This is a genomic window from Streptomyces sp. MGP-P1, from assembly GCF_057766565.1.
Genome location: NZ_JBYMEM010000006.1, coordinates 908,955 through 966,093, shown reverse-complemented (window position 1 = coordinate 966,093; position 57,139 = coordinate 908,955). Strand labels below are relative to the sequence as shown.

At 71.7% G+C, this 57,139-nt stretch carries 48 protein-coding genes, 2 pseudogenes and 1 riboswitch (1 of these 51 running past the window's edge); of the genes and pseudogenes, 14 read left to right on the top strand and 36 right to left on the bottom strand.

The genetic code is table 11. From position 1 onward, the window contains the following. From serA to AC3CH1_RS20010, 6 genes and pseudogenes are all read right to left on the bottom strand, one after another. Positions 1-1,067: the 5' portion of a phosphoglycerate dehydrogenase gene (serA, locus tag AC3CH1_RS20035; protein ID WP_488464174.1), read on the bottom strand. The gene continues 526 nt to the left of window position 1, outside the view; 1,067 of the gene's 1,593 nt are visible here — the first part of the coding sequence; the start codon lies at positions 1,065-1,067; its stop codon lies beyond the left edge, outside the window. A gap of 293 nt (positions 1,068-1,360) precedes the next feature. Beyond that, on the bottom strand, positions 1,361-2,362 hold the full coding sequence (gene ilvC, locus AC3CH1_RS20030; protein ID WP_018960076.1) for a ketol-acid reductoisomerase: 1,002 nt from the start codon (positions 2,360-2,362) through the stop codon (positions 1,361-1,363). 108 nt (positions 2,363-2,470) lie between these two features. Then, entirely contained in the window at positions 2,471-2,998 is a 528-nt protein-coding gene (gene ilvN / locus AC3CH1_RS20025) for an acetolactate synthase small subunit (protein ID WP_003966072.1), read from the bottom strand. 22 nt (positions 2,999-3,020) lie between these two features. Next, positions 3,021-4,877 carry an acetolactate synthase large subunit gene (locus tag AC3CH1_RS20020; protein WP_488464173.1) on the bottom strand — a complete coding sequence of 619 codons (1,857 nt, stop codon included), beginning with the start codon at positions 4,875-4,877 and terminating at the stop codon, positions 3,021-3,023. Between the two features lie 217 nt (positions 4,878-5,094). After that, a pseudogene (locus AC3CH1_RS20015) lies at positions 5,095-7,918 on the bottom strand (putative bifunctional diguanylate cyclase/phosphodiesterase). Between the two features lie 409 nt (positions 7,919-8,327). Further along, a complete protein-coding gene (locus AC3CH1_RS20010; RefSeq protein ID WP_488464172.1) occupies positions 8,328-9,275 on the bottom strand; it encodes a 2-hydroxyacid dehydrogenase in 948 nt (315 codons plus the stop codon). Between the two features lie 323 nt (positions 9,276-9,598). On the opposite strand from AC3CH1_RS20010, the gene AC3CH1_RS20005 reads away from it, so the two are divergent. From AC3CH1_RS20005 to AC3CH1_RS19995, 3 genes are all read left to right on the top strand, one after another. Further along, the gene (locus AC3CH1_RS20005; protein WP_488464449.1) at positions 9,599-10,555 is read left to right on the top strand and encodes an aldo/keto reductase; all 957 of its coding nucleotides are present in this window, start codon (positions 9,599-9,601) and stop codon (positions 10,553-10,555) included. Between the two features lie 147 nt (positions 10,556-10,702). Continuing rightward, entirely contained in the window at positions 10,703-11,914 is a 1,212-nt protein-coding gene (locus AC3CH1_RS20000) for a PQQ-dependent sugar dehydrogenase (protein WP_488464171.1), read from the top strand. Positions 11,915-11,952: 38 nt separating this feature from the next. Further along, positions 11,953-12,273 carry a DUF6191 domain-containing protein gene (locus AC3CH1_RS19995; RefSeq protein WP_488464170.1) on the top strand — a complete coding sequence of 107 codons (321 nt, stop codon included), beginning with the start codon at positions 11,953-11,955 and terminating at the stop codon, positions 12,271-12,273. A 15-nt stretch (positions 12,274-12,288) separates the two neighbouring features. Here the strand turns inward: AC3CH1_RS19995 and AC3CH1_RS19990 are convergent, their stop codons facing one another. The 15 genes from AC3CH1_RS19990 to AC3CH1_RS19920 all read right to left on the bottom strand — a co-directional run bounded on the left by AC3CH1_RS19990 (position 12,289) and on the right by AC3CH1_RS19920 (position 33,234). Continuing rightward, entirely contained in the window at positions 12,289-15,438 is a 3,150-nt protein-coding gene (locus AC3CH1_RS19990; protein ID WP_488464448.1) for a helix-turn-helix transcriptional regulator, read from the bottom strand. A 95-nt stretch (positions 15,439-15,533) separates the two neighbouring features. Further along, complete coding sequence (locus AC3CH1_RS19985) at positions 15,534-15,710, bottom strand: hypothetical protein (RefSeq protein ID WP_018960068.1); 177 nt, start codon at positions 15,708-15,710, stop codon at positions 15,534-15,536. Between the two features lie 268 nt (positions 15,711-15,978). After that, positions 15,979-16,686 (bottom strand): hypothetical protein, encoded by a 708-nt coding sequence (locus tag AC3CH1_RS19980; RefSeq protein ID WP_488464169.1) that lies wholly within the window; start codon positions 16,684-16,686, stop codon positions 15,979-15,981. Between the two features lie 70 nt (positions 16,687-16,756). Next, positions 16,757-17,314, bottom strand: coding sequence for a GNAT family N-acetyltransferase (locus AC3CH1_RS19975; RefSeq protein ID WP_488464168.1), 558 nt, complete (start codon positions 17,312-17,314; stop codon positions 16,757-16,759). Further along, the gene (locus AC3CH1_RS19970) at positions 17,292-19,553 is read right to left on the bottom strand and encodes an MMPL family transporter (RefSeq protein ID WP_488464167.1); all 2,262 of its coding nucleotides are present in this window, start codon (positions 19,551-19,553) and stop codon (positions 17,292-17,294) included. The genes AC3CH1_RS19975 and AC3CH1_RS19970 overlap by 23 nt, the downstream gene beginning before the upstream one ends. 193 nt (positions 19,554-19,746) lie before the next feature. Beyond that, positions 19,747-21,855 carry a phosphocholine-specific phospholipase C gene (locus AC3CH1_RS19965; RefSeq protein WP_488464166.1) on the bottom strand — a complete coding sequence of 703 codons (2,109 nt, stop codon included), beginning with the start codon at positions 21,853-21,855 and terminating at the stop codon, positions 19,747-19,749. 228 nt (positions 21,856-22,083) lie between these two features. Next, the gene (gene gatB / locus AC3CH1_RS19960) at positions 22,084-23,592 is read right to left on the bottom strand and encodes an Asp-tRNA(Asn)/Glu-tRNA(Gln) amidotransferase subunit GatB (protein ID WP_488464165.1); all 1,509 of its coding nucleotides are present in this window, start codon (positions 23,590-23,592) and stop codon (positions 22,084-22,086) included. 17 nt (positions 23,593-23,609) lie between these two features. After that, on the bottom strand, positions 23,610-23,843 hold the full coding sequence (locus AC3CH1_RS19955) for a hypothetical protein (protein WP_030589646.1): 234 nt from the start codon (positions 23,841-23,843) through the stop codon (positions 23,610-23,612). Between the two features lie 5 nt (positions 23,844-23,848). Continuing rightward, the gene (gene gatA / locus AC3CH1_RS19950; RefSeq protein WP_488464164.1) at positions 23,849-25,351 is read right to left on the bottom strand and encodes an Asp-tRNA(Asn)/Glu-tRNA(Gln) amidotransferase subunit GatA; all 1,503 of its coding nucleotides are present in this window, start codon (positions 25,349-25,351) and stop codon (positions 23,849-23,851) included. 5 nt (positions 25,352-25,356) lie between these two features. Beyond that, a complete protein-coding gene (gatC, locus tag AC3CH1_RS19945; protein ID WP_003966094.1) occupies positions 25,357-25,653 on the bottom strand; it encodes an Asp-tRNA(Asn)/Glu-tRNA(Gln) amidotransferase subunit GatC in 297 nt (98 codons plus the stop codon). Positions 25,654-25,999: 346 nt separating this feature from the next. Then, entirely contained in the window at positions 26,000-28,210 is a 2,211-nt protein-coding gene (locus tag AC3CH1_RS19940) for a putative bifunctional diguanylate cyclase/phosphodiesterase (RefSeq protein WP_488464163.1), read from the bottom strand. Positions 28,211-28,559: 349 nt separating this feature from the next. Next, positions 28,560-30,791 (bottom strand): NAD-dependent DNA ligase LigA, encoded by a 2,232-nt coding sequence (gene ligA, locus AC3CH1_RS19935; protein WP_488464162.1) that lies wholly within the window; start codon positions 30,789-30,791, stop codon positions 28,560-28,562. Positions 30,792-30,823: 32 nt separating this feature from the next. Further along, the gene (locus AC3CH1_RS19930; RefSeq protein WP_488464161.1) at positions 30,824-31,852 is read right to left on the bottom strand and encodes a methionine synthase; all 1,029 of its coding nucleotides are present in this window, start codon (positions 31,850-31,852) and stop codon (positions 30,824-30,826) included. An 83-nt stretch (positions 31,853-31,935) separates the two neighbouring features. Then, the gene (locus AC3CH1_RS19925) at positions 31,936-32,625 is read right to left on the bottom strand and encodes an SDR family oxidoreductase (protein WP_361870616.1); all 690 of its coding nucleotides are present in this window, start codon (positions 32,623-32,625) and stop codon (positions 31,936-31,938) included. Positions 32,626-32,694: 69 nt separating this feature from the next. After that, positions 32,695-33,234 carry an LOG family protein gene (locus AC3CH1_RS19920; protein WP_488464160.1) on the bottom strand — a complete coding sequence of 180 codons (540 nt, stop codon included), beginning with the start codon at positions 33,232-33,234 and terminating at the stop codon, positions 32,695-32,697. A gap of 103 nt (positions 33,235-33,337) precedes the next feature. Here AC3CH1_RS19920 and AC3CH1_RS19915 point away from each other — a divergent pair, with 103 nt between their 5' ends. Next, on the top strand, positions 33,338-33,673 hold the full coding sequence (locus AC3CH1_RS19915) for a DUF427 domain-containing protein (RefSeq protein ID WP_488464159.1): 336 nt from the start codon (positions 33,338-33,340) through the stop codon (positions 33,671-33,673). Between the two features lie 74 nt (positions 33,674-33,747). Then, positions 33,748-34,551, top strand: a complete 804-nt coding sequence (locus AC3CH1_RS19910) for an alpha/beta fold hydrolase (RefSeq protein WP_488464158.1) — start codon at positions 33,748-33,750, stop codon at positions 34,549-34,551. Between the two features lie 238 nt (positions 34,552-34,789). Here the strand turns inward: AC3CH1_RS19910 and mnmA are convergent, their stop codons facing one another. Further along, complete coding sequence (gene mnmA, locus AC3CH1_RS19905; protein WP_488464157.1) at positions 34,790-35,926, bottom strand: tRNA 2-thiouridine(34) synthase MnmA; 1,137 nt, start codon at positions 35,924-35,926, stop codon at positions 34,790-34,792. Positions 35,927-35,987: 61 nt separating this feature from the next. Here mnmA and AC3CH1_RS19900 point away from each other — a divergent pair, with 61 nt between their 5' ends. After that, complete coding sequence (locus AC3CH1_RS19900) at positions 35,988-36,737, top strand: N-acetylmuramoyl-L-alanine amidase (protein WP_488464156.1); 750 nt, start codon at positions 35,988-35,990, stop codon at positions 36,735-36,737. Between the two features lie 40 nt (positions 36,738-36,777). Here the strand turns inward: AC3CH1_RS19900 and AC3CH1_RS19895 are convergent, their stop codons facing one another. The 3 genes from AC3CH1_RS19895 to AC3CH1_RS19885 form a co-directional block, all read right to left on the bottom strand. Beyond that, positions 36,778-37,947 (bottom strand): cysteine desulfurase family protein, encoded by a 1,170-nt coding sequence (locus AC3CH1_RS19895; protein WP_488464155.1) that lies wholly within the window; start codon positions 37,945-37,947, stop codon positions 36,778-36,780. 187 nt (positions 37,948-38,134) lie between these two features. After that, positions 38,135-38,527 carry a hypothetical protein gene (locus tag AC3CH1_RS19890; protein WP_488464154.1) on the bottom strand — a complete coding sequence of 131 codons (393 nt, stop codon included), beginning with the start codon at positions 38,525-38,527 and terminating at the stop codon, positions 38,135-38,137. 91 nt (positions 38,528-38,618) lie between these two features. Beyond that, positions 38,619-38,774 carry a hypothetical protein gene (locus AC3CH1_RS19885; protein ID WP_488464153.1) on the bottom strand — a complete coding sequence of 52 codons (156 nt, stop codon included), beginning with the start codon at positions 38,772-38,774 and terminating at the stop codon, positions 38,619-38,621. Between the two features lie 138 nt (positions 38,775-38,912). Here AC3CH1_RS19885 and AC3CH1_RS19880 point away from each other — a divergent pair, with 138 nt between their 5' ends. The 3 genes from AC3CH1_RS19880 to AC3CH1_RS19870 are packed head-to-tail and all read left to right on the top strand — an operon-like array spanning position 38,913 to position 41,360. Then, the gene (locus AC3CH1_RS19880; protein WP_488464152.1) at positions 38,913-39,566 is read left to right on the top strand and encodes a TetR family transcriptional regulator; all 654 of its coding nucleotides are present in this window, start codon (positions 38,913-38,915) and stop codon (positions 39,564-39,566) included. Between the two features lie 35 nt (positions 39,567-39,601). Then, on the top strand, positions 39,602-40,486 hold the full coding sequence (locus AC3CH1_RS19875) for a DUF2268 domain-containing putative Zn-dependent protease (protein WP_488464151.1): 885 nt from the start codon (positions 39,602-39,604) through the stop codon (positions 40,484-40,486). A gap of 52 nt (positions 40,487-40,538) precedes the next feature. Beyond that, a complete protein-coding gene (locus AC3CH1_RS19870) occupies positions 40,539-41,360 on the top strand; it encodes a MerR family transcriptional regulator (protein ID WP_488464150.1) in 822 nt (273 codons plus the stop codon). Between the two features lie 7 nt (positions 41,361-41,367). Here AC3CH1_RS19870 and AC3CH1_RS19865 read toward each other — a convergent pair whose 3' ends face one another. From AC3CH1_RS19865 to AC3CH1_RS19820, 10 genes are all read right to left on the bottom strand, one after another. Continuing rightward, positions 41,368-42,237 carry a thioesterase family protein gene (locus AC3CH1_RS19865; RefSeq protein WP_488464149.1) on the bottom strand — a complete coding sequence of 290 codons (870 nt, stop codon included), beginning with the start codon at positions 42,235-42,237 and terminating at the stop codon, positions 41,368-41,370. A gap of 99 nt (positions 42,238-42,336) precedes the next feature. Next, positions 42,337-43,008, bottom strand: a complete 672-nt coding sequence (locus AC3CH1_RS19860; protein WP_488464148.1) for a trimeric intracellular cation channel family protein — start codon at positions 43,006-43,008, stop codon at positions 42,337-42,339. 29 nt (positions 43,009-43,037) lie between these two features. Continuing rightward, a complete protein-coding gene (locus AC3CH1_RS19855) occupies positions 43,038-44,255 on the bottom strand; it encodes an ABC transporter ATP-binding protein (RefSeq protein ID WP_488464147.1) in 1,218 nt (405 codons plus the stop codon). Further along, entirely contained in the window at positions 44,252-45,244 is a 993-nt protein-coding gene (locus AC3CH1_RS19850) for an ABC transporter ATP-binding protein (RefSeq protein ID WP_050362362.1), read from the bottom strand. The genes AC3CH1_RS19855 and AC3CH1_RS19850 overlap by 4 nt, the downstream gene beginning before the upstream one ends. Positions 45,245-45,250: 6 nt before the next feature. Beyond that, positions 45,251-46,213, bottom strand: a complete 963-nt coding sequence (locus AC3CH1_RS19845) for an ABC transporter permease (protein ID WP_488464146.1) — start codon at positions 46,211-46,213, stop codon at positions 45,251-45,253. Between the two features lies 1 nt (position 46,214). Next, a complete protein-coding gene (locus AC3CH1_RS19840) occupies positions 46,215-47,219 on the bottom strand; it encodes an ABC transporter permease (protein WP_488464145.1) in 1,005 nt (334 codons plus the stop codon). Positions 47,220-47,304: 85 nt separating this feature from the next. Then, complete coding sequence (locus AC3CH1_RS19835; RefSeq protein ID WP_488464144.1) at positions 47,305-48,975, bottom strand: ABC transporter substrate-binding protein; 1,671 nt, start codon at positions 48,973-48,975, stop codon at positions 47,305-47,307. A 253-nt stretch (positions 48,976-49,228) separates the two neighbouring features. Continuing rightward, entirely contained in the window at positions 49,229-49,975 is a 747-nt protein-coding gene (locus AC3CH1_RS19830; protein ID WP_018959981.1) for an enhanced serine sensitivity protein SseB C-terminal domain-containing protein, read from the bottom strand. Positions 49,976-50,210: 235 nt separating this feature from the next. Beyond that, the gene (locus AC3CH1_RS19825) at positions 50,211-50,981 is read right to left on the bottom strand and encodes an enhanced serine sensitivity protein SseB (RefSeq protein WP_488464143.1); all 771 of its coding nucleotides are present in this window, start codon (positions 50,979-50,981) and stop codon (positions 50,211-50,213) included. Positions 50,982-51,051: 70 nt separating this feature from the next. Continuing rightward, positions 51,052-51,744 (bottom strand): AAA family ATPase, encoded by a 693-nt coding sequence (locus AC3CH1_RS19820; RefSeq protein ID WP_488464142.1) that lies wholly within the window; start codon positions 51,742-51,744, stop codon positions 51,052-51,054. 175 nt (positions 51,745-51,919) lie between these two features. After that, a riboswitch (glycine riboswitch) is annotated at positions 51,920-52,017 on the top strand. A 173-nt stretch (positions 52,018-52,190) separates the two neighbouring features. On the opposite strand from AC3CH1_RS19820, the gene gcvT reads away from it, so the two are divergent. From gcvT to AC3CH1_RS19795, 5 genes and pseudogenes are all read left to right on the top strand, one after another. Beyond that, positions 52,191-53,306, top strand: coding sequence for a glycine cleavage system aminomethyltransferase GcvT (gene gcvT, locus AC3CH1_RS19815; RefSeq protein WP_488464141.1), 1,116 nt, complete (start codon positions 52,191-52,193; stop codon positions 53,304-53,306). A 170-nt stretch (positions 53,307-53,476) separates the two neighbouring features. Continuing rightward, entirely contained in the window at positions 53,477-53,854 is a 378-nt protein-coding gene (gene gcvH, locus AC3CH1_RS19810; protein WP_007457159.1) for a glycine cleavage system protein GcvH, read from the top strand. 19 nt (positions 53,855-53,873) lie between these two features. Further along, complete coding sequence (gene glyA, locus AC3CH1_RS19805; protein WP_018959977.1) at positions 53,874-55,133, top strand: serine hydroxymethyltransferase; 1,260 nt, start codon at positions 53,874-53,876, stop codon at positions 55,131-55,133. A 272-nt stretch (positions 55,134-55,405) separates the two neighbouring features. Beyond that, positions 55,406-56,790 (top strand): annotated as a pseudogene (locus tag AC3CH1_RS19800) (L-serine ammonia-lyase). An 11-nt stretch (positions 56,791-56,801) separates the two neighbouring features. Then, positions 56,802-56,924 carry a hypothetical protein gene (locus AC3CH1_RS19795; protein WP_488464140.1) on the top strand — a complete coding sequence of 41 codons (123 nt, stop codon included), beginning with the start codon at positions 56,802-56,804 and terminating at the stop codon, positions 56,922-56,924. Positions 56,925-56,946: 22 nt separating this feature from the next. Here the strand turns inward: AC3CH1_RS19795 and AC3CH1_RS19790 are convergent, their stop codons facing one another. Next, positions 56,947-57,123 carry a hypothetical protein gene (locus tag AC3CH1_RS19790; RefSeq protein WP_488464139.1) on the bottom strand — a complete coding sequence of 59 codons (177 nt, stop codon included), beginning with the start codon at positions 57,121-57,123 and terminating at the stop codon, positions 56,947-56,949. Positions 57,124-57,139: the final 16 nt, after the last annotated feature.

Sequence of the window (57,139 nt, the reverse complement as noted above, 5' to 3'; positions counted from 1 at the left end):
TCGCCGTACACCTCGACGTCGAGCCGGGCCGCGACCTCGCCCGCGAGCGCGGTGAAGATCCGGCCGAGCTTCTCGGCGAGCGGCAGGCCGGGGCGTACGTCCTCGGCGATGACGCCGCCCTGGACGTTGACCGCGTCCGGGACCAGCTCGCCGGCCAGGGCGAGACGGACGGACTTGGCGACCGCGATGCCCGCCTTCTCCTGCGCCTCGTCGGTCGAGGCGCCGAGGTGCGGGGTGCAGACGACCTGGTCGAACTGGAACAGCGGGGAGTCCGTGCAGGGCTCCTTCGCGTACACATCGAGGCCGGCGCCCGCGACGCGGCCCTCCTTGAGCGCGGAGGCCAGGGCCTCCTCGTCGACGATCCCGCCGCGCGCGGCGTTGACGATGCGGACCGAGGGCTTCACCTTGTGCAGCGCCTCGTCACCGATGAGACCGAGGGTCTCGGGGGTCTTGGGCAGGTGCACCGTGATGAAGTCGGCGACCTCCAGCAGCTCGTCCAGGCTGAGGAGCTTGACGCCCATCTGCGCGGCGCGGGCCGGCTGGACGTAGGGGTCGTAGGCGACGATCTTCATGCCGAAGGCCGACATGCGCTGGGCCACCAGGACGCCGATGCGGCCGAGGCCGACGACGCCGAGGACCTTCTCGCTGAGCTCGACCCCGGTGTACTTGGAGCGCTTCCACTCACCGTTCTTGAGCGCGGTGTTGGCCTGCGGGATGTTGCGCGCGGTGGCCACCAGCAGACCGCAGGCCAGCTCGGCCGCGGTGACGATGTTGGAGGTGGGGGCGTTGACGACCATCACGCCGGCCTTGGTGGCCGAGGAGACGTCGACGTTGTCCAGGCCGACGCCGGCGCGGGCCACGACCCGGAGCTTCTTGGCGGCGGCGATGGCCTCGGCGTCGACCTTGGTGGCGGAGCGCACCAGGATGGCGTCGGCGTCGACGATCGCGGGGAGAAGCTCGGCGCGGTCCGCGCCGTTGCAGTGCCGGATCTCGAAATCCGGACCCAGGGCGTCGACCGTGGCGGGCGACAGCTCTTCAGCGATGAGTACGACAGGTTTCGAGCTCACGTGAGTCCTCACAAGTCCAGTGCGGACGGCCGTCCCGACGGCCGCAGGCGGTGGAGGGGCTAGCCGCGTGGAAGACGCACGACACTGTGGGCCCTGACGCGTGTATCTGTGGAGAAGTGTAGTCATGCGACGCGCCTCGTACCGCGCCCCGGTGGAAGGATCACCCGCACGAGGGTGGACGTGGTGTACACCCGTACGGAACTGCCCCTCCGGTACCCCCGTACGGAGCGGCTTCTCCGGTTCACCGCGGAGCGGGGCGGGTCCTTCACGGACCCGCCCCGCTCACCCGAGGCCTAGGCCTCTTCGTCGTTCACCCAGCTCATGAGCTTGCGCAGCTCACGGCCCGTGGTCTCCAGCAGGTGGTCGCTGTCGGCCTTCTTGTACTCGTTGTACTTGGGCAGACCGTTGTGGTACTCGGCCATCCACGCGTTGGCGAAGGTGCCGTCCTGGATCTCGGTGAGGACCTTCTTCATCTCGGCCTTGGTGTCGGCCGTGATGATGCGCGGGCCGGTGACGTAGTCGCCCCACTCGGCGGTCTCCGAGATGGACCAGCGCATCTTGTCCAGGCCGCCCTCGTACATGAGGTCGACGATGAGCTTCAGCTCGTGCAGGCACTCGAAGTACGCGATCTCGGGCTGGTATCCGGCCTCGGTCAGCGTCTCGAAGCCGGCCTTGACCAGGGCGGCGGTGCCACCGCAGAGGACGGCCTGCTCACCGAACAGGTCGGTCTCGGTCTCCTCGGTGAAGGTCGTCTTGATGACGCCGGCGCGGGTGCCGCCGATGCCCTTGGCGTACGAGAGGGCGAGCTCCAGGCCCTTGCCCGAGGCGTCCTGCTCGACGGCCACGATGCAGGGAACGCCGCGGCCCTCCTCGTACTGACGGCGGACCAGGTGGCCGGGGCCCTTGGGGGCGACCATGCAGACGTCGACGCCGGCCGGCGGCTTGATGAAGCCGAAGCGGATGTTCAGGCCGTGGCCGAAGAACAGCGCGTCGCCGTCCTTGAGGTTGTCCTTGACGGACTCCTCGTAGACCTGGGCCTGGATCGGGTCCGGGACGAGGATCATGATGACGTCGGCCTCGGCGGCGGCCTCGGCCGGGGTCACCACGCGCAGGCCCTGCTCCTCGGCCTTGGCCTTGGACTTCGAGCCCTCGTGCAGACCGACGCGGACGTCGACGCCGGAGTCACGGAGCGACAGCGCGTGGGCGTGGCCCTGGCTGCCGTATCCGAGAACCGCGACCTTGCGGCCCTGGATGATGGACAGGTCGGCATCGTCGTCGTAGAACAGCTCGGCCACTGGGTCTTCTCCTTGGTGTGCAGGTGTTGCGTCCCACCGTACGGCGGGGGCGTCGTGTACGTGATCGGGTCTCGCCATGCGAGCGGCGCGGGCGCGTCCCGCCGCCGGTCAGGCGGAGCGGTCGAGGGCGCGCAGGGACCGGTCGGTGATCGAGCGCGCGCCGCGCCCTATGGCGATGGTGCCGGACTGGACGAGCTCCTTGATGCCGTACTGCTCCAGCATCTTGAGCATCGCCTCCAGCTTGTCGGCCCCTCCGGTCGCCTCGATCGTGACGGCCTCCGGGGAGACGTCGACGGTCTTGGCGCGGAACAGCTGGACGATTTCGACGATCTGGGAGCGGGTCTCGCTGTCGGCGCGGACCTTCACCAGGACGAGCTCGCGCTGGATCGCGGCGGCGGGCTCGAGTTCGACGATCTTCAGGACGTTGACCAGCTTGTTGAGCTGCTTGGTGACCTGCTCCAGGGGCAGGCCCTCGACATTCACGACGATGGTGATGCGGGAGATGTCGGGGTGTTCGGTGGTGCCGACCGCGAGCGAGTCGATGTTGAAGCCGCGTCGGGAGAACAGGGCGGTGATCCGGGCGAGGACACCGGGCTTGTTCTCGACCAGGACGGAGAGCGTGTGCTTTTCGGACATGGAGTCGTTCTCTCTCTGTCTCTCAGTCGTCTTCGTTGTCGCCGAAGTCGGGGCGGACGCCGCGGGCGGCCTGGACCTCGTCGTTGGAGGTGCCCGCCGCGACCATCGGCCAGACCATGGCGTCCTCGTGGACGATGAAGTCGATCACGACGGGGCGGTCGTTGATGGAGTTGGCCTCTTCGATGACCTTGTCCAGGTCGGCCGGGTCCTCGCAGCGGATGGCGTAGCAGCCCATGGCCTCGGACAGCTTGACGAAGTCCGGGACGCGGGTGCCCTTGGCCGGGACGCCGTCCGTGTCCGCGCCGGAGTGCAGCACGGTGTTGGAGTAGCGCTGGTTGTAGAAGAGGGTCTGCCACTGGCGGACCATCCCGAGCGCGCCGTTGTTGATGACGGCGACCTTGATCGGGATGTTGTTGAGCGCGCAGGTGGTCAGTTCCTGGTTGGTCATCTGGAAGCAGCCGTCGCCGTCGATGGCCCAGACCGTGCGGTCGGGCATGCCGGCCTTCGCGCCCATGGCGGCCGGGACCGCGTACCCCATCGTTCCGGCGCCGCCGCTGTTGAGCCAGGTGGCGGGCTGCTCGTAGTCGATGAAGTGGGAGGCCCACATCTGGTGCTGGCCGACGCCCGCCGCGAAGATCGTGCCCTCGGGGGCGAGCTTGCCGATGCGCTGGATGACCTGCTGCGGGGAGAGGCTGCCGTCCTCGGGCAGGTCGTAGCCGAGCGGGTAGGTCTCGCGCCAGCGGTTGAGGTCCTTCCACCAAGCGGTGTAGTCGCCGGTGTGGCCCTCGGTGTGCTCGGCCTGGACGGCCTGGACCAGGTCGGCCAGGACCTCGCGGGCGTCGCCGACGATGGGGACGTCCGCGGTGCGGTTCTTGCCGATCTCGGCCGGGTCGATGTCGGCGTGGACGATCTTGGCGTACGGGGCGAAGCTGTCCAGCTTGCCGGTGACGCGGTCGTCGAAGCGGGCTCCGAGGGCGACGATCAGGTCGGCCTTCTGCAGCGCGGTGACGGCGGTGACCGCGCCGTGCATGCCCGGCATTCCCACGTGCAGCGGGTGGCTGTCGGGGAAGGATCCGAGCGCCATCAGGGTGGTGGTGACGGGCGCTCCGGTCAGCTCCGCGAGGACCTTCAGCTCGGCGGTGGCGCCGGCCTTCATGACGCCGCCGCCGACGTACAGCACGGGGCGCTTGGCCTGGGTGATCAGCTTCGCGGCCTCGCGGATCTGCTTGGCGTGCGGCTTGGTCACCGGGCGGTAGCCGGGCAGGTCCTGGGTGGGCGGCCAGCTGAAGGTGGTCTTCGCCTGGAGGGCGTCCTTGGCGATGTCGACGAGGACCGGTCCGGGGCGGCCGGTGGAGGCGATGTGGAAGGCCTCGGCGATGGTGTGCGGGATGTCCTCGGCCTTGGTGACCAGGAAGTTGTGCTTGGTGATCGGCATCGTGATGCCGCAGATGTCGGCTTCCTGGAAGGCGTCGGTGCCGATGGCCTTGGCGGCGACCTGCCCGGTGATCGCGACGAGCGGCACGGAGTCCATGTGCGCGTCGGCGATCGGGGTGACCAGGTTGGTGGCGCCGGGGCCCGAGGTGGCCATGCAGACGCCGACCTTGCCGGTGGCCTGTGCGTACCCGGTGGCGGCGTGGCCGGCGCCCTGCTCGTGGCGGACCAGGACGTGACGGACCCGGGTGGAGTCCATCATCGGGTCGTAGGCGGGGAGGATCGCGCCGCCGGGAATGCCGAATACCGTGTCGGCGCCGACTTCCTCGAGAGAACGGATGAGGGACTGCGCGCCCGTGACGTGCTCAACGGTGACGGACGGCTGTCCGCCGTTTCGGGCGCGCGGCTGCGGGTGGTGGGCCCCGGTGGCCTGCTCGGTCATCGGCATTCTCTTCTCGAAGCTGAGGTTTTTCGCGGGTGTTTTGCAGCGGTTTGAGCGGTGTCAGTGCAACAAAAAACCCCTCGTGCCGTGAGGCAAGCGAGGGGAGCGCGCCGGGTGCGGTCGCAGAGTGTCGTGGAGTGACTCTGCTTCAGCCGACGCGCTTTCCAAGTACGAGAATTCGGGTGCGCATGGCATTGACCCTCTCTCCGGCACGCATGACGTGTCAAGTGGGTGGGACGGGCGTCTCAGCATGTGATCCGGTGAGCAGGGGAATCGAGCCGCCCGCCATCACCGGCCGGGGGCTCGGGACGCCCGGTACGGGGAACTCCCCGCGGACCAGGGCGCGTCGCAGCCGGTACTCGTCGAGCGGGCCCGAGAAGGCCATCCCCTGGCCGTGGGTGCACCCCATGGCGCGCAGGGCGAGGACCTGCTCGGGGACGTCGACCCCGTCGGCGACGGACTGGAGGCCGAGGTCGCAGGCGATCCGCAGGAGACCACTGGTGATCTTGTGCAGCCTGGCCGATTCGACCACCCCCTCGACCAGGTTCCGGTCGAGCTTCAGTACGTCGATGGGGAGCCGGCGCAGGGCGTTGATCGCCGCGAAGCCGCTGCCGAAGCCGTCGAGCGCGATCCGTACACCGAGGCGGCGCAGGGCCACGAGGCGCTGCTCCAGGGCGTCGAAGGAGACGCGCGGGTCGCTGTCGGCGACCTCGATCATCAGGGCGCCCGATGGCAGGCCGTGGCGGGTCAGCAACGCCTCGATGGAGCCGGGGGGCGAGGCCGCCTCCAGCAGCCGGGCGGCGGAGAGCCGGACGGAGACGGCGACGGGGTGCCCGGCCCTGGCCCGGTCGGCGGCCTGGGCCACCGCCTCCTCCAGGAGCCAGCGGCCGAGCTCGGCGGTGCGGTCGTCGTCGCCGGAGACCCGGAGGAACTCGGCGGGGGTGAACAGGATGCCCTGGGCGGACCGCCAGCGGGCCTGGGCGGCGACGGCCGCGACGGACCCGCTGGCGAGATGGACGACGGGCTGGTGGAGCAGGGCGAACTCGCCCTCGCGCAGGGCGGTGCGCAGCCGGGTGGCCAGCTCGGAGCGGCGTACGACGTCGGCCTGCATCTGCGGGGCGTACAGCTCGACCCGGTCCTTGCCGCCGGCCTTGGCGCGGTACATCGCGAGGTCCGCGTTGCGCATGAGGTCGGTGGGGCTGATGGCGGGCTCGGCGAAGGCCACGCCGATGGAGGCGGCCACCCGGACCTCGCTGGGGCCGATGCGGTAGGGCTGGGAGAGGGTGAGGCGCAGCCGGTCGGCGATCTCGTGGACCTGGTACTCCCGGGCGCCCTGGTCGCGGGTGCCGTCGCCCATGATGAGCGCGGCGAACTCGTCGCCGCCGAGCCGGGCCGCGGTGTCGCCGGCCCGGACGGAGTCCTGGAGGCGGCGGCCGGCCTGGACGAGCAGTTCGTCGCCCGCCTGGTGGCCGATGGTGTCGTTGACCGCCTTGAAGCCGTCGAGGTCGATGAAGAGGACGGCGGTGCCGGGGTCGCCCGAGCGGCGGCCGCCGAGCGCCTGGCGGACCCGGGCGGTGAACAGGGCCCGGTTGGGCAGGTCGGTGAGCGGGTCGTGCTCGGCGTTGTGCTGCAACTGGGCCTGGAGCCTGACCCGTTCGGTGACGTCCCGGCTGTTGAGGAGGAGGCCGCCCTGGTGGCGGTTGACGGTGGACTCGACGTGGAGCCAGTCGCCCGTGCCCGAGCGGAAGCGGCACTCGATGCGGGTGGTGGGCTCCTCGTGCGGCGGTGCGGCAAGGAAGCGGCGCACCTCGTGGACGAACCGGCCGAGATCGTCGGGGTGGATGATCGAGGACAGCTCGGAGCCGACGAGCCCCTCCGCCTCGCGCCCGTAGACCCCGGCGGCGGCGGGGCTGACGTAGCGCAGGGTGCCGTTGGGCGCGGCGATCATGATGACGTCGCTGGAGCCCTGCACCAGGGAGCGGAAGTGGTTCTCCTTCTGGGCCAGCTCCTGGGTGAGGGAGATGTTGTCCAGGAGCATGATGCCCTGCCGGACGACCAGCGCCAGGACGACGGTGCAGCCGGTGAAGATGACGACGCGGTCCACCCGGCGGCCGTCGACCACGTTGTACAGGATGCCCAGGGTGCAGACGGCGGCGGCGAGATACGGGGTCAGGGCGGCCAGCGAGCCGGCGATCGGGCGGCTGGCGATGGCGCGCGGCGGCCCGGGTCGGGCGGACGGCCCGGCCCCGCTCCGGGGCGCCCCAGGGGGCGTAGGCGAGGAGCAGCGACCCGGCGAACCAACCGGCGTCCAGGAGCTGGCCCGAGTTGTAGGTGGAGCGCAGCAGCGGCGAGGTGAACACCGCGTCGCTCAGCACGGTGAGCGCCAGGGCGGCGATGGCGGTGTTCACCGCGGAGCGGTTCACGCCGGCCCGGCGGAAGTGCAGGGCGAGCACCATCGAGACGAGCACGATGTCGAGCAGCGGGTAGGCCAGCGAGAGGGCCGCGGACGCGACGCTGGCGTCCTGCCCCCCCGCCAGGTGCGTGGTGTGCGCGAGGGCGAGGCTCCAGGCGAGCGTCAGCAGGGAGCCGCCGATGAGCCAGGCGTCCAGGGCCAGGCACACCCAGCCCGCGCGGGTGACGGGCCGTTTGGCGAGCACCAGCAGTCCGACGATGGCGGGCGGCGCGAAGCAGAGGAAGAAGACGTCGGCGAGGGAGGGTGTGGGCACGGCGACGCCGAGGATCACCTCGTACCAGCCCCAGACGGCGTTGCCGCAGGCGGCCATGGCGGAGGAGAGCGAGAACAGCAGCCAGGCGGGGCGCAGCCGGCCCCTGACCGCCCGTGCGTAGAGGTAGCAGGAGACGGCGGCGACCAGGGCCGCGGCGGCGAGACCGAAGTCCCCCATGATGACGGCGACCCGCGGCGAGCCCCAGCCGACGGCGGCGCCCACCGAATATCCGGCGCAGACGACGCCGAGCAGGATGCGGGACCGCAGTCCCGTGGCGCCGGTGGCGGACCGCGGGGCGAGCAGGGCCCCCAGCGCGCTCACCGGAGGGCTCCCCGCCCCGGGCCCACCGGGCAGGTGCTCCCCGGCGCCCGGCTCTTCACGGGTGCTCTCCGACGCTGCTCGCTCCGGCCCGGCCGCGGCGGCTTCGGCGTTGCCGGTCCGGGGCAGGAATCCGGCCACCGGCGGGTGCTGTGCTCCATCGGCGCGGGCGGCCGCAACCGTCCACTCGTCCGCGTCGGATCGTCTCTCCATGGCCAGCACATCGCCCGTCGCCCCCTCGCGTTCCGGTGCTCCCCCCGCGCCGTCCCTTCCACGGCGCAGCCCCCCGGACCGGACGATACACCAGATCCGTCACTCAGGGCCATAGATTCTCTACGCTCCGTGACGAAGTGCGAGGTGAGCGGCACTGCGTGCACCCGGACCGCCCCGTAGCGTGGCCGCTTCGGCCGCCTCAGCCGGTGGTGGTCACGACGTTGCGCACCGGCTCTCCGGCGGCGAACCGGGTGAGCTGTGCGGCCAGCAGCCGCTTGGCACGCGGTTCAAAGGCCGAGGTGCTGCCGCCCACGTGAGGCGTGATCAAGACATTCGGAGCATGCCAGAGAGGATGGCCCTCGGGCAGGGGTTCCGGGTCGGTCACGTCGAGTGCGGCCCGCAGTCGTCCGGATTCCAGCTCGGACAGCAGGGCCTTGGTGTCGACGACCGGGCCGCGGGCGACGTTGACGAGGAGGGCCCCGTCGGGCATCGCGGCGAGGAAGTCGGCTCCCACCAGCCCCTGCGTGGACGCGTTCAGCGGAGTGGAGAGGATCACGACGTCGGCCTCGGGAAGCAGGGCGGGCAGATCGTCGAGCGTCTGTACGGGACCGCGTGCGGTGGTCCGCGCGGAGCGCGCGACGCGCGCCACCCGCGCGCACTCGAAGGGGGCGAGCCGGTCCTCGATGGCCGAGCCGATGGATCCGTACCCCACGATGAGGACGGACTTGTCGGCGAGCGCCGGGTAGAAGCCGGACCGCCACTCCTCCTTGTCCTGGCCGTGGACGAATCCCGGGAACCCGCGCAGGGACGCCAGGATCAGGGCGAGCGTCAGCTCGGCGGTGGAGGCCTCGTGCACCCCCTTGGCGTTGCAGAGGCGTACGCCGGCGGGAAGCACTCCGAGGCCCGGCTCCACATGGTCGATGCCCGCGGAGAGCGTCTGCACCACCCGGACGGCGTTCATCGAGGCCAGCGGGCGCACCGCGACCTCGGAACCCTTCAGGTAGGGAACGACGTAGTAGGCGCAGTCGGCCGGGTCGCCCGGGTAGTCCGGTTCACCGTCCCAGAAGAGGTAGTTGAGGCCCTCGGGCAGGCCGTCGATCTCCTCGGCCCGGTAGGGCAGCCACACGTCGGCAGTCGTCGCAGTCATGGTCAGGAGGCTATGCGACAGATGTGCGAGCGCTCCAGGCCCGATCGTGCGCGGCCGCCGAGCGGCCATCCGTGCGTGCACGCCGGGCATCGGCGTATCGTCACATCGCCCAAACGCTTCCGTCAATCACTCACCGAACTCCCCCGAAAGGGACCTGCGTCGTGGATCGGGCGGGCGTGACCGTCCGGGTCCGGGACCGTGCTCTCGCGCCGTCTCCGGAAAGAGCCGCCCGTGGACCGCGGCGGGCGGGAGGGCGGAACGGCTCGTCCAGGAAAGGGTTCGGGGAGTTGGAGAGCAGGACTATCGGGGCGGCGGGGCTTGCCGTGGGTGCGGTCGGTCTCGGCTGCATGCCGATGAGCTGGGGTTACAGCGCGTCGCAGCGGCTCGGAGACCGTTCGGTGCGGACGGTGCACGCTGCGCTGGACGCGGGCGTCCGGCTGCTCGACACCGCGGACATGTACGGCCCGTTCACCAACGAGCTGCTGGTGGGGCGGGCGCTGAAGGGGCGCCGCCGGGAGGCGTTCGTCTCCACCAAGTGCGGGCTGCTGGTGGGCGATCAGCACATCGTCGCCAACGGCCGGCCGGGGTATGTCCGGCGGGCCTGTGACGCCTCGCTGCGGCGGCTCCAGACCGATGTGATCGACCTGTACCAGCTGCACCGGGCCGACCCCGAGGTGCCGGTGGAGGAGACCTGGGGTGCGATGGCGGAGCTGGTGACCGCGGGCAAGGTGCGCTCTCTCGGGCTGTGCGCGGTGGGGGCGCGGGCCCCGCGCCGGTCGGGTGCGGGACCGCATGAGGGAACGATCCGGCAGTTGGAGCGGATCCAGCAGGTCTTCCCGGTGAGCGCCGTCGAGGCGGAGCTGTCGGTGTGGTCGCGCGAGGCGCTGACGGAGCTGCTGCCGTGGTGCGTGGCGCGCGGGGTCGGGCTGCTGGCCGCGATGCCGCTGGGCAGCGGCTATCTGACCGGGACGCTGAAGCCGGGCCAGGGTTTCGAGCCGGAGGATCTGCGGGCCAGGCATCCGCGGTTCACGGCGGAGGTGATGGCGGCGAACCAGCCGGTGGTGGCCGGTCTGCGGCGGGTCGCGGAGCGGCGCGGGGCGACCGTGGCCCAGGTGGCCCTGGCGTGGGTGCTGCGCCAGGGCCCGCATGTGGTGCCGGTGCCGGGGGCCAAGCGGGAGCGGTGGGCGGTGGAGAACGCCGGGGCGGCGCGGGTGGTCCTGGACGACCGGGACCTGGCGGAGATCGACGGCCTGCCCGCCGCCCGCGAGTCGTGGGACTGAGCGTCCCCGGGACCGAGGGTCAGGGGGACGGGGCGCCGTCGGCCGTGCGGCGGGAGAATGGGCGCATCGGGAACTCCTGGGCCGGCCGAGGTGTAGGAACAAGGTGTAGGAACAGGTAGTCGGGCAACCGTCGAAAGGATCGGTTCCGTGCGTGGTGCTCTGTTCGGACCTGTGCAGTCCCCGGCGATGCGCAGGGGGGTGGTGGCCGTGCTGGCGTCGGCCGCGCTGCTGCTGACCGCCGGATGTTCCGGCGACGGGGACGGGGGCCCGTCCGGGCAGCCCGCCGGTTCCCCGAGCGCCTCGGGGGGCTCCGCTCCCCCGGCCTCCCCGAGCAGGTCGGCCGATCTGCCGCCCGCGAAGGGCTCGGCGAAGGTGGTCTCGACGCTGACCGAGGGCCTGAAGTCGCCCTGGGGCCTGGCCGCGCTGCCGGGCGGTGACCTGCTGGTCTCCTCGCGCGACGAGGGAACGGTCCACCGGATCGACGGCGGGAGCGGGAAGCAGACGCTGCTGGGCTCGGTGCCCGGGGTGTCCCCGGCGGGCGAGGGCGGGCTGCTCGGGCTCGCCGTCTCCTCCACTTTCGGCGCGGACCAGTTGGTGTACGCCTACTTCACCACCACGTCCGACAACCGGATCGTCCGCATGAGTTACGACGAGAAGCGTCCGGCGGGACAGCAGCTGGGGGCCCCGGACACCGTCCTGCGGGGCATCCCCAAGGGCAGCATCCACAACGGGGGCCGGATCGCCTTCGGCCCGGACAAGATGCTGTACGCGGGCACCGGCGAGACCGGGGACACCGGGCTGGCCCAGGACAAGGAGTCGCTGGCGGGGAAGATCCTGCGGATGACCCCGGACGGGGAGCCGGTGCACGGCAATCCGGAGGCGGACTCGGTGGTGTATTCGTACGGGCACCGCAATGTGCAGGGGCTCGCCTGGGACGCGCAGAAGCGGCTGTGGGCCGCCGAGTTCGGCCAGAACACCTGGGACGAGCTGAATCTGATCGAGCCCGGCGGGAACTACGGCTGGCCCGAGGTCGAGGGCCGGGAGGGCGAGGACGGGTTCATCGACCCGGTGGCCCAGTGGAAGACCTCCGAGGCCTCCCCCAGCGGGATCGCGTACGCGGAGGGCTCGATCTGGATGGCCGGGCTGCGCGGTGAGCGGCTCTGGCGCATTCCGCTGTCCGGCGAGAAGGCGGAGGAACCTTATGCCGACCCGCAGTCGTTCCTGGAGGAGAAGCACGGCCGCCTGCGCACCGTGGTGAGTGCGGGGAGCGACCGCCTGTGGCTGGTCACCAGCAACACGGACGGACGGGGTACACGGAAGCCCGGGGACGACAGGGTCCTTCAGGTGAAGGTGAAGTAGTCGGCCGCCCGTGCGGCATGTCGGAGGGAGCACGGCCCGTGTTCAATTTCTTCGAGGAGCTGTTCGCCCCGGGGCGCAAGCACACCTCGGACGAGCAGAGGCGGCTGGAGCTGAGCCGGGTGGATCTCGGCATCGGCGATCCGGACCGGGGGCCGATAGATCTGACCTCCGGGAAGGTGACCGTCCGTGCCCCGGCGCCGGGAGCCGCTCCCGGCACGGCCCCGGACGGTGCCGCCGGGCCCCCGAACGACCGCATGCTTCCGGCCGCGCCCGAGCAGGACGCCGTCCTGGACCGGCCGAGACCCGGGAAGCCGGTGAGCGGGCCCGAGCGGCGCGCGGACGAGGAGCCAGGGGCGTAAGGACGCGGCCAGGGCCTACGCGGCCGGGTAGAGGCGGAGGCGGTGGGCGAGGGCGGCCGCCTCGCCGCGGCTGGAGACGCCGAGCTTGGCCAGGATGTTGGAGACGTGCACGCTCGCGGTCTTCGGCGAGATGAACAGCTCCTCGGCGATCCTGCGGTTGGTGTGCCCGGCCGCGACCAGCCGGTGCACGTCCTGCTCGCGCGGGGTCAGCCCGAAGGACGCCACGGCGGCGATGGCGGGGTCCTGTCCGTCGGCCGCCGCGTGCTCGGGGCTCTCTCCGGCGGATACGGCGGCCAGGACGGCCGGGTGGATCCCGGCGTCGGGGCCGGGCGCCGCGCCGGAGCCGTCCAGGGTGATGCGGGCCCTGGCCGCCAACTGCTCGACGGCCTCGGCCAGCGGGCGGGCGCCGAGCCGGTGGGCGGTCTCGTGGGCGCGGTGCAGCAGGGCCGTGGCGGTGGACCGGTCGCCGGGGGCGATGAGCAGGGACTCCGCCCAGCGGCGGTGGATCTGGGCCAGTTCGTAGGGGCGGCTCAGCGGACCGAAGGCCTCGGCGGCGCGCGCCCAGTGCCCGGGGGTGTCCGTGCCGTCCGCGCGGGCCAGCTCCGCGTCGATGAGGACGCCGTGGGCCGCCCACACGGGGACGAGCATCGGGAGGTGCTTCGTGCACCGGCGGATCAGCGCGAGCAGCTCCGGGCGGTCCGGTTCGGCGGCGGGCAGCCCGCGGGCGTCCGCCTCGATCATGGCGGCGGTCTGGAGGAGCGGCAGGGCGTAGCGCTGGGTGCCGGGCGGGAAGCCGTGCCGGGCCAGTTCCCCGAACGCGTCCCGCGCCTCGGCGAGCCTGCCCTGGGCCGCGGCCAGGAGCATGGTGTGCCGGACGGGGGTGATCAGGTGCTGGGGCTGCGGATCGCGCTGGCCGAAGTGCTTGCGGGTCAGGGCGAGCAGCTCCTCGGCCTCGGCGAGGTCCCCGCGGGCGACGGCCAGTTCGGTATGGCGGAGGGTGGCGAGGCCCTTCGCCCTGGGGCCCAGCGCCAGGCGGGCGGCGGACGCGGCGGCGGCCTCGCTCTGGGCCCAGTGCCCGAGGGAGAACAGGGACTGCGCCTGGTTGGCGTACACCCAGGCCCCGGAGTCGGCCAGGCCGTGGCTGTGGCAGATCTCGATGCCGTGGTCGGCGGCGGCGACGGCCTCCAGCGAGCGGCCCATCGCTTCGAGCGAGGAGGGCAGGTTGACGCTGACCCGGCCCAGCAGGTTCATCAGGTGCAGCTTCTCGGCACGGTCCCGGACCGCGTACATCTCGGCGAGGCCGTCCTCCACGCCGCCCGCGTCCGCGGTGAGCCAGCCCCGGGTGAGGCGGGCGTGCAGCTCGATGTACTCGTCGCCGACGAGCCGGGCGTACTCCACCGCGCGGTCGCTGTCGGCGAGCGCCTGCGGGCCCGGCTGGTGCAGCGCCCGCCAACTGGCCACGTTGGTCAGCACGTCGGCCTGCACCGGGGACGGCGGCAGCCCGCGCACCAGTTCCTGTGCGGTGGCCAGCTCCTCCCAGCCGTCCCCCTTGTCCAGCCCCTGCACCAGCCGGCTGCGCTGCACCCAGAACCAGGCCTCGCGCAGCGGGTCGGCCTCGGACGCCAGGACCCGCATCGCCTTCTTGGAGATGGCCAGGGCGCGTTTGCGGTCACCTCCGAAGTGGGCGGCGACGGTGGCCTCGGCCATCACGTCCAGGTAGCGCAGCGGGGTGTTTTCCGGGTCGCAGCCGGAGGCCGGGTAGACCTCCGCGTAGTCGAAGGGGCGCAGGGTGGCGAGCACCGCGTCGGGGACGTCGTCCCACAGCTCCATCGCCCGCTCCAGCAGCTTCAGTTGCTCGGAGTAGGCGTAGCGGCGGCGGGCCTCGACGGCGGCCCTGAGCACGGCGGGCAGGGCCTTGGCGGCGTCGTGCGCGGCGTACCAGTAGCTGGCGAGGCGGGTGGCGCGTTCGTCGTCCCGGACGAGGGAGGGGTTAGCCTCCAGGGCTTCGGCGTACCGGCGGTTGACGCGGGTGCGTTCCCCGGGCAGCAGGTCGTCGCTAACGGCCTCGCGGACCAGGGAGTGCCGGAAGCGGTAGCCGTCGTCGTCGGGCGCGGGTCGCAGCAGGTTGGCGCCGACGGCGGCGCGCAGGGCCTCGTCGAGGTCGGCCTCGGCGAGTCCGGCGACGGTGGCCAGCAGTTCGTGTTCCACGAAGGAGCCGCCCTCGGCGACCAGCCTGGCGATCCGCTGGGCGTGCTCGGGGAGCGCCTCCACGCGGACGAGCAGGAGGTCGCGGAGCGATTCGGTCAGACCGGAGCTGTCGCCGCAGCACTCCAGGGAGCGGGCCAGCTCCTCGACGAAGAAGGCGTTGCCGTCGGAGCGGTCGAAGATCTCGTCGACGAGTGCGGCCGCGGGGGTCTCGGCGAGGATGCCGGCGAGCTGACGGCCGACCTCGTCGTGGCTGAACCGGTCGAGTTCGACGCGGGTGACGGTGCGCAGCCGGTCCAGCTCGGCGAGGAGCGGGCGCAGGGGGTGGCGGCGGTGGATGTCGTCGGCGCGGTAGGTGCCGACGACCATGAGGCGGCCGCTGCCCAGGCTGCGGAAGAGATAGGCGAGCAGGTGCCGGGTGGAGGCGTCCGCCCAGTGCAGGTCCTCCAGGACGAGGACGACCACGCGTTCGGCGGAGATCCGCTCCAGCAACCGTACGGTGAGTTCGAAGAGGCGGGCGATGCTGTGCTCGTCGGTCGCGTCCCGGTGGGCCTCGCCCAGCTCGGGCAGGAGCCGGGCCAGTTCGCCCTCCTGGCCGGCGCAGGCGGCGGCCATCTCCTCGGGCAGGGCCCGGCGCAGGGCGCGCAGGGCGGTGGGGAAGGGGGCGAACGGCAGTCCGTCGGCCCCGATCTCGACGCAGGACCCGACGGCGACGACGGCGTCGCGCCGTTCGGCCGCCGTGACGAACTGCTCGACCAGGCGGGTCTTGCCGACGCCGGCCTCGCCGCCGATCAGCAGCGCCTGCGGGTCGCCGGACGCGGCCCGCGCGAGCGCCTCGGTGAGCGCGGCGAACTCCTCGGCGCGCCCGATGAACACGGGGCTGACTGACCTGGTCTCCACGGTGCCGAGCATCGCATACGCGTACGAGGCCGCGGGAGGCTTTTCGCGGACGGTGATCATGCTCCCGGCGCGGTCCGGGCCCGCCGCGCCCGGTCCGGAGAGGGCGTCGGCGGGACCGGTGACCGGTGCGGTGGTGCTCCCGGCCCCGGGCACCGTCAGGCGGCCGGGGCGAAGCGGGTGCGGTCGCCCTCCACCACCTTCCCTTCGGGATCACCGTGTCCGGAGCGGCGGGCGGCCCGCCGGACGAGGCGGGCCCGGCCGAGCTCGCGCTCGGCGTCGGCCCGGCGGATCAGCTCGGCGGAGGTGGAGCGGTAGAGCTCGTACTCGTACATGGTGTGCCCCTGGTTCCTGGTCGTGGCAGCGGACCGGCGGGGTGGCCGGCCGGTCGGCCGGGGCCCTGTGTTCGCTGTGTGTCCACTGTCGTCGGCCAGGAGGGGCGGCGCATCGGGCGAGTTCCGCATCTTCGCGGCGGTGGGGGCCTTAGGCCCCGCCCACGGGTGTCCGAGGGGTGGGCAGGGGCCTTAGGGAGTGTCCGGCGGATCGTGACCGGGGCCGCCGGACACTCCCCGGCGCCGTGCCGTACGAGGTGTCGGGCCGGGGTCAGCCGCCGGCCGGGGCGCCCGCGGTGGGCAGGGAGACGAGGAGGTCGAAGTACATGCCCGCGGAGATCAGCACGCCGATGACGCCGAGGGCGACTCCGGCCAGGGCGACCGCGCGGACCCAGGTGGGCTGCGGACGCTCGGAGGGGACGCCGAATGCGGGGCGGACCAGGACGAAGACGCCGACGAGCAGGGCCAGGACCGCGAAGACGCCGTTGACCAGGGCGGTGGTGTGCCAGGCGTCCCCGTAGATCTCGGAGATCTGCTGGGCCGCGCTGCCGCCGCCGGAGGTCTGGATCTGGCCGATGAGCGTCTCGCGCTCGGCGGCGACCCTGCCCGTCCACGCGCCGGTCAGGGCGACGATGCCGAGGGCGGCGGAGACGACGGCCGCCGCGCCCGCGCCGACGCCGTGCCGGGCCTCGTCGAAGGGGTCGGGTGCCAGGGCGTCGTCATCGTCCTCGTCTTCCGACTGCCCGGCGAGGTCGTCGGGGGCCGCCGTCCCGGAGTGCGCGGCGTCGGTCGGCGTACCGGTGGCGCCCTCCGTCGCGGAGTCCTTCACCAGGGGGTCCGTCGCGGAGTCCTTCACCAGGGGGTCTTTCGCGGTCGCCTCCTCCGTGACGGCGTCGGCGGTGCCATCGGCGGGGTCGGTCGTCCCGGCGGGCGGGGTGGTCGTGGACGGGGTCGTCGTCTTGGAGGGGGTGGTGTTCATTCGTCGCACGCTAGGGGGCCCGGATGAGAGCCCGCTTAACGCCGGGGCCGCGCGGGGGGCTCGTCAGGGCTCAGTGCCCCGCGCGGGCCCGCCATTCCGGGGCGAGGACCGACCAGATCTCGGTGTCGTGGCGTACGCCCCGGTGGAGGTAGTTCTGCCGCATCACCCCGTCCCGGGCCATGCCGAGCCGCTGCGCCACCGCGATCGACCTGGTGTTCGCGGCGGAGGCGACCCACTCCACGCGGTGCATGCCGCGCGTCTGCACCGCCCAGTCGATCAGGCGCTCGGCGGCACGGGTGATCAGACCGCGGCCCTGGGCGGCGGGCTCCAGCCACACGCCGATCTCGCAGTTGCCCGACTGCGCGTCGAAGATCCGGAAGAGGACGCCGCCGACGAGGACGCCGTCCAGCCGGATGCCGTACAGCCGCCCGGTGTCCGCCGCCTGCTTCTCCGCGTACCGCTGGAGCAGGGCACGCGCCGAGTCCGGGTCGGTGACGGACGCGGCGAGCGGGATCCAGGCGTCGACCAGCTCCCGGGCCCGGTCCATGTGGGCGAGGAGCTCCTCGGCCTGCCAGACCTCCAGCGGGCACAGCTCCGCCCTGTCGTCACCCAGGGATATGGCGAACATCGTGCTCCTTCTCGGCGGGGCGGCCCGTCACCGGTCCATCGCCCTCTTCCGCACCCGTACCGCGTGTCTCCGGGATCTTCGCACGGAGCGGTACGCAGTCGGGCGGCTCGATGCTGATCCTGGGCAGCCGCTTCTCCAGCCAGCCCGGCAGCCACCAGTTCGCCCCGCCGAGCATGTGCATCAGGGCGGGCACCAGCAGGGTGCGCAGCACGAAGGCGTCCAGGGCGACGGCGGTGGCCAGCGCGATGCCGAACATGGCGATGACCCGGTCGCCGCTGAGCACGAAGGCGAGGAAGACGGAGATCATGATCACGGCGGCGGAGTTGATGACCCGGCCGGTCTCGGCGAGGCCGACCCGTACGGCCCGCCGGTTGTCGCCGGTCTCCAGCCACTCCTCGTACATCCGGCCGACCAGGAAGACCTGGTAGTCCATGGAGAGGCCGAAGAGGACCGAGACCATGATCACGGGGAGGAAGGGTTCGATGGGCCCGGCGATGCCGAGGCCGAGCAGCTCGCTCCCCCAGCCCCACTGGAAGACGGCCACGACGACGCCGAAGGAGGAGGCGACGGCGGCCACGTTCATCACGGCGGCCTTGAGCGGGATGCCGATGGAGCGGAACGCCAGGAGGAGGAGCAGACAGCCGAGCGAGATGACGACCCCGACGAAGAGCGGCAGTTTCCCGACGATGATCTCGGCGAAGTCGTCGTAGCTCGCCGTCACCCCGCCGACATGGGCCTCCAGCGAGGTGTTGTCCCGGACCGGCGGCAGCACGTCGTCCCGGATCCGGTCGACCAGCTCGCTGGTGTCCTGCGACTGGGGGGACGAGTCGGGGACGACGGTGAGGAAGGCGGTGTCGCCGGCGCTGTTGTACGTGACCGGGCCGGCGGACGCGACGCCCTCGGTGGTGCGCAGTTGCTCGGGCAGCGAGTCCAGCGCGAGCCGGTCGTCCGCGCCGTCGAGCTGGGCGGCGATGGTGAGGGGGCCGTTGACGCCGGGCCCGAAGCCGTCGGCGATCAGGTCGTAGGCCTGCCGGGTGGTGGCGGTGGCCGGGTTGTTGCCCTGGTCGGAGGTGCCCAGGTGGAGGCCGAGGGCGGGCAGGGCGAGCACCAGCATGACGACGGCCGCGATGCCCCCGAGCAGCTTGGGGCGCCGTTCCACGAAGGCGGACCAGCGGGCGGCGAAGCCGGTGGGCAGTTCGGGCCGCGGTCCGTGTTCGGCGAGCTGCCGCCTCTCGCGGCGGCTGAGCGCCCGCATCCCGATGAGGGAGAGCAGGGCGGGCAGCAGGGTGACCGAGGCCAGCACGGTGAGGACAACGGTGAGCGAGGCGGCGATGGCGACGCCGTTGAGGAAGCCGAGCCGCAGGATCAGCATGCCGAGCAGGGCGATGCAGACGGTGGCCCCGGCGAAGACGACGGCCCGCCCGGTCGTCGTGACGGCGTTCCGCGCCGCTTCGTCGACGGACATCCCGCGCCGGAGGCCTCTGCGGTGCCGGGTGACGATGAAGAGGGCGTAGTCGATGCCCACGCCGAGGCCGATGAGCATGCCGAGCATCGGGGCGAAGTCCGCCACGGTCATCGCATGGCCGAGCAGCACGATGCCCGCGTAGGCGGTGCCCACGGAGACCAGGGCGGTGGCGATGGGCAGCAGGCTGGCGGCGAGCGAGCCGAAGGCGAGGAAGAGCACGACGGCCGCGACGACCACGCCGACGCCCTCGGCCAGGTGGACGGAGGGTGCTTCGGTGAGGGCGATGGCGGTGCCGCCCAGCTCGACCTGGAGCCCGTCGGCCTCGGCTCCCTTCGCGGTGTCGACGAGGGCCTCGGCCTGGGAGGCGGGGATCTCGTCGGCGGGGTGGTCGAAGGTGACCGTGGCGTACGCGGTGTGGCCGTCCTCGCTGATCTGGCCGGGGCCGGTGCCTCCGTAGGGGCCGGTGACCGCGCCGACGCCCGGCAGCTCCTCGATCGCGTGGAGCGTCCGGGTCATGGTCTGCTCGACGTCGGCGGCCCGGACCGTGGAGCCGGTGGTGTGCCAGACGACGGTGTCGGTGTCGCCGCCGAGGTCGGTGAAGCCGCTGGAGAGGAGTTCGGTGGCGCGGCCGGACTCGGTGCCGGGGACCTCGTAGTCGTTGGAGTACGCGGAACCCGCGAAGCCCGCCGCGGCGGCCGTCCCGCCGAGGGCGGCGAGCCAGATGAGGACGGCGACGAGGCGGTGCCTGATGCACCAGCGAGCGATGGCAGCCAACGGATGAGCTCCCTGTGGGTTCGTGACCATTTACCCACAGATGACGTTATCTGCCCGTAAACGTCTCAAGACCTTGTGACCGCCACTCTGCCAGCAGAAAGTGATCCTTTGCCCCTTTCGTGGCCATGGTCACAGGGCTTGATCTGTTCCTCGCACGCGACGGACCAGGCCCTGGGCCCCGTCTCCGGCCGGGTCAGCCGGAGACGCTGGCGCGGCCGTTCTCGATATGGCCCATGAGCCGCCGCCGGAAGCCTTCCTCCCCGTCGACGGTCACGGCGAGGTCGTACCAGCCGTGGGCGTCGGCCGCCGAGTGCACGAGCGCCCGGCTGCGGCCCGGCTTGACCGTGACGCGGCGGGTCCAGTCCCGTACGTCGTCCTCGTCGACGTAGCCGAGCGGCCGCACCAGGAAGGTCAGGGTCCGGCGGCCGGTGTTGCGCAGGGTGAGGTGCAGGTCGCGGTCGCGGTGGTCGATGCGGGAGGCGACCTCCGCTCCCCCGTCGGCCGGTCCGGCGAACTCGCGCCGGAAGCCGTTCGGCCCGGTGACCGTGAAGCGGTACGCCTCCCCGGTCAGCGGGACGGTCCAGTGCGCGGTGTCGAGGACGTCCTTGTGCTGCGGGGCCGGGAACTCACCGGCGTACGGGTACAGCGCGAAGTGCGCCGAGGACCGGCCGGCGTTGGCGAGCTCCACGCGCAGGGTGCCGCCCGACCGCCTCGCCCGGGCGTCCGGCTGGTACGGCAGCGGGCGCGCCGGGCGTGCGCCGGGCTCCTGCTCGGGGAGGTGCTGGACGGCCGGCGGCTTCGGCTGCCAGCGCCCGCTGAGCGGCGGAACAGCCGCCGGCCGCTCGACGGCGGGCTGCCGGCGGGCCCGGGTGAAGTCGAAGGCGGACGTCAGGTCGCCGGTGACCCGCCGGCGCCAGTCGCCGATGTTGGGTTCCCTCACGCCGGTCCAGCGCTCCAGGAAACGGATGACGGAGGTGTGGTCGAAGACCTCGGAGCAGACGTACCCGCCGACGGTCCACGGCGAGACGACCAGCAGCGGCACCCGGATCCCGAGACCGGTGGGCCGGCCCTCCCACTGTTCGTCGGCGACCTCGGGGGGTGCGACGGGCGGCGGGACGTGGTCGAAGAATCCGTCGTTCTCGTCGTAGTTGATCAGCACGGCGGTGTGCCGCCACACGTCGGGGTGTTTGCCGAGCGCGTCGAGGATCTTGTAGACGACGGTGGCGCTGTGCACCGGCGAGGAGACGCTCGGGTGCTCGGAGTCGATCGCGGAGGGGACCAGGTAGGAGACCTCGGGGAGCGTCCCGGCCGCCACGTCCTTGGCGAACTCGTCCGCCAGCGTCCCGGTCGGAACCCGGCGCAGCCCCCGCTCGAACAGGCTGCGCTCGCGCCGGTCGAGGGTGGCGACGCCCTCCTCCAGCAGCCCGAGGAGCCGGGTGCGCTCGGTCTCGGACGCACCCCGGACCTTCGCGTAGAAGGCTTCCATGTAGGTGTGGCCGCCGGTCCTGGCCAGCGCCTTGCGGGCGATCGCCTTGAAGGTGGCGTAGAACTCGATCTGGTTGTCGGTGAAGTTCTCCCACTCGGTGTACGTGCGCCAGCTGCGCCCGGCCTTCTCCAGCCGCTCGGCGTAGGTGGACCAGTCGTAGCCGGGGTGGGTCCCCTCGTCGTACGCGTCGTTGCCGACGGCCCGCTTCCCGTTCGGCTCGAAGCCGGTCTTCCCGCTCCACAGGTGGTTGCGGTTGGGGCTGGTGGAGGTGTGGATCGAGGAGTGGTAGGCGTCGCAGACGGTGAACGTGTCGGCCAGCTCGTAGTGGAGCGGGATGTCGCGACGGTCGTAGTACGCCATCGTCGCCGCGGTCTTCGCGCTGATCCAGCCGTTCATCCAGCCGCCGCCCCAGGCCTTCGCGCCACCGTTCCAGGAGTGGTCGAGGGCGCCGATGTACTGGAGGTCCTTCTTCTGCGCCTCGGCCGCCCCGCGCACCGGGAAGGGCAGCACGGTGGAGCCGGCCGCGGCGGGCTGTTCGAACACCGTTGTGCCGGTGGGCACCTCGATGGCGTTGCGGTCGCCGAAGCCGCGTACGCCGCGCAGGGTGCCGAAGTAGTGGTCGAAGGAACGGTTCTCCTGCATCAGGATCACCACGTGCTTGATGGAGCCGAGGCCTCCCCCGCCGGACCCCGCGTGGGCGGGCTGCGCGGCGATGGCTGCCTGGAGCGAAGGCGGCAGGAACGATCCGGCCGCAGCGGCGCCGAGCGCGCCGCCACCCAGCGCGAAGAGCCGTCGCCGTGACATGTCCGTGGTCAAAAGAGCCTCCTGGTTCCGGTGGTTACAGCCGGGAAGCTAGTCAGCCCAGGTGGCGTGGGGAAGGACTGCGCACGGACCGGTGGTGAACGTCCAAGAGGTCGGACGAGAAGTCCCATCCGCTGTTCAGGAGTGCCCTCGGGGCTCGGTGGAGGACGGATGAAGGGGCGGTGCGCCCGTACGTACTCATGTACGTACGGGCGCACCACCCCTTCGGGGACGATTCCGCGATCAGCCCTCGACGCCGAGCTTCTCCAGGATCAGCTCGCGCACGCGGGCCGCGTCCGCCTGGCCGCGGGTGGCCTTCATGACCGCGCCGACGAGCGCGCCCGCCGCCGCGACCTTGCCGCCGCGGATCTTGTCCGCGATGGCCGCGTTGCCCGCGATGGCCTCGTCCACGGCCGTGGACAGCGCGCCCTCGTCGGAGACGACCTTCAGGCCGCGCTTCTCGACGACGGTGTCCGGGTCGCCCTCGCCCGCGAGGACGCCCTCGATGACCTGGCGGGCCAGCTTGTCGTTGAGGTCGCCCGCGGCGACGAGCGCGGCCACCCGGGCGACCTGCGCCGGGGTGATCGGCAGCTCGTCCAGACCGCGGCCGGTCTCGTTCGCGTTACGGGCCAGCTCGCCCATCCACCACTTGCGGGCCTGGTCCGAGGGTGCGCCCGCCTCGGTCGTGGCGACGATCAGGTCGACCGCGCCCGCGTTGAGGATGGACTGCATGTCGTGCTCGTTGACGCCCCACTCCTCCTTGAGCCGCGCCCGGCGCAGCCGGGGAAGCTCGGGGAGGCCCTTGCGCAGCTCCTCCACCCAGTCGCGCGCGGGCGCGACGGGCACCAGGTCGGGCTCGGGGAAGTAGCGGTAGTCCTCGGCGTTGTCCTTGATGCGGCCGGCCGTGGTGGAGCCGTCCTCCTCGTGGAAGTGCCGGGTCTCCTGCACGATGGTGCCGCCCGAGGACAGCACGGCGGCGTGTCGCTGGATCTCGAAGCGCGCGGCCCGCTCGACGGAACGCAGCGAGTTCACGTTCTTCGTCTCGGAGCGGGTACCGAACGCCTCACGGCCGTGCGGGCGCAGCGACAGGTTGACGTCGCAGCGCATCTGGCCCATCTCCATGCGGGCGTCGGAGACCCCGAGGGCCTTGATCAGCTCGCGGAGCTCGGCGACGTACGCCTTGGCGACCTCGGGGGCGCGGGCGCCTGCCCCCTCGATCGGCTTGGTGACGATCTCGATGAGCGGAATACCGGCCCGGTTGTAGTCGAGCAGGGAGTGGGACGCGCCGTGGATACGGCCGGTGGCGCCGCCGACGTGCGTCGACTTGCCGGTGTCCTCCTCCATGTGGGCGCGCTCGATCTGCACCCGGAAGATCTCGCCGTCCTCCAGCTGGACGTCCAGATAGCCGTCGAAGGCGATCGGTTCGTCGTACTGCGAGGTCTGGAAGTTCTTCGGCATGTCCGGATAGAAGTAGTTCTTCCGGGCGAAGCGGCACCACTCGGCGATCTCGCAGTTGAGCGCGAGACCGATCTTGATGGCCGACTCCACGCCGATCTCGTTGACGACCGGCAGCGCGCCGGGCAGTCCGAGGCAGACCGGGCAGGTCTGGGAGTTGGCGTCCTGCTTCAGCTCCGTCGAGCAGCCGCAGAACATCTTCGTCTTGGTGCCAAGCTCGACATGGACTTCGAGGCCCATGACGGGGTCGTAGGACGCGAGCGCGTCCTCGTACGACACCAGGTCAATGACAGTCACGGTGAAACTTATCCCTCTCAGCCCAGCAGAACGTCGTCGTCGCCGAGACGCTTCAGTTCGCGATAGAGGATCGCGAGTCCGGTGACGATGGCGGCCGCGGAGACCGCCGCGTCGACGAGCCGCAGCACGTCGTTGTCCTCGCGCGCGAGCCTCGCCTGTTTGGCGACGGTGATCGCGCCGAACGCGGTACTGCCGAGCGAGATGTACAGCCCGGTCTTGGACTTCTTGAAGTTACTGGCCTTCTTTGCCATGGCACTCACAGCGACGGAGCCTCCTCAAGCAGCGGGTGCCCCCACCTTTCCACGAAGGCGGCCTCGACGGCGGCTCCGACCTTGTAGAGCCGGTCGTCCTTCATGGCGGGGGCGATGATCTGCAGTCCGACCGGCAGACCGTCCTCCGGGGCCAGGCCGCAGGGCAGCGACATGGCGGAGTTGCCGGCCAGGTTGGTCGGGATGGTGCACAGGTCCGCGAGGTACATGGCCATCGGGTCGTCGGCGCGCTCGCCGATCGGGAACGCGGTGGTCGGGGTCGTCGGGGAGACGATCACGTCGACCTGCTCGAAGGCCTTCTCGAAGTCCTGGGTGATGAGGGTGCGGACCTTCTGGGCCGAGCCGTAGTACGCGTCGTAGTAGCCGGAGCTGAGCGCGTACGTCCCCAGGATGATGCGGCGCTTGACCTCGTCGCCGAAGCCCGCCTCACGGGTGAGGGCGGTGACGTCCTCGGCCGACTTCGTGCCGTCGTCGCCGACCCGCAGGCCGTAGCGCATGGCGTCGAAGCGGGCCAGGTTGGAGGAGCACTCGGACGGGGCGATCAGGTAGTACGCGGAGAGCGCCAGGTCGAAGGAGGGGCAGTCCAGCTCGACGATGTCCGCACCCAGCGACTTCAGCAGCTCGACCGACTCGTCGAACCGCTGGAGGACACCGGCCTGGTAGCCCTCGCCGCGGAACTGCTTGACGACGCCGACGCGCATGCCCTGTACGGAGCCGTTGCGGGCGGCCTCGACGACCGGCGGGACCGGTGCGTCGATGGAGGTCGAGTCCAGCGGGTCGTGCCCGGCGATGGCCTCGTGGAGCAGCGCCGCGTCCAGGACCGTACGGGCGCAGGGCCCGCCCTGGTCGAGGGAGGACGAGAAGGCGACCATGCCGTAGCGGGAGACGCCGCCGTAGGTGGGCTTCACGCCGACCGTGCCGGTGACGGCGGCGGGCTGGCGGATCGAGCCGCCGGTGTCCGTGCCGATGGCGAGCGGGGCCTCGTAGGAGGCCAGCGCGGCGGAGGAGCCGCCGCCGGAGCCGCCGGGGATGCGGGTGAGGTCCCAGGGGTTGCCGGTGGGGCCGTAGGCGCTGTTCTCGGTGGAGGACCCCATGGCGAACTCGTCCATGTTGGTCTTGCCGAGGATGACGACGTCGGCGGCGCGCAGCTTCTGCGTGAGCGTGGCGTCGTACGGCGGGACCCAGCCCTCGAGGATCTTGGAACCGACGGTGGTCGGCATGTCCTTGGTGGTGAAGATGTCCTTCAGCGCGAGCGGGACGCCGGCGAGCGGGCCGAGCTTCTCGCCCGCCTCCCGCTTGGCGTCCACGGAACGGGCCTGGGCGAGGGCGCCCTCGCGGTCGATGTGCAGGAAGGCGTGGACCTTCTCGTCGACCGCGTCGATCCGGGCCAGGTGGGCCTCGGTGACCTCGACGGCGGTCAGCTCGCCAGAGGCGATCTTCCCGGCGATCTCGGCCGCGGTGAGCTTGATGATGGTGCTGATGTCCGTCATGGTGATTAGTCCTCCCCCAGGATCTGCGGCACCTTGAAACGCTGCTGCTCCTGGGCCGGGGCGCCGGAGAGCGCCTGCGCGGGGGTGAGCGACGGACGGACCTCGTCCGCGCGCATGACGTTGGTCAGCGGCAGCGGGTGGGAGGTCGGCGGTACGTCTTGGTCGGCGACCTCGGAGACGCGGGCGACCGCGCCGATGATGTCGTCGAGCTGACCGGCGAAGTGATCGAGCTCTTCGCCCTTCAGCTCCAGACGCGCCAGCCGGGCGAGGTGGGCGACCTCCTCGCGCGTGATGCCAGGCATGCAGCGATCCTCAGGGGTTGGTGTGTGGTTTGGGCTGGGGGTCGGTGGCACATTCGCGTCGTCCGTCCGAAGGACGGGCCGCGCGGCGTCCGGCTCGTGCGATCGCAAGGCGCCGGAGCGCCCTCGTGGCGGGGCCACGTGGGCGTTTCGGCAACGCGGCGAGCGTGCGTGCAAGGCGTCGCGCGGCAGGTGGAAATGTGCCACCGGCCCCCAATCCTATGGGGTCTCCTCGCGGCGGGTGCCCCGCCCCGATCGGGCCATGCTTCTCCGGGCGGCGGGCCCGTGAAGGGGTGAGCCCCGGGCCGGGGCCCGGGGCTGGGAGGAAGGTGTTCGAAAGGGGCGGCCCTCAGGAGCTCTCGGTCTCCGCCGTCCCGCTCACCGCACCCTTCATCGCACCGTTCACCACGCCCTTCACCGCACCGTTCACCGCGCCTTTCAGCGACGCGTTCATCGAGCCGGTGGCCGACCCGGTGGCGGCGGCCGCCGCGGCCTGGGCCTTGAGCTCGGCGGGCCTGCGCCAGCCGTGCTCGCCGCGCGCCCGCAGCCAGGCCGTCGTCTCCTGCGGCGGCATCGCGGCCGCCACCAGCCAGCCCTGCACCGCGTCGCACCTCAGGTCCCGCAACCGCTCCCACGTCTCGTCGTCCTCGACGCCCTCCGCGACGACGACCAGGCCGAGCGAGTGGGCCAGGTCGATGGTGCAGCGGACGATCTCCGCGTCCTCGTGGTCGACCGCCAGCCGGGCCACGAAGGACCGGTCGATCTTCAGCTCGCTGACCGGCAGTCTGCGCAGGTGGACCAGGGAGGAGTAGCCGGTGCCGAAGTCGTCGAGGGACATCTTGACGCCGTGCGCGGTGAGCCCGGCCAGGGTGTCGGCGGCGCGCTGCGGGTCCTCCAGCAGCACATGCTCGGTGATCTCCAGTTGGAGCGCTCCCGCGGGCACACCGTGACGGGCGAGCCGGGCCGCCACGCTCCCCGCGAAGCCGGGGGTGTGGACGTCGCGCGGGGAGACGTTGACCGCGACGGGCACGAACAGGCCCTCCGCCCGCCAGCGGGCGACCTGGGCGAGCGCCGTCTCCAGGACGTACTCCGTGAGGTGCGGCATCAGACCGGAGGACTCGGCGATCGCGATGAACTCGTCCGGAGGGACCCGGCCGCGCTCCGGGTGAACCCAGCGCACCAGCGCCTCCAGGCCGGCGACCTGCCCGTCGAAGCGGACCTTGGGCTGGTAGTGCAGCTCGACCTCGCTCGCGTCCAGCGCCCGGCGCAGATCGCCGAGGAGCCCGAGCCGGTCGGGGGTGTTGCTGTCCCGCTTGGACTCGTAGACCTCCACGGCCGTGCGGTCCCGCTTGGCCTGGTACATCGCGACGTCCGCCCGCCGCAGCAGGCCTTCGGCGTCCAGGGCGTGGTCGGGGTAGACGGCGACCCCGGCGCTGGCCTCCAGGACGAGGGTCAGTCCGTCGAGGTCGAGCGGGGAGGACAGCTCGGCGACCAGACGGCGGGCGACCTGCTGGGCGCTGGTGGTCGAGTCGGTGTGCGGCAGCAGCACGGCGAACTCGTCGCCGCCGAGCCGGGCGGCCTCCGCGCCGCGCGGCAGGGCGAGCCGCAGGCGCTCCGCTATCTGCAGCAGGAGCCGGTCGCCGGCCAGGTGGCCCAGGGTGTCGTTGACCGCGCGGAAGCGGTCCAGGTCGATGAGGACGAGGGCGGAGCGGGTGCCGATGGACTCCGCGTCCTCCAGCGCCGACCAGGTCCGCTCCAGCAGCCACTGACGGTTGGGCAGCCCGGTCAGCGGGTCGCGCAGCTGCTCCTCGGCGCGGGCGCGGGCGATCCAGAGCGTGGAGTCGAGGGCGATCAGCGGCACTGCGAAGAGCGGCAGCAGGACGGGCATGGACATCGCGACGGCGCAGATCAGCGGGGCGAGCCCGAGGAGTGCGACGGCGACGAGTCCCTGCCGCAGCATCGCGGTACGGGCGATGGTGGGCAGCCCGCCGTTGTGCGGGGCCTGGGCGTACCACAGCAGGACCCGGGTGACGAGCAGATACGTCGATGCCGTCAGGAGCAGTTCCGGGACGGCCGCGATGCCCCAGTCGAGTGGCCGCCAGGGTTCCTCGACGGTGGGGACCTCGCCGAAGGCGGCCAGCACGAGGGCCGCCGCGCCGATGCCCAGCATGTCCACCCCGCCGTGCAGGAGCCCCTGCCACCAGCGGTGTCTGCGGGCGGTCCCGACGAGCACCACGACGGCGAGGCTGACCAGCACGGCCGGGAGCCATCCGAACAGCAGCAGCACGGCGAGGGTGAGGGCGGCCCCCGAACCGGTGCCGCCCCACCACCGGTCGCGGCCGAGCGCCACCAGATGGCCGACGATGATCCCGGTGAGCACGGCGAGGGACCAGCCCACCGCACCGTCCGGGAAGAGCGCGTGCCCCTGTTGGACGGTCCGGTAGGACCCGACCGCCAGCAGCACCGCGGCGGTCCCCACGACCGCGGCGCCCACGGGGGGCGTGAGGCCGACGAAACCTTGCAGCCGCGACACCGGGGCGGCGCTCTCGGTCGGTTTCATTCCGTCCCTCTCACAGCCGGCGGTGCCGATGTCCCTCGGCGGCGCCCGCTCCCGTGGCACCACGGCCCCGTCGAGCAGCCGTGCACGGCGGGCGCACCTCTCAACAGTAGGCCGCGAAAGGCTCCCAGGGGCAGCGCTCTACAGCTCTTGCCCGAATGCGAACCGACCACCCGTCACCATCTGCTATTGACCCGAACGGGTGGCGCGGCAGGGCCGTTCGGGGAAGGGCGGCCCGGTCTTCACCCCTCTGCCCCGATTCCTTCCCCGTACGGGCCGCGCCACGCCGGGGCAGCGTCTCGAAGGCGTCTCGATCCGGAGAACGGTGGGCGAACACGGGTCCGGCGGGTGGTTACTCCCCGCTGTCCTCCGGGTCGGTGCCGGGCGCGGCTTCGGGGGCGGGCAGGGCCGCCTCCTTCGCACGTTCGGGTCCCTGTTCGAGCAGGATCGCGAATCCGTCCTCGTCCAGCACGGGCACCTTCAACTGCATCGCCTTGTCGTACTTGGAGCCGGGGTTGTCGCCGACGACCACGAACGCGGTCTTCTTCGACACCGATCCGGCGACCTTCGCGCCCAGCGTCTGGAGCGCCTCCTTGGCACCGTCGCGGGTGTGGCCCGCGAGGGTGCCGGTGACGACGACGGTGAGTCCTTCGAGGGGGCGGGGGCCCTCGTCCGTCCCGGAGTCCTCGTCCGCCATGCGCACCCCGGCCTCGCGCCACTTGCGCACGATCTCGCGGTGCCAGTCCTCGGCGAACCACTGCTTGACCGAGGCGGCGATGGTCGGCCCGACGCCGTCGGCGGCGGCCAGCTCCTCCTCGCTCGCCTCGTCGATCCGGTCGATGGAGCGGAACTGACGGGCCAGCTCCTGGGCGGCGACCGGGCCCACATGCCGGATGGAGAGCCCGGTGAGGACCCGGGCGAGCGGGGCTTCCTTGGCGGCGGCGATGCCTTCCAGCATGGCCACCGCGTTCTTCTTCGGCTCGCCCTGCTGGTTGGCGAAGACCGTCGCGATCTTCTCCTCGCCGGTCTTCGGGTCGCGCTTGGGCAGCCCGCTGTCCTGGTCCAGGACGTACGCCCGGATCGGCAGCAGTTGGTCGACGGTGAGGGAGAACAGATCGCTCTCGTCGCGCAGGACGGGCTCGGCGGGCTCCAGGGGACGGGTCAGGGCGGCGGCGGCCACATAGCCGAAGTGGTCGATGTCCAGGCTCTTGCGTCCGGCGAGGTAGAAGACGCGTTCGCGCAACTGGGCCGGGCAGGTGCGGGCGTTGGGGCAACGGAGGTCGATGTCGGCCTCCTTCATCGGGCGCAGCTCCGTCCCGCACTCGGGGCAGTGGGTCGGCATCTCGAAGGCTTTCTCGGTGCCGTCGCGCAGGTCCACGACGGGGCCGAGGATCTCGGGGATGACCTCGCCCGCCTTGCGGATGACCACGGTGTCGCCGATGAGGACGCCCTTGGCCTTCACCACGTTCTGGTTGTGCAGGGTGGCGAACTCGACTTCGGAACCGGCCACTTCGACCGGCTCGACCTGGGCGTACGGGGTGACGCGGCCGGTGCGTCCGACGCCGACGCGGATGTTGACCAGCTTGGTGTTGACCTCTTCGGGGGCGTACTTCCAGGCGATGGCCCAGCGCGGGGCGCGCGAGGTGGAGCCCAGGCGTCCCTGGAGCGGGATCTCATCGAGCTTGACGACGACGCCGTCGATCTCGTGCTCCACGGAGTGCCGGTGCTCGCCGTAGTACGCGATGAACTCCCGTACGCCGGCGAGGGAGTCGACGACCTTGTTGTGCTGGGCGGTGGGCAGGCCCCAGGCGTGGAGCAGCTCATAGGCGGCGGAGAGGCGGTCGATGCTCAGGCCCTCGTGGGCGCCGATGCCGTGCACCACCATGTGCAGCGGGCGGCCGGCGGTGACCTTGGGGTCCTTCTGGCGCAGCGATCCGGCCGCCGCGTTGCGCGGGTTGGCGAAGGGCTTGTCGTCGGCGGCGACCAGCCGGGCGTTCAGCTCCTCGAAGTCCTCCATGGGGAAGAAGACCTCGCCGCGGATCTCGACGAGCGCGGGGATGTTCTCGCCCTGGAGGCGGTGCGGAATCTCGGCGATCGTCCGGACGTTGGGGGTGATGTCCTCGCCGGTGCGGCCGTCGCCGCGGGTCGCCGCCCGGGTCAGGCGGCCCTGCTCGTAGGTGAGGTTGACGGCGAGGCCGTCGACCTTGAGCTCGCACAAGAAGTGGTGGTCGGGGGTGCCGACGTCCTTGGCGACCCGGTCCGCCCAGGCGGCCAGCTCCTCGTCGTCGAAGGCGTTGTCCAGGGAGAGCATGCGTTCGCGGTGGGCCACGGAGGTGAACTCCGTGCGGTAGGGCCCGGCGACCTTCTGGGTCGGGGAGTCCGGGGTGCGCAGCGACGGGTGCTCCTCCTCCAGGGCCTCCAGGGAGCGCAGCTGCCGGTCGAACTCGCCGTCGCTGACGACCGGCTGGTCCTTCACGTAGTAGCGGAAGCGGTGCTCCTCGATCTGCTCGGCCAGCAGCGCGTGCTCCTCCCGCACGTCCGCCGGAACCGAGCTCTCCTGCTCCACCCGCTCTTCGCCCGCCATCGTCCCGTCCTCCTGTTTACCCGTCGTCCCCGTCACTCAGGGTTGTCCGCGAGCGACCTCGCCGCCCGGGCGCTGTGGGCGAGCGCGGTGCGGGCGTACGCGGGCGACGCACCCGCGAGACCGCACGTCGGGGTGATCACGACGGACTCGGCGAGAGTCCCCGGATTCAGCCCCAGCCTGCTCCACAGCGTCCTGACCCCCATGACGCTACCGCCCGGGTCTGACAATCCCTCCGAAGCCGCGTCCGTGGAGGGCACCACGCCGAGGAAGAGCTGGGTGCCGCCCTCGACGGCTTCCCCGATCGCCTCCTCCTCACGCTCGGTGAGCAAGGAGAAGTCGAAGGAGATGCCGTCGGCCCCGGCCCGGCGCAGCAGTGCGAACGGCACCTCGGGGGCGCAGGAGTGGACGAGCGTCGTGCCGTCCTCGCCCGCCGCGGCGAGGACGTCGCGCAGGGTCGCCTCGACGACCTGGCGGTCGACGGCGCGGTAGGTGCGGTAGCCGCTGGCGGAGCGGACCCGGCCCAGCAGGACGGCGGTCAGGGAGGGTTCGTCGAGTTGGAGGACGACCTGCGCCCCGGGCATGCGGCGGCGGACCTCCGCGAGGTGGGCGCGGAGCCCCTCGGCCAGCGACCCGGCCAGGTCACGGCAGGCGCCGGGGTCGGCCAGCATGGCTTCGCCGCCGCGCAGCTCCAGTGCTCCGGCCAGGGTCCAGGGGCCGACGGCCTGGACCTTGAGCAGGCCCTCGTACCCCTGGGTGAACTCCTCCAGGGCGTCGAGGTCCTCCCCCAGCCAGGAGCGGGCGCGGCGGGTGTCGCGGCCGGGCCGGTCGCTGATCCGCCAGCCGCTCGGCTCGACGTGTCCGTACATCTCGACGAGCATGCCGATGGTCCGGCCGATCATGTCGGCGCCCGGCCCGCGCGCGGGCAGTTCCGCCAGGTACGGCATGCCCTGCCCGTCGGCGAAGGAACCGGTGACGGTCTTCGCCGCCTCCCTCGCGTCTCCCCCGGGCATCGACCCGATGCCGGTCGCCGGGCACCCGCTGAACTCGCTTTTCTCGCTCACGCGGGAAGCCTACGGTCCCGGGCGGGAGACCTGCTCCCCGGGACGTCGGCGGCTCTCCAGGACGTCAGCGGTCCCCCGGGACGTCAGCGGCCGGGGCGGACGGTGAGGTCGTTGACCTCGGCGTCGCGCGGCAGGTCGATCGCCATCAGGATCGTGGTGGCCACCGACTCGGGGTCGATCCAGCGGGCCGCGTCGTACTCCTTGCCCTCCTGCTGGTGCACCTTGACCTGCATGGGGCTGGCGGTGCGGCCCGGGTAGACGGTGGTGACGCGCACCCCGTTGCCGTGCTCCTCGTGGCGCAGGGAGTCGGCGAGCGCCTTGAGGCCGTGCTTGCTCGCGGCGTACGCGCTCCACCCGGCGTGGGCGGCGAGCCCCGCCCCGGAGTTCACGAACAGGACCTGGCCCTGGGAGACGCGGAGCTGCGGGAGCAGGAGGCGGGTGATCTCGGCGGGGGCGATGAGGTTGGCGTTGAGCTGGAAGTGCCAGGCCTTGGGGGTGAGCTCGCCGACTTCGCCGAGCTCGACGACGCCCGCGATGTGCAGCAGGGTGTCGATCCGCTCGGGCATGGGCTGCTGGCCGAACGCCCAGGACAGCCGGTCGGGGTTGCCGAGGTCGCCGACGAGGGTGCGCGCGCCCGGGTAGCGGTCGGCGAACTCCTTGGCGCGGCCGGCGTCGCGGGCGAGCAGGACGACGTCGTCGCCGCGCTCCTGGAGACGGCGGGCGACAGCGGCCCCGATGCCGGAACCGGCGCCGGTGATGAGGTGGGTAGACATGGGCCGATCCTAGGACCGCTCCTCCCTACTGGTGACCGGCACACTCCTCACTGGTGACCTGCGGAGTCCTCACTGATGGCCTGCGGACTCCTCCAGGTAGGCGAGCGCGCCGACGCCGTCCTTGGCGAAGAAGACCAGGTCGGTCAGGGGCATGGGCAGGAAGCCCTCGTCCTCCATGCGCTGGAACTGCTGGCGCAGTCCGTCGTAGAAGCCCGCCGTGTTCAGCAGGACGACCGGCTTGGTGTGCTTGCCGTGCTTCTTCAGCTCCAGGATCTCGGTGGCCTCGTCGAGCGTCCCGGTCCCACCGACCATGATCACGACGGCGTCGGCCTTCGCCAGGAGGAGCGCCTTGCGCTCCGCGAGGTCACGGGCGATCACCATCTCGTCGGCGTTCGTGCGGGCCTTCGCGGCGAGGAAGTCGACCGACACGCCCACGAGCCGCCCGCCCGCCGCCTGCACGCCGTCCGCGACGACCTTCATCAGCCCGCTCTCCGATCCGCCCCAGACGAGGGTGTGCCCGCCCCTGCCGAGCAGCTCGGCGAACTCCCGGGCGGGCACGGTGTAGCGGTCGTCGAGGTCGGCGGCGGAGAGGAAGACGCAGATGTTCATGGGGCAACCGTACGACCTGCCTCGGACACCTCCTCGGCCACCCGATGCGGGGAAGGTTCGGCGTACGGGGAAGAACACGGGGCCGTACACCGCTGCAACAGGCATGACTGCCACACGAGGACACCGCATCACCGTCGAGCAGGGCACCGAGCACGTCCGGGCGGTGCACGACGGACAGGTGCTGGCCGAGAGCCGCCGCCCGCTCGTGCTCCGCGAGACCGGCTGCCCGGTCCGCTACTACCTGCCGCCCGAGGACGTCCGCACCGACCTGCTCTCCCCGTCGGACACCTCCACCCACTGCCCGTTCAAGGGGGACGCCTCCTACTGGTCCCGCCCCGGGGCCGACGATCTCGTCTGGGCCTACCCGGACCCGAAGCCCGAAGTCGCCGCCGTCAAGGACCACTTCTGCTTCTACGCCACGGAGACGGTAGCCGACTGACCCTCACTACGGGCTCCGTGAAGTTTTCTCCGCCGGAACGATGAGTTTCCCCGGCCGCCCCGGTCTGCACTCCCATGGACAGGATTCTCTCCGCCGACGGCACTCCGATCGCCTACCGACGCCAGGGCGACGGCCCGCCGCTGGTGCTGGTCGGCGGGGCGTTGAGCGCCTCGGCGGCCGACGCCCCGCTGGCCGCCCTGCTCGCTCCGCGCTTCACGGTGCTCACCTACGACCGCCGGGGCCGGGGCGCCAGCGGTGACGCCGGGCGCTGCACCGTGGCGCGGGAGGTCGAGGATCTGGCCGCCGTCATGGGGGTCGCCGGGGCGGGCGCGTCGGTCTTCGGGATGTCATCGGGCGGGGCGCTGGCCCTGGAGGCGGTCGCCGCCGGCCTGCCGGTGGAGCTGCTCGCCGTGTACGAGCCGCCCTATACGCCGGGCGCGTCGGGGCTGTCGTTCAAGGCCCGCTGCACGACCCGGCTGCACCGGCTGCTGGCGGCCGGGGACCGGGGCGGGGCGGTGGAGCTGTTCCTGTCGACGACGGGTGTCGCGGAGGAGACGGCCGCCCGGATGCGGCGCACCCCGATGTGGGCGGAGCTGGAGGCGATGGCCCACACACTGGCGTACGACGACGCCTTGCTGGGCGACGGGGCGGTCCCGGCCGAGAGGTTCGCGGCCGTCGCCGCCCGGACGCTGGTGATCTGCGGCGGCTTCAGCAGCCCCCCGGCGCGCGCGGCGACCCGGACCCTGGCCGACGCCCTGCCGCGCGGCCGGCACCGCACGCTGACGGGCCAGATGCGCGAGGTGGCGCCCCAGGTGCTCGCGCCGGTGCTGGCGGAGTTCTTCGCCAGGGACGTGTACGCGTACCGGCAGGCGTCGTGAGCCGTCTCGCGCTCCGGCCGCCGCGGGGCTGCCCTCCGCCGGTCCGGCCCAGGCCCTGTCGTCGAACTCCCGTCGTCGCCCGGAGGGCGGCCCTGGGGGGTCAGGTGCGTGCTCTCGGCGTGCCGGGCTCACGTCCTCGTACTGGACGTACTCGGGCGTGGGCCCGGTGCGGCGAGAGTGCGTGCATGGCGCCGCGGGGCAGACGGGAGTTCGACGACAGGGCCTAAGGGCCCCGGCCTCAGCCGCCCGTCGCCACCCGCTCGCGACGGGACGTCGTGGCGATGGTGGCCGAGCCGACCACGCGCGTGCCGTCGTACAGGACGACCGCCTGGCCGGGGGCCACGCCCCGGACCGGCTCGGTGAAGGTGACGTTCAGCTCGGAGCCGCCGACCAGCTCGGCCGTGACCTCGGTCTCGCCGCCGTGGGCGCGGAGCTGGGCGGTGTACGTGCCGGGGCCGGACGGGGGCGTTCCGCACCAGCGGGGCTTGATGGCGGTCAGCGAGGTCACGTCGAGGGCCTCGACGGGTCCGACGGTGACGGTGTTGTTCACCGGGGAGATGTCGAGGACGTAGCGCGGCTTGCCGTCGGGGGCCGGGTGGCCGATCTTCAGGCCCTTGCGCTGGCCGATGGTGAAGCCGAAAGCGCCCTCGTGGGTGCCCAGCTTCGTGCCGGACTCATCCAGGATGTCGCCCTCGGCCGGGCCGCCGAGGCGGTCCGCCAGGAAGCCCTGGGTGTCGCCGTCGGCGATGAAGCAGATGTCGTGGCTGTCGGGCTTCTTGGCGACGGCCAGGCCCCGGCGCTCGGCCTCGGCGCGGATCTCGTCCTTGGTGGTGAGGGTGTCGCCGAGAGGGAACATGGCGTGGGCGAGCTGCTTCTCGTCCAGGACGCCGAGCACATAGCTCTGGTCCTTGGCCATGTCGGAGGCGCGGTGCAGCTCGCGGCCGCCGTCCTCGGTGAGTACGACGGTGGCGTAGTGGCCGGTGCACACGGCGTCGAAGCCGAGGGCGAGGGCCTTGTCGAGCAGCGCGGCGAACTTGATCTTCTCGTTGCAGCGCAGGCAGGGGTTGGGGGTGCGCCCGGCCTCGTACTCCGCGACGAAGTCCTCGACGACGTCCTCGCGGAAGCGTTCCGCCAGGTCCCAGACGTAGAACGGGATACCGATGACGTCGGCCGCGCGGCGGGCGTCCCGGGAGTCCTCGATGGTGCAACACCCGCGCGCCCCGGTCCGGAAGGACTGGGGATTCGCGGACAGGGCGAGGTGGACACCGGTCACGTCGTGGCCCGCCTCGACGGCGCGGGCCGCGGCGACGGCGGAGTCCACGCCGCCCGACATGGCGGCGAGGACACGCAGGGGGCGCTGGGAAGTCTGAGTCATAGCTCCTCCAGGGTACGGGTCGCCGGGAACCGAACGCTCGCGGATATGCGTTGACGCTCACATGGGGAACAACGGAAGCACCCGGGGTGCGCGAAAGCCTTCGGGAAAGTCTTCGCGCTCGTCTTCGCGGAGGAAGCCGGCGAACGGCGTCAGCCGGCGCGCGCTGCTGATCGGCGGCGGTGCGGTGGCGGCCGCCGGCACGGCCGCCGTGCTCGCGCGCGACGAGGTCAAGCGCCTGTGGTGGCAGGTGCCCGGGGTCGGGAAGCCCCGGAAGCCGGGCGAGCTGGACTACGCGGGGGCGACCTGGGTCGCCGCCTCCGAGGCGAACTGGCGGCGCGCGGACCGACCGGACGACTTCACGATCGACCGCGTGATCATCCACGTCACCCAGGGCAGCTTCGCCAGTGCGGTGCGGGTGTTCCAGGACCCCGCCCACCAGGCCGCGACGCACTACATCGTGGGGCAGGACGGGCGGGTGGTGCAGATGATCCGCGAGCTCGACGTGGCGTACCAGGCGGGCAACCGCGCGTACAACGAGCGGGGCGTCGGCATCGAGCACGAGGGGTTCGTGGACCGGCCGAAGGACCTCACGAAGGCGATGTACGAGTCCTCGGCGCGGCTCACGGCGTCGATCTGCGCGCGGCACGACATACCCGTCGACCGGGAGCACATCATCGGGCACGTGGAGGTGCCGGGCACCGACCACACGGACCCGGGCCCGCACTGGGACTGGGACCGGTATCTGGAGCTGGTGCGCCGGGCCGCGACGGCGCCGCCCAGCCCCTCCCCCACGCCGTCGGCGAAGGCCTAGCGGCGCCTGACGGCTCCCGGGCGTCCGTCTGAGCCCTCCCTCAGCTGAGCCCGGCCGTCCTCGCCCGCTCCACCGCCGGGCCGATCGCCTCGGCCAGCGCCTTCACGTCGTCCTCGGTCGAGGTGTGGCCGAGCGAGAAGCGCAGGGTGCCCCGGGCCAGCTCCGGATCGGTGCCGGTGGCGAGCAGGACGTGGCTGGGCTGGGCGATCCCGGCGGTGCAGGCGGAGCCGGTGGAGCATTCGATGCCCTGGGCGTCCAGCAGCAGGAGGAGGGAGTCGCCCTCGCAGCCCGGGAAGCTGAAGTGGGCGTTGGCCGGGAGGCGTCCGGCCGGATCCGGGTCGCCGCCGAGCACGGCGTCCGGCACGGCCCGGCGCACGGCGGCCACGAGGTCGTCGCGCAGGGAGCCCACGCGGCGGGCGAACTGCTCGCGCCGCTCGGCCGCCAGCCGTCCGGCGACCGCGAAGGAGGCGACGGCGGGCACGTCCAGGGTGCCGGAGCGCACGTGCCGCTCCTGGCCGCCGCCGTGCAGGACGGGTACGGGGGTGTGGTCGCGGCCCAGCAGCAGTGCGCCGATGCCGAACGGGCCGCCGATCTTGTGCCCGCTGACCGTCATCGCGGCCAGTCCGGAGCGGGCGAAGTCGACCTCCAGCTGGCCGAAGGCCTGGACCGCGTCGGCATGCATGGGGATGGAGAACTCGTCCGCCACCGCGGCCAGTTCCCGGATCGGCATGATGGTGCCGATCTCGTTGTTGGCCCACATCACGGTGATCATCGCGACGTCGTCGGGGTCGCGGAGGATCGCCTCGCGCAGGTCTTCGGGGTGGACCCGGCCGTGGCGGTCGACCGGGAGGTAGTCGACGGTCGCGCCCTCGTGCCGCGCGAGCCAGTCGACGGCGTCCAGGACGGCGTGGTGTTCGACGGGGCCGGCGAGGACCCGGGTGCGGCGGGGGTCGGCGGCGCGCCGGGACCAGTAGAGGCCCTTCACCGCGAGGTTGTCGGCCTCCGTCCCCCCGGAGGTGAGGACCACCTCGCTGGGGCGTGCCCCGAGGGCGTCCGCGAGGGCCTCTCTGGACTCCTCGACGGTACGGCGGGCCCGGCGTCCGGCGGCGTGCAGTGAGGACGCGTTGCCGGTGGCGGAGAGCTGGGCGGTCATCGCCTCGATCGCTTCGGGAAGCATCGGGGTGGTCGCTGCGTGGTCGAGGTAAGCCATGGTGGAGCCGATTCTACGAGCCCGGGGTGGGGCGCATGCCGGGCGCGTCACGGACAGGCCCCCGCGCACGCCCGCGGACGGCCGGCCCTGGGGGCGGTGGACCGGCCCGGGGGCCGGTCGGAAGCCCCGCCCGGAGCCCGGTCCGGTACGGGGAGGGCGGCTCACGGGGCCGCGTCGGGGTCGTGCGTCAGCCGCCGAGACTCCAGGAGAGCGTGCCGTTGACGGTGACCAGGACGGCGAGCACGGCGAGATCGGCGATGCCCAGGGCGAGTCCCAGGCGGGCGCGTCCCGGGCGGCGGGTGCGGCGGGCCAGCGCCAGCAAGGCCATCACGATCGCGGTGGGCCCGAGCAGGACGTTGAAGACCAGCAGCCCGACGAGGCCGAGGACGAACGAGGCGACGGCCAGACCGTCCGCCTCCCGGCCCATGGTCCGGGGGGCGACGGCGACGCCCGTACCCGCGACGGGGGTGGGAGCGGGATCGGAAGCGACGCCGAACTCGGCACCGGTATCGGTCGTGGCGCCGGTATCGGCCCGGGAATCGGCATCGGCCGCGCGGCGGGCGACGTCGGTGGGGGTCATGGTGCGAGCTCCTTCGGATCGGTCCGGGACACGGCAGGCTCGGCGAGTGCGGGTGCGGGCGCGGGTGCGGGTTCTGGGTACGGCGGTCGGGTCAGCGGGTGCGGCGCGACGCGCGCTCGCGTACGGCGAAGATCAGCAGCCAGCAGCCGATCACGGTCGCGGCGGCCAGGGTAAGTGGCAGTGGGATATGGGCGACCGCCCCGAGGACGATGCCCAGCAGAAGCAGCGCGACGACGAGGAAGAGCACGGCGGAACCTCTCTGTGCGACGACGAATACCGTTCGGCAGTTGCCGGGAAACCATTCGGAGTACGAGTGTTCACTGACTCATCAGTCTAAACACCTCGCCCCTTCCTCGCCCCGGAGAACGGTTGTTTACTGAATGGCATGAGTCACACCCCCGCCGGAGTCCGCCAGGCCCAGAAGCTCAGGACGCGCCAGTCCCTCCTGGACGCGGCGCTCGTCCTGCTGGAGCACCAGAGCCTGAGCAGCCTGGGACTGCGGGAGGTCACCCGGGCCGCCGGGGTCACCCCGACGGCCTTCTACCGGCACTTCGAGGACACCGCCGCGCTCGGCGTCGCCCTGGTCGAGGAGACCCTGGGCAGCCTGCACGGGCTGATCGGCGCGGTGCTCGCGGAGACGGGTGACAGCGAGGAACGGCTGGACCGCAGCGTGGAGGTGATAACACGTCATGTCGGCGCGCAGCCGGCGCACTTCCGGTTCATCGCCCGCGAGCAGCACGGCGGCGTGGGACCGGTGCGCGTGGCCATCGCCGCCCAACTGCTGCGGTTCGCGGAGGAGGTGGCGCTCGCGCTGCGCGAGGAGCCGGGGTCGGCCGGGTGGGACACGGAGGACCTGCTGATGCTGGGCGGCCTCTATGTGGACCACATGGTGATCACCGCGTCGGCCCTGCTGGAGGCGGGCCCGGCGGGTGAGCGGGAGGTCGTCCGGGTGGCCCGGCGTCGGCTGCGGCTGGTCTCGATCGGCCGCGAGCACTGGCTGGACCGGAGACAGCCGCTCGACCCTCCCGCAACAGCTTGACCCTCTCGTAACAGGAGGCCCTACGGTCCCCGGGTATGAAGATCGTCGTTCATGACACCGCCTCCGCCCACCTCGACCTCCTGCGCCGCCCCGTGGCCCAACGGCCGGACGCCCTGCGCGAGATGCTCGCCCCGTTGCAGGAGGTGATGGACCGGGTGGGGGTCGGAGACCTCGTCGAGAGGCACCGCGCGGGCAGCGGGTTCCGTCTCGACCGGGACGACTCCCGCCACCTGGAGGCCCTGGAGCGGATGCGGGAGGCCCGGGTGTGGCAGCGGATCGAGGATTCCCTCACCGCCGCGCGGGAACGGCTGGGCGCGGCGGCGCCCGGTGCGCGGACCGCCGGCACCGTGCACGTGGTTCTGGTGCTCGGCGACCCGGACGACCCGATGATGCGCCTCAACCAGGGCTACTTCGGTCTCGGCGGCATTCCGGGCGCGATCCTGCTGATGATGTGGCCCACCGCGACCGGGCTCGCCAAGATCGAGCACGCCGCCGCCCACGAGCTGCACCACAACGTCCGCTACGCCAACGTGGACTGGGACCCGATGGCGGTCACCGTCGGCGAGCAGGTCGTGGCCGAGGGGCTGGCCGAGGCCTTCGTACGGGAGCTGGCGGGCGAGGATGCCATGGGCCCCTGGGCGACCTCGTTGTCCGGCGCGGAGCTGGACGACGCCTGCGCCAAGGTGGCGGCCGGGATCGACGTCGCGGGCATGCGGAATCTGTCCCCGTACGTGTTCGGCGACCGCACCGCCCTCCTCCTGGGGCAGGAGCCGGTCGGGCTGCCGGACTTCGCCGGCTACGCGGCCGGGCTGCGCTTCGCCGACGCCCACTTCGCGGCCTCCGGGCTGACCGCCGCCGCGAGCGTCGCCCTGCCCGCGCGCGAGGTTCTCGGACACGCGGGCGTGCCGACCACCGCGTGACCCGGAACCGTGGACCTCCGCCTCGGATTCCGGGTTCCGGGAGACTGGACCGATGAGGAGCGAGGACCGGGGCCCCGAGGAACCGCCCGCCGACGGCCTGACCGTCGGCCGGACGGCCGGGCTCGTCGGGGTCAGTGTGAAGACGCTGCACCATTGGGACGCGATCGGTTTGGTGCGGCCGGGCGGGCGTACGGGGGCCGGGTACCGGGTGTACGGGGACGATGACGTCGCCCGGCTCCACCGGGTCCTCGTCTACCGGGAGATCGGCATCCCTCTCGCCGCGATCGGGCGCCTCCTGGACGACCCGGAGGTCGACGCGCGCGAGCATCTGCGGCGGCAGCGGGGGCAGCTCGCGGAGCGGATCTCCCGGCTGGAGCGGATGGTGGGCGCGGTGGACCGCATGTTGCTGGAGTCGAAGCCGGGGATCCGGCTGACGCCCGAGGAACAGGTGGAGATCTTCGGGGCGGACTGGGAGCCCGCCCGGACCGAGGAGGCCGAGGAGCGCTGGGGCGGCACGGAGCAGTGGGCGCAGTACGCGGAGCGGGCGGCCCGGATGAGCCGCGAGGACTGGAGGGGCGTGGCGGCGTCCGTCGAGGCCCTGAACGCCGACCTCGCCACCGCGTACCGTACGGGCGTCGCTCCCGGGTCACAGGACGCGCACGCCCTCGCGGAGCGGCACCGCGCGCAGATCTCGACGTACTTCGACTGCACGTACGCCATGCAGGTCTGCATCGGCCGGACGTATGCCACCGACCCCGGCTACGTCGCGCACTACGACGCGATCGCTCCGGGGCTCGGCGGCTGGCTGTGCGAGGTGATCGCCGCGAACGCCGGAGCCCACGACGTCGATCCGGAGTCCGCGGTCTGGGAGTGAAGGGTCCTCAGGCCGTGCGCGGGGCCTTGGCCAGCTGGCGGGACTGGGCGACGAGGCGGTCGGCGCTGTCCCAGACCTCCGCGTCCTCCTCCAGGAAGCCGCCCGCGAGGTTGCGGGTGGTGATGGAGACGCGCAGCGGGCCCGGGGCGGGGCGGCAGCGGATGTGGGCGGTCAACTCGACGGTGGGCGTCCAGCCGGCCAGGCCCAGCTCGAACGAGGTCGGCGGCAGGGCGTCCACGGTCAGCAGCAGCGACAGCGGATCCGGGTCGCGGCCGTCGGCCAGGCCGAACCAGCCGCGCATCTCGCCCTTGCCGGACGGGGCTCCGACGGCCCAGCCGACGGTCGCCGGGTCGAGCTTGATGTCCAGGCGGTCGGTGATGGCGGAGCTGCCGGGAATCCTGGGCGCGCCGTCGCTCGGGCCGAGGCAGTGGTCCCGGTCGGGCATGGCCGGCGGCAGGGCCGTCGTGCGGACGTCGTCGGGGAGCGCGTCCAGGTCGCCGTAGGTGGCCAGGACCCGGATGCGCTCGACCTCGCTGCCGTCCTCGGCGTACTGGAAGAGGGAGGCCTGGCCCGTGGAGAGGGTGCGGCCGGTGCGGACGACCTGGGTGCGGATCACGGCCGGGCCGGGAGCGGAGGCGGTGAGGTAGTGCGCCGAGACGGAGAACGGGTCGGAGTGCGGCAGCGCCTCGCCCAGGGCCCGGCCGAGCAGGGCCAGCAGATAGCCGCCGTTGACGGCGTGGATGATGGTCCAGCCCGCGGAGAGCTCGGCGTCGTAGACCCCGTCCTCGCGCGGGGTGACCGCGGTGTCCCGGTCGAACTCGCTGTCGCCGATGGTTGCCCGTGTGGTCTGCGCCGCCTCAGTCGCTGCCTGTGCCATGGCATGCACGGTACATGGACCTCACTACTGAGCGGTAGCTTTTTGCGGCTCGAATCACCGCCGCCGGATCACCGCCGCCGGATCACCGCGCGAAGGTCTCTAGGTGGCCGCCGATCCCTCCTCGGCGCGTGCGGAGGAGCGGTTGTACGCGCGGGGCGCCCGCCAGTGGAAGCGCAGCGCCAGCAGCCGCAGGGCGAACGCGGCGATCACCGCCATCCCGCTGGTCAGGGCGTTGAGGGTGTCGAATTGAATGCACAGGACGACCATGGTCGCGCCGACGATCGCGGGCACCGCGTACAGGTCGCGGTCCCAGCGCAGCAGGGACGGCACCTCGTTGGCCAGCACGTCGCGCAGCACACCGCCGCCGACCGCGGTGGCCAGGCCCAGCGCCGCCGAGGCGGTGAGCCCGAGGCCGTACTCGTACGCCTTCACCGTGCCGGTCACGCAGAACAGGCCGAGCCCCGCCGCGTCGAAGACGTTGACGCCGACCTGGATGCGCTCCACGTGCGGGTGGAGGAAGAAGACCAGGACGGCGGCGAACAGCGGGGTGGTGAAGTAGCCGAGGTCGGTGAAGGCGGCGGGTGGGATCGCGCCGATCATCACGTCACGGAACAGCCCTCCGCCCAGCGCTGTCACCTCGGCGAGAACCGCGATGCCGAAGACGTCGAAGTTCTTGCGGACGGCGAGCAGGGCGCCCGAGATCGCGAAGACGAAGATCCCGACGAGGTCGAGCGCATGCTGGACGGAGGGCGTGAACAGTTCGGTGAGCACCGGGCAATTGTGCCGGTGTCGGACGCTCCCTAGGCCTTCGGGCCGCCCTCCGTACGTTCCGTGGCGTCCGCGGCCTTCTCGGTGGCGCCCGCGGCCTTCTCCGTGGGATCCGCGTCGGCCTGGGCCGGTACGGTCACGGGCTCCTTCACGGGGGCCTCGTTCCCGGCCTCGCCCTCCGCGGTCTCCACCGCCTCGGCCGCCACCGTCTCCGTGCCGGTGACCGCCTCGATGCCGGTGGCCAGGGTCTGCTTCACCGTCCCGGCCTCGATCTCGGCCGTGAAGTGGCAGGCCACCTTGTGCCCGTCGCCGGTGTCCAGCAGCGGCGGGCGCTCCGTGGCGCACTTGGTCTCCTGCACCCACGGGCAGCGGGTGTGGAACCGGCAGCCGGTCGGCGGGTTCGCCGGGGAGGGCAGGTCGCCGTGGAGGAGGATCCGCTCGCGACGGTCCTCGACCTCGGGGTCGGGCACCGGGACCGCCGACATCAGCGCCTTGGTGTACGGGTGCCGGGGCCCCGCGTACAGCGCGTCGCTCGGGGCCTCCTCGACGAGCCCGCCGAGGTACATCACCCCGATGACGTCCGAGATGTGCCGGACCACGGCGAGGTCGTGCGCGATGACCAGGTAGGTCAGGCCGAGGGACTGCTGGAGCTCCTCCAGCAGGTTGATCACCTGCGCCTGGACCGAGACGTCCAGCGCGGACACCGGCTCGTCGCAGATGATCACGTCCGGCTCCAGCACCAGCGCGCGGGCGATGCCGATGCGCTGGCGCTGGCCGCCGGAGAACTCGTGCGGGTAGCGGGACATCGCGTTGGACGGCAGGCCGACCTTGGCGAGGATGGACTCGATCTTCTTCCGGCGCTCCGCCGCGTCCTTCCCGATGCCGTGGGCGGCCATGCCCTCGGCGAGGATGGACTCGATGTTCTGCCGGGGGTTGAGGCTTCCCAGCGGGTCCTGGAAGACCATCTGGAGGCGGCGGCGGAAGGCCCGCATCTCCTCGGAGGGCAGCTTCGCCAGGTCGGTGCCGTCGAAGACGACCGCGCCCTCGGTGATGTCGTTCAGCCGCAGGACCGCACGGCCGAGCGTCGTCTTGCCGCAGCCCGACTCGCCGACCAGCCCGTACGTCTGACCGGCCTCGACGCTCAGCGAGACGCCGTCGACCGCGTAGACGTGGCCCACCGTACGGTCGAAGAGGAGGCCCTTCTTGACCGGGAAGTGGACTTTCACGCCGTCCAGTTCGAGAAGGCTCATGCCGGGACCTCCGCCTTGGGCAGGACCGGGTTGACGCAGCGCACCTGGTGTCCGGCCGTGCGTGGTTCGGTCAGTTCGGGAGTGCCGGTGAGGCACTCCATCGTGTAGTGGTCGCACCGGGGTGCGAACGCGCAGCCGTCGGCCCAGGCGATCTTGTCGTTGATGGACCCGCGGATCGGGTGCAACGGCTCGCCGCGCGGCGCGTCCAGCCGCGGGATGGAGCCGAGCAGCCCGTGCGCGTACGGGTGGGTGGGGTGGGCGAACAGCTCGCGGCGGCCCGCCGATTCCACCGCCCGTCCCGCGTACAGGACGTTGACCTCGTCGCAGAGGCCGGCGACGACGCCGAGGTCGTGCGTGATCATCAGGAGGGCGGTGCCCTCCTGGTCGACCAGCTCCTTCAGGAGCTCCAGGATCTGCGCCTGGATGGTCACGTCGAGTGCCGTCGTCGGCTCGTCGGCGATCAGCAGACGGGGCGCGCAGGCGACCGCCATGGCGATCAGCGCCCGCTGGCGCATACCGCCGGAGAGCTGGTGCGGGTACTCCTTGAGCCGCCGGTCCGGGTCGGGGATGCCGACCCGGTCGAGCAGGGACGCGGCTTCCTTGCGCGCCTTCTCGCCCTTCAGCCCGCGGTGGCGCTGGAGGATCTCGGTGACCTGGATCCCGATGGGGACGACCGGGTTCAGCGAGGAGAGCGGATCCTGGAAGATCATCGCCAGCTGGCTGCCGCGCAGGTCGCGGAGCTTGCGCTCGTTCATGGTCAGCAGGTTCTGGCCGTCGAACTCGGCACGGCCGCCGACGCGCACGCCCTTGCGGGGCAGCAGCCCCATCAGGGCGAGCGAGGTGACGGACTTGCCGCAGCCCGACTCGCCGACCAGGCCCACGACCTGGCCCTGGTCGACCTCGAAGGAGACACCGTCCACGGCCGTGGCGTCCTTGCGGCCGCGGGCGGTGAAGGTGACGCTGAGTTCCTCAACGGAGAGCAGTGACATGGGACTTCAGCCTCGCAACTTCGGGTCGAGGGCTTCGCGCATGGCCTCGCCGAGCAGGGTGAAGCCGAGGGCGGTGATGATGATCCCGACAGCCGGGTAGGCGGCCATCATCGGCTCGTTGTCGAAGAAGCGCTGCGCCTGCGAGAGCATCACGCCCCACTCGGGAACGGCCGGGTCGGGGTTGCCGAGGCCCAGGTAGGAGAGGGCCGCGGCCTCGATGATCGCGGTGGCCAGGCTCAGCGTGGCCTGGACGATCACCGGGCTCAGCGAGTTCGGCAGGATCTGCGTGAGCACGATCCGCTTGCGCCGGATGCCGACCGCCTTCGCGGCGAGCACATAGTCCGCACCGCCCTGGACCAGCATCGAACCGCGCAGCAGACGGGCGAAGATGGGGATCTGGACGACACCCACGGCGATCATCACGGTGGTCAGCGACTGGCCGAGGACGGCGGCGATGGAGACCGCGAGCAGCAGCGAGGGCAGCGACAGCATGATGTCGGTGAAACGCATGATCACGGTGTCGACGCGCTGGCCGACCTTGCCGCCGAGGGTGGCGGCGGCTCCGGAGAGCAGACCGACGAGCGCGCCGACGATCAGTCCGATGAGCATGGAGACGACACCGACGAGCAGCGTCTGCCGGGCCCCGACGAGCCAGCGGGAGAACATGTCGCGGCCCAGGTGGTCCAGGCCGAACCAGTTCTCGCCGCGCAGGCCGACGAACTTGCCCTGGTTGGGGAAGACCTCACTGCGCCAGTTCTGCGCGGTGGGCCCGTGCGGGGCCAGCATCGGTCCGACGATGGCGACGAGGACGAACGCGGCGATGATCGCCGCGCCGATGATCGCCATCTTGCTGGAGCGCATCCGGCGGAACGCCTCGCGCCACAGGCTGCTGCCGGTGACGGTCTCCGAGCTCTGCGTCAGCTCGGCGAGACGGTCGATCTTGTCTGCTTTGTTGGTCAGGATCGTCACGTCAGTGCACCCGCACTCTCGGGTCGATGATGCTGTACGCGAGGTCGACCAGCAGGTTGATCAGCACGTACACCATCGCGATGAAGAGAATGAACCCGACGAGGACCGGATAGTCGCGGCCGTCGATCGCGGTGCGGATGAAGGAGCCGATGCCGCCGAAGTCGAAGACGGACTCGGTGAGCACCGCACCGGAGAGCAGACTGCCGGTCAGCAGGCCGACCGCGGTGATCACGGGCAGCAGGGCGTTGCGCAGTACGTGGCGCCCGCGCACGGTCCTCTTGTCGAGGCCCTTGGACTCGGCGGTGCGGATGTAGTCCTCGCCGAGCACCTCCAGGACGCTGGCGCGGGTCATCCGGACGATGACGGCGAGCGGGATCGAGGCCAGGGCGACGGCGGGCAGGATCAAGTGCATGACCGCGTCCCAGCTGGCGTCGAGCTCTCCGGTCAACAAGCCGTCCAGGACGGCGAATCCGGTGATGTCGGTGGCGTCGAGTCCGGTGGTGAGCCGGCCCTGGCTCGGGAACCAGCCCAGCTCCACGGAGAAGATCCCGCGCAGCAGCATGGCGAGGAAGAACACCGGGATGCAGATGCCGAGCAGCGATCCGGAGACGGAGGCGACGTCCAGCCAGCCGCCGCGGTGCTTGGCCGCCAGGTAGCCCATCGGGATGCCCACGACCACGGCGATCAGGATCGCGGCGACGCTGAGCTCCACGGTGGCCGGGAAGCGCAGGGTGAATTCGTCCCACACCGGCTGGCCGGTCTGGGTGGAGGTTCCGAGGTCGAGCTCGAAGATGCGCTTGAGGAACCGCCAGTACTGGACGTGGACCGGCTCGTCGAGCCCGAGTGCCCTGTTGATCCTCGCTACTTCGGCTTCGGTGGCCCGCTCGCCCAGGATCGCTGAGGCGGGTCCGCCGGGCAGTCGGTTCAGCCAGAGGAACAGCAGGACCGACAGGCCGAGCAGGGTGGGAATGAGCTGGAGAAGTCTTCTGACGACGAGTCGCAGCACCCCGCATGCCCCTTTCTCACGTGCGTCGATGCGGGTCCGCCCGGCCACCTGGTTGCTGTGGCCGGGCGGACCCGCTGGTGTGCGATTACTTGAAGGAGACCTCGGCGAAGTTCTCCTGCGTCAGCGGGGAGACCTTCGGCGGGTTGACGTTCTTGGCGAACGCGATGGCCGGCGGCGACGACGAGATCGGCACGCCCGGGGCGTACTCCGCGATCGCCTCGTTGGCCTTCTGGTACGCGGCGGTGCGGGCGGCCGGGTCGGTGACCTCGGAAGCGGCGTTCACGGCGTCGAAGACCTTCTGGTCCTTGAAGCCCCACTGCTTGTCGGGCCCGGCGAACCAGGTGCCGATGAAGTTGTAGCCGTCGTTGAAGTCACCGGTCCAGCCGAGCATGTGGAGGGCGCAGGAGCCCGCCTCGGTGGCGTCCAGGTAGTCCGGGGCCCACTTCATGGCCTTCGGCTTGACGGTGATGCCGGCCTTCTCCAGGTCGGCCTTCATCAGCTCGAACATGTCCTGCGGGGCAGGCATGTACGGGCGGGTGACCTCGGTCGGGTAGCAGAAGTCGATGCTCAGCTTCTCCGCACCGGCCTGCTTGAGGAGGTCCTTCGCCTTGGCGGTGTCGAACGGGTACGTCTTCACCTTGTCCGAGTAGCCGGCGACCGTGTCGGGCATGAACTGGGTCGCGACCTTGCCGCCCTCGGGCAGCTGGGTGTTGACGAGGTTCTCGCGGTCGATGGCGTGCGTGATCGCCTGACGGACCTCGGGCTTCTTCAGCGCCGGGTTCGCCGACTGGCTCATGCCGAGGTAGAAGATGTTGAAGACGTCACGGGTCGGGACCTCGTAACCCTCCTTCTCCAGCGTCGTCACATCGGCCGGCGCGACCAGGTCGTAGCCGTCGATGTCACCCGCCTGGAGCGCCTGGCGGCGGGTCTCCTCGGTGGAGATGGTGCGGAAGACCAGGTTCTTCACCTTGGCCTTGTCGCCCCAGTAGCCGTCGAAGCGCGTGAGGGAGACTTCCTTGTTCCCCTTGTTCCACTTCGTGATCTTGTACGGGCCGGTGCCGGCGACCGTGCCGGCCTCCTGGCTGTACTTGGGGTACGTGATCGCGTCGCCCTTGGCGGTCGCGTCCTGCTTCTCGTACTCCTCGATGGCCTTCGGCGAGTGGATCGCCAGCGCCTGGAGGGAGAACCCGCCCGGCAGGTTCGCCGAGGGCTCGTTCACCTCGATGACGGCCGTGTTGTCGTCCTTGGCGGTGCAGGACTTGTAGTTGGGCTTGGGCGCCTCGGCGTCCTCGTTCTTCGCGAACCCGCCCATGATGGTCTGCCAGTAGTAGGAGACCGCGCTGGACTGGTACGTGCCCTTCCAGTTGAACCAGTGGTCGTAGTTCGCGCAGACCGCGGCCGCGTTGAGCGCCTCGCCGTCGTGGAACTTCACGCCCTGGCGCAGGTTGAACGTCCAGACCTTGCCGGCCGGGTCGCTCGACCACTTCTCGGCGAGGCCGCCGACGAGCTTGCTGCCACCGGGCTCGTGCTCCAGGAGCGCCTCGAAGGCCTGACGGGTGACGCGGAACGTCTCGCCGTCGCTCGCGAGGGCCGGGTCGAGGGAACCGGGGTCACCGGCTCCGGCGAAGACGAAGGTGTCCTTGTCGCCCCCCTTGGAGCCGCCCGCGTCCCGCTCGCTGGAACAGCCCGTGGCGATCAGAGCGACAGCGACCGCTGTCGTGACCGCCCGGACAGCCCGGGACTTGAATATTCGCATGGGTCCACCCCTGGTTCGCCATGTGGTGAGGTTTGATGGCCGCACACTACAGACGGTGCCTGCCGCAAGAGAACAGTCCGGATAGCGGTGAGACCTAGTCGAGACCCGGACAGTTACCAAACCGTCCAGTTCCGGGACATCCTCACGTGGGCGGTTAACAAGCCCGACATCGTGGGGTGTTCGACGGAGGGTGACGAGGAGCCCGCGAGCCCGACGTGTGCCGGACGACAGGCCCGGGTCCCGCTCGGAGCGGTCAGCGGGGCTGGGGCGGGTAGCCGTATCCGGGGGCGGCGAGGGGCGGCGGGCCGGCGGGGGCGTGGGCCTCGCGGTCGTAGAACGGGCGGGCGTTCGCGCGCAGCCACATGCCGACCGGGTCGTACTCGTCGGACAGGGCGACGGTGGAGACGGGCAGCCCCTCGGGGACCGCGCCGACCGACTGCCGCATCATCTCCCGCACCGATTCGACGGAGGCGCGGCCCGTGTCGTAGAGGTCGAGGCCGATCGCGAGATACGGGACGCCGACCGCGGGGTGCACCCAGGCACGGCGCAGGGAGCGGATCGCGGGGGTGCGGTGGGCGTTCTGGGTGAGCAGGGCGTAGAACTGGGGGAGTTCGATGGCGGGGTCGGAGAGCCGGAGCGGTCCGGCGGGCAGCCGGTCCAGGCCGGTGGCGATGCGGCGCAGGTCGAGCCAGGGAATGCCGACGCCGCCGCCGGGGGCGTGCGGATTGAGCCAGATGCCCCAGCGGTCGGGGAACAGGGCGCGGGCGATGTCGCGTCCGGTGACCAGCTCGTGGGCCCGGTTCCAGCCACTGGCGGAGAGCTCCTGGGCGGAGGTGACGCAGGGGGCGTAGCCCAGGCCGTCGATCTCCATGTTCCCGTACTGGGCGTCCGGCGAGCCGGCCGTGCCGTGCCAGAGCAGCATCCAGATCCGGCCCTCGGCGACCGCGGCGAGCAGCGCCTCGTAGGCGTCGTAACGCCCGGGGGTCACCTGGCGCAGCATGTGCTCGACCTTCCCGGCCGCCGCGGTGCCTGACGCACTCACCCTGGGTTCCGCCCCTCGTCGATCCGTCGCGTGCCGATCCGTCGCGTTCGCGCAGTCGCTCCCGGGCGCACGGGAGCGACCAGGCCATCAAACCAGCTTATGCGCCACTTCTGACACCGACTTGACGCCACGGTCCGGCGGCGCCGTCGCCCGGCCGCCTGCCGTGGTCGTCCCTGAACGTCGTACCGGTGGGTCAGTGGCCCTCGCGCCGGTAGAACGGGCGCACCTTCTCCCGCATCCAGTCGCCGACGAGGTCCTCCGCCACATCCAGCAGGACCAGGTTGACCGGCCAGGGCACCTGGACCCGGCCGAGCGCGCGGCCGATGGCGTCCATGGGCGCGCCCTGTCCCGCGCCGTCCCAGGTGGCGAACTCGACGCCGACGAAGAGGACCGGGTCGCCGCCCTCGATGCTGGCCAACGCCCGGCGTGCGGTGCTGACCACTCCGGCGGCCTCGAACTCCTCGGAGACCGCGGTGAGGAAGTCGACCGGGTCGTGCTGCCAGTCCGGCTCGAACAGCCGGACCCGGCCGCCGGTGGCGGGCCCGTCCAGGGCGGTGCGGCCGGCCCGGCAGAGCTCGGCGACGGCGGGCGGCGGAAGCGGTATGCCGACCGCGCCGCCCGGATTCACGGCGATGCCGACCTGGGGGGGCAGGCCCCGGGCGAAGTCGCGGGCGGGGGCGACGGTGAAGGACATGTGGCCGCCGACGCAGCTGAGGAACTGGGCCTCGGAGCTGAAGACGGGGACGAAGGCCGCGCCGTCGATCTCCATCATCGGCAGGTCGAGGTCCGCGCTGGCGGGGGTGCCACCGTTCGGCAGCGGCACCCAGACGGAGCTGCGGCCGAGCACTTCGACCAGGCGGCCGCCCGCGTCGGGGACGCCGAGCGAGGCCGTCAGCACCTCTTCGAGCTCGTTGGCGGGCCACCCCTGCTGGGGGTGTGCCGGTGCGGGTGCCGGAATGTCCACTGCCTCTGTGCCCTCTCTCCACCGCCTCGGCCGCGCCCGGCGGCCTCTGCTCCGGCCAGCACCTTAACCGTCAGCGGGCGGTGGAGGCCTCGGCGGCCGTGAAGGAGATCCGGTCGAGCGCTCCCGCGGCCTCGCGGTCCAGGAGCACCGCGGAGGTGCAGCCGGCGGGCAGCAGCCCCTGCTCGGTGTCGCGGAGCAGCCGGGCGACCGCGTGCCGGTGGCGGGCGAAGGCATAGCCGGAGACGCCGCGCCCCCGCTCGCGCTGCCCCTGCCGCGCCACTTCGGGCGTCACGTCGAGCAGGATCAGATGGAGGGTGCGGCCCCGGCTCACGGCGTGCCGGGCGAGCCAGCGGCGTACCCAGGTCTGGGTGCCGCAGTCGTGCACGACGACGGATTCACCGGAGCGCAGGGCGTGCCAGAGGCCGAGGTAGTGCGCGGCGCGGACCAGGGGGCGGTAGAGGGCGTAGGGAAGTAAACGGGGCAGGGCGGCGGCCCAGCTGTCGCGGGTGTTCTGGGAGTCGATGGCGCGGCCCTGCGCGGCCCGCCGGATGAGGGTCGACTTCCCGCTGCCCGGGAGCCCGGAGACCACGACGACGTCACCGGCGGTGAGGTCGAGGCCGTACGGGCCGCAGGCGGTGCGCCCGCGCAGGTCGCGTACCACCGGCGCGCCCTCCGTCAGCAGCTCCCGCGCGGGAGCGCCGGGCTGTGCGGGCATCGCGCCGTGCGCGACCCCCGCGGTCGGTGCCGACCGCTGCAACGTCATCGCCCATCCCCCTGCCGTCGTGTCCCCCACGCCTGCCACTGAAGTGTAAAGAAAAGGCAATGCGGCACAAGCGGCCCAGGGCCTGTCGCCGCCGTCTTCACCTGCGCGGGGGCCGGACCCCCCACTCTCCCCCCATACATGCGATGATGACCCCGCCAACTGCATACCGGCCGTTCGAATCCGCGCGGGAGAGTTCCGGCCACAGTGTGAGCCGGGCGCCGAAGGAGCAAGATCCTCCCTTGAATCTCTCAGGCCCCGTACCGCGTGGATGAGGCAGATCTGAAAAGCGAGCCGTTCCGCGGCTCCACCCAAGGTGCAAGCCGAGCCCCCTGATCCGGGGCGCCCCCAGGGGCATACCCCGTCGGGGGCTATCGGCGAACCTCTCAGGTTCCGATGACAGATGGGGAGGGTTCGTCCTGACGTCGTCATGCCCTGGAGCCGTATCCATGAGCACTGCCCCCCGTCTCACCGCCCTCGACACCCTGCACCGCTCGCTCGGCGCCACCATGACCGACTTCGCGGGCTGGGACATGCCCCTGCGGTACGCCAGTGAGCGCGACGAGCACAACGCCGTACGCACCCGGGCCGGTCTCTTCGACCTGTCGCACATGGGCGAGATCACCGTCACCGGGCCCGAGGCCGCCGCCTTCCTGAGCTACGCGCTGGTGGGCAACATCGCCACCGTCGGCAACGGCCGGGCCCGCTACACGATGATCGTCCAGGAGGACGGCGGGATCGTGGACGACCTGATCGTCTACCGCCTGGGCGAGGCCGCATACATGGTGGTCGCCAACGCGGGCAACGCGCAGATCGTGCTGGACGCTCTGACCGCCCGCGTCGGGGGCTTCGACGCCGAGGTGCGCGACGACCGGGACGCGTACGCGCTGCTCGCGGTCCAGGGGCCCGAGTCGCCCGCCATCATGAAGGCCGTCACCGACGCCGACCTGGACGGGCTGAAGTACTACGCGGGCCTGCCGGGCACGGTCGCCGGGGTTCCGGCCCTCATCGCCCGTACCGGCTACACCGGTGAGGACGGCTTTGAACTCTTCGTCGCGCCCGAGCACGCCGAGCAGCTGTGGCGGGCGCTGACCGAGGCCGGATCGCCGCACGGCCTGATCCCCTGCGGGCTCTCCTGCCGGGACACGCTGCGCCTGGAGGCGGGCATGCCGCTGTACGGGCACGAGCTGACGACCGCGCTCACCCCGTTCGACGCGGGCCTGGGCCGGGTCGTGAAGTTCGAGAAGGAGGGCGACTTCGTCGGGCGCGAGGCCCTGACCGCCGCCGCCGAGCGCGCCGAGACCGCCCCGCCGCGCAAGCTGGTGGGCCTGGTCGCCGAGGGCCGCCGGGTCCCGCGCGCCGGTTTCCCGGTCGTGGCCGACGGCAAGGTGATCGGCGAGGTCACCTCCGGCGCCCCGTCCCCGACGCTGGGCAAGCCGATCGCCATGGCCTACGTGGACGCGGCCTTCGCCGCCCCGGGCACCGAGGGCGTGGGCGTGGACATCCGGGGCACGCACGAGCCGTACGAGGTCGTCGCGCTGCCGTTCTACAAGCGCCAGAAGTGATCTTCGGGGAAGACCGGCGGTAACCGGACCTTCCCCGACCGCGCGCGGGCGTCAGCGAAGCGACGCGCGCGGACGTCACCGAGCAGACGTCACGGAAGTGACGTACCTCCGTCTCACACCGTAAGACCACCGTTCATCAGCACTCCCCCGCGTACAGGAGAATTCAGGTCATGAGCAACCCCCAGCAGCTGCGGTACAGCAAGGAGCACGAGTGGCTGTCGGCCCTCGAGGACGGCGTGGCCACCATCGGCATCACGGAGTACGCGGCCAACGCGCTCGGTGACGTCGTCTTCGCCCAGCTCCCGGAGGTCGGCGACACGGTGACCGCGGGCGAGACCTGCGGCGAACTGGAGTCGACCAAGTCCGTCAGCGATCTGTACTCGCCGGTGACCGGTGAGGTGACGGCGGCCAACCAGGACGTCGTGGACGACCCCTCGCTGGTGAACTCCGCTCCCTTCGAGGGCGGCTGGCTGTTCAAGGTGCGCGTCGCGGAGGAGCCGGCCGACCTGCTCTCCGCCGACGAGTACACCGCGTTCTCCGGCAACTGAGACCTTAAGGGACCCCCTGATGTCGCTTCTGAACTCCTCCCTCCACGAGCTGGACCCGGACGTCGCCGCCGCCGTCGACGCCGAGCTCCACCGTCAGCAGTCCACCCTCGAAATGATCGCCTCGGAGAACTTCGCTCCGGTCGCCGTCATGGAGGCACAGGGCTCCGTCCTCACCAACAAGTACGCCGAGGGCTACCCGGGCCGCCGCTACTACGGCGGCTGTGAGCACGTCGACGTCGTCGAGCAGATCGCGATCGACCGGATCAAGGCCCTGTTCGGCGCCGAGGCCGCGAACGTGCAGCCGCACTCCGGCGCCCAGGCGAACGCCGCCGCAATGTTCGCGCTGCTGAAGCCGGGCGACACGATCATGGGCCTGAACCTGGCCCACGGCGGTCACCTGACCCACGGCATGAAGATCAACTTCTCCGGCAAGCTCTACAACGTGGTCCCGTACCACGTCGACGAGAGCGGCATCGTGGACATGGAGGAGGTCGAGCGCCTCGCCAAGGAGTCCCAGCCGAAGCTGATCGTGGCCGGCTGGTCCGCCTACCCGCGCCAGCTGGACTTCGCCGCCTTCCGCCGCATCGCGGACGAGGTCGGCGCGTACCTGATGGTCGACATGGCGCACTTCGCGGGCCTGGTCGCGGCCGGTCTGCACCCCAACCCGGTGCCGCACGCCCATGTCGTGACCACCACCACGCACAAGACCCTCGGCGGTCCGCGCGGCGGCGTGATCCTCTCCACGCAGGAGCTCGCCAAGAAGATCAACTCCGCGGTCTTCCCGGGTCAGCAGGGCGGCCCGCTGGAGCACGTGATCGCGGCCAAGGCGGTCTCGTTCAAGATCGCGGCGGGCGAGGAGTTCAAGGAGCGCCAGCAGCGCACCCTGGACGGCGCGCGCATCCTGGCCGAGCGCCTGGTCCAGCCGGACGTCACCGAGGTGGGCGTATCCGTCCTCTCCGGCGGCACCGACGTGCACCTGGTCCTGGTCGACCTGCGCAACTCGGAGCTGGACGGCCAGCAGGCCGAGGACCGGCTCCACGAGCTGGGCATCACGGTCAACCGGAACGCCATCCCGAACGACCCGCGCCCCCCGATGGTCACCTCGGGCCTGCGGATCGGCACCCCGGCGCTGGCCACCCGCGGCTTCGGCGTCGAGGACTTCACGGAGGTCGCGGAGATCATCGCCGCCGCCCTCAAGCCGTCCTACGACGCGGACGACCTCAAGGCCCGCGTGGTCGCGCTGGCCGAGAAGTTCCCGCTGTACCCCGGCCTCAAGTAGCACTTGGCCTGCGGTTCCGCACGTTCGGACGGGGCACCGCGCACACTGAGGAGAGTGAGCGCGGTGCCCCGACCTGTGTCCCTCGCTCCACCTTTTGCCCCGCTTGCCCCGCTTGACCTGCTCGACCGCCTGACCCGCTTGACCCGCCTGACCCGCTCGACCGCCTGACCCGCTTGATCCGCGGGCCCCACCCCGGCCCGTTCCGCACCCCCGGCCCGTTCCCGCACCACCCAGGCAGACAACGGCGTCTTCCAACCCCAAGGAGTACTCCCGTGGCCATCTCGGTCTTCGACCTCTTCTCGGTCGGCATCGGCCCGTCCAGCTCCCACACGGTGGGCCCGATGCGCGCCGCCCGGATGTTCGCGCGCCGCCTCAAGAACGAGGGGCTGCTCGCACACACCGCCTCGATACGGGCCGAGCTGTACGGTTCCCTCGGCGCGACCGGCCACGGGCACGGCACGCCCAAGGCGGTCCTGCTCGGCCTGGAGGGCGAGTCGCCCCAGACCGTGGACGTGGAGTTGGCCGACGGCCGGGTCGAGGAGATCCGCGGCAGCGGCAGGATCAACCTGCTGGGCATGCACGAGATCCCGTTCGACTTCGACGAGGACCTGGTCCTGCACCGCCGCAAGGCACTCCCGTACCACGCCAACGGCATGACGATCCTCGCGTACGACACCGAGGGCGCCCCCTCCTGGAGAAGACGTACTACTCGGTCGGCGGCGGCTTCGTCGTCGACGAGGACGCGGTGGCCGGGGAGAACCCGATCGTCCCGGACGACACGGTCCTCAAGCACCCCTTCCGCACCGGCGACGAGCTGCTGCGGCTCTCCGGGGAGACCGGTCTCTCGATCTCCTCGATGATGCTGGAGAACGAGCTGACCTGGCGCACCGAGGCGGAGATCCGCTCCGGGCTGCTGGACATCTGGCGCGTCATGCAGGCCTGCGTCTCGCGCGGCATGTCCCGCGAGGGCATCCTCCCCGGCGGCCTCAAGGTCCGCCGCCGCGCCGCGAACTCGGCCCGCCAGCTGCGCGCCGAGGGCGACCCGCAGGCCCACGCGATGGAGTGGATCACTCTGTACGCGATGGCGGTCAACGAGGAGAACGCGGCGGGCGGCCGCGTGGTCACCGCCCCCACCAACGGCGCGGCGGGCATCATCCCCGCCGTTCTGCACTACTACATGAACTTCGCGGCCGGCGGCTGCACCGAGACGGAGAAGGAGGACAGCGTCGTGCGCTTCCTCCTCGCGGCCGGTGCGATCGGCATGCTGTTCAAGGAGAACGCCTCGATCTCCGGCGCCGAGGTCGGCTGCCAGGGCGAGGTCGGCTCCGCCTGCTCCATGGCGGCCGGAGCCCTGGCCGAGGTCCTCGGCGGCTCCCCCGAGCAGGTGGAGAACGCCGCCGAGATCGGCATGGAGCACAACCTGGGCCTGACCTGCGACCCGGTCGGCGGCCTCGTCCAGATCCCCTGCATCGAGCGCAACGGCATGGCGGCGGTGAAGGCGGTCACCGCGGCCAGGATGGCGCTGCGGGGCGACGGCAGCCACAAGGTCTCCCTCGACAAGGTCATCAAGACCATGAAGGAGACCGGGGCCGACATGAGCGTGAAGTACAAGGAGACGGCGCGGGGCGGGCTCGCGGTGAACATCATCGAGTGTTAGACAGATGGGCCTTGACCAGCGAGTTCGCACCTTTGGGCGCTGTCAGGGCTTCCCTGCTCACCGCCGTGCCGTGCGATCGCACCACCGCCCGGCTCCGCGAGGTCGTCGACCGGCTGATCGCCGCCGGGAATTAGAAGCCGGGCGATGTGGAAATTCTTACCGGTCCCCGAGTCGGGCAGCGGGGGATTCGTCGGCCAGACGCCGGTCGAGTCCGCGTACTGCCTGGTCGGCGGTTCGGGCGAGTTCCTCGTCGTCAGGGCTGCCTATGATGCCCATGAGAAGCTCGACCAACGAGTGCCTCAGGGCGTCCACGTCGGGGTTCAGATCGCTCACTGTGTTCTCCTTCCAT

Bases quoted from the DNA above. Each gene is read 5' to 3' on its own strand.
- AC3CH1_RS19915 (WP_488464159.1), top strand. From the start codon at position 33,338: ATGACTGCCACACGAGGACACCGCATCACCGTCGAGCAGGGCACCGAG.
- AC3CH1_RS19890 (WP_488464154.1), bottom strand. From the start codon at position 38,527: ATGACCCCCACCGACGTCGCCCGCCGCGCGGCCGATGCCGATTCCCGG.
- AC3CH1_RS19975 (WP_488464168.1), bottom strand. From the start codon at position 17,314: ATGTTCGCCATATCCCTGGGTGACGACAGGGCGGAGCTGTGCCCGCTG.
- ligA (WP_488464162.1), bottom strand. From the start codon at position 30,791: ATGGCGGGCGAAGAGCGGGTGGAGCAGGAGAGCTCGGTTCCGGCGGAC.
- gcvH (WP_007457159.1), top strand. From the start codon at position 53,477: ATGAGCAACCCCCAGCAGCTGCGGTACAGCAAGGAGCACGAGTGGCTG.
- AC3CH1_RS20020 (WP_488464173.1), bottom strand. From the start codon at position 4,877: ATGCCGATGACCGAGCAGGCCACCGGGGCCCACCACCCGCAGCCGCGC.
- AC3CH1_RS19880 (WP_488464152.1), top strand. From the start codon at position 38,913: ATGAGTCACACCCCCGCCGGAGTCCGCCAGGCCCAGAAGCTCAGGACG.
- AC3CH1_RS19900 (WP_488464156.1), top strand. From the start codon at position 35,988: ATGGGGAACAACGGAAGCACCCGGGGTGCGCGAAAGCCTTCGGGAAAG.
- AC3CH1_RS19820 (WP_488464142.1), bottom strand. From the start codon at position 51,744: ATGACGTTGCAGCGGTCGGCACCGACCGCGGGGGTCGCGCACGGCGCG.
- AC3CH1_RS19940 (WP_488464163.1), bottom strand. From the start codon at position 28,210: ATGAAACCGACCGAGAGCGCCGCCCCGGTGTCGCGGCTGCAAGGTTTC.
- AC3CH1_RS19980 (WP_488464169.1), bottom strand. From the start codon at position 16,686: ATGAACACCACCCCCTCCAAGACGACGACCCCGTCCACGACCACCCCG.
- AC3CH1_RS19910 (WP_488464158.1), top strand. From the start codon at position 33,748: ATGGACAGGATTCTCTCCGCCGACGGCACTCCGATCGCCTACCGACGC.
- AC3CH1_RS19830 (WP_018959981.1), bottom strand. From the start codon at position 49,975: ATGCTGCGCCAGGTGACCCCCGGGCGTTACGACGCCTACGAGGCGCTG.
- gcvT (WP_488464141.1), top strand. From the start codon at position 52,191: ATGAGCACTGCCCCCCGTCTCACCGCCCTCGACACCCTGCACCGCTCG.
- AC3CH1_RS19865 (WP_488464149.1), bottom strand. From the start codon at position 42,237: ATGGCACAGGCAGCGACTGAGGCGGCGCAGACCACACGGGCAACCATC.
- AC3CH1_RS19850 (WP_050362362.1), bottom strand. From the start codon at position 45,244: ATGTCACTGCTCTCCGTTGAGGAACTCAGCGTCACCTTCACCGCCCGC.
- AC3CH1_RS19870 (WP_488464150.1), top strand. From the start codon at position 40,539: ATGAGGAGCGAGGACCGGGGCCCCGAGGAACCGCCCGCCGACGGCCTG.
- mnmA (WP_488464157.1), bottom strand. From the start codon at position 35,926: ATGACTCAGACTTCCCAGCGCCCCCTGCGTGTCCTCGCCGCCATGTCG.
- AC3CH1_RS19855 (WP_488464147.1), bottom strand. From the start codon at position 44,255: ATGAGCCTTCTCGAACTGGACGGCGTGAAAGTCCACTTCCCGGTCAAG.
- AC3CH1_RS19835 (WP_488464144.1), bottom strand. From the start codon at position 48,975: ATGCGAATATTCAAGTCCCGGGCTGTCCGGGCGGTCACGACAGCGGTC.
- AC3CH1_RS19985 (WP_018960068.1), bottom strand. From the start codon at position 15,710: ATGTACGAGTACGAGCTCTACCGCTCCACCTCCGCCGAGCTGATCCGC.
- AC3CH1_RS19875 (WP_488464151.1), top strand. From the start codon at position 39,602: ATGAAGATCGTCGTTCATGACACCGCCTCCGCCCACCTCGACCTCCTG.
- gatC (WP_003966094.1), bottom strand. From the start codon at position 25,653: ATGCCTGGCATCACGCGCGAGGAGGTCGCCCACCTCGCCCGGCTGGCG.
- AC3CH1_RS19990 (WP_488464448.1), bottom strand. From the start codon at position 15,438: ATGATCACCGTCCGCGAAAAGCCTCCCGCGGCCTCGTACGCGTATGCG.
- AC3CH1_RS19955 (WP_030589646.1), bottom strand. From the start codon at position 23,843: ATGGCAAAGAAGGCCAGTAACTTCAAGAAGTCCAAGACCGGGCTGTAC.
- ilvN (WP_003966072.1), bottom strand. From the start codon at position 2,998: ATGTCCGAAAAGCACACGCTCTCCGTCCTGGTCGAGAACAAGCCCGGT.
- AC3CH1_RS19920 (WP_488464160.1), bottom strand. From the start codon at position 33,234: ATGAACATCTGCGTCTTCCTCTCCGCCGCCGACCTCGACGACCGCTAC.
- AC3CH1_RS20010 (WP_488464172.1), bottom strand. From the start codon at position 9,275: ATGACTGCGACGACTGCCGACGTGTGGCTGCCCTACCGGGCCGAGGAG.
- gatA (WP_488464164.1), bottom strand. From the start codon at position 25,351: ATGACGGACATCAGCACCATCATCAAGCTCACCGCGGCCGAGATCGCC.
- glyA (WP_018959977.1), top strand. From the start codon at position 53,874: ATGTCGCTTCTGAACTCCTCCCTCCACGAGCTGGACCCGGACGTCGCC.
- AC3CH1_RS19925 (WP_361870616.1), bottom strand. From the start codon at position 32,625: ATGTCTACCCACCTCATCACCGGCGCCGGTTCCGGCATCGGGGCCGCT.
- AC3CH1_RS19895 (WP_488464155.1), bottom strand. From the start codon at position 37,947: ATGGCTTACCTCGACCACGCAGCGACCACCCCGATGCTTCCCGAAGCG.